This window comes from Pseudomonas syringae, assembly GCF_001698815.1.
GTDB lineage: Bacteria > Pseudomonadota > Gammaproteobacteria > Pseudomonadales > Pseudomonadaceae > Aquipseudomonas > Aquipseudomonas syringae_A.
Map to the genome: position 1 here is coordinate 1 of NZ_LGSI01000061.1, position 56,079 is coordinate 56,079.

The 56,079-nt window shown below is 58.3% G+C and carries 51 protein-coding genes, 1 tRNA gene and 1 pseudogene; 12 read left to right on the plus strand and 41 right to left on the minus strand.

The genetic code is table 11. The features are described from left to right. From AFK24_RS21365 to purL, 3 genes are all read right to left on the minus strand, one after another. Positions 1-300: IS110 family transposase (locus AFK24_RS21365; protein WP_139110555.1), on the minus strand; the 300-nt coding region annotated here is incomplete at its 3' end. A 290-nt stretch (positions 301-590) separates the two neighbouring features. Further along, positions 591-902, minus strand: coding sequence for a YqfO family protein (locus AFK24_RS21370; RefSeq protein ID WP_065835128.1), 312 nt, complete (start codon positions 900-902; stop codon positions 591-593). Positions 903-906: 4 nt separating this feature from the next. Further along, positions 907-4,803: a phosphoribosylformylglycinamidine synthase gene (gene purL / locus AFK24_RS21375; RefSeq protein WP_065835129.1), complete on the minus strand. Its 3,897-nt coding sequence runs from the start codon at positions 4,801-4,803 to the stop codon at positions 907-909. A 200-nt stretch (positions 4,804-5,003) separates the two neighbouring features. On the opposite strand from purL, the gene mltF reads away from it, so the two are divergent. Beyond that, positions 5,004-6,464 carry a membrane-bound lytic murein transglycosylase MltF gene (gene mltF / locus AFK24_RS21380; protein WP_080482236.1) on the plus strand — a complete coding sequence of 487 codons (1,461 nt, stop codon included), beginning with the start codon at positions 5,004-5,006 and terminating at the stop codon, positions 6,462-6,464. Between the two features lie 110 nt (positions 6,465-6,574). Here mltF and tadA read toward each other — a convergent pair whose 3' ends face one another. After that, entirely contained in the window at positions 6,575-7,057 is a 483-nt protein-coding gene (gene tadA, locus AFK24_RS21385) for a tRNA adenosine(34) deaminase TadA (protein WP_065835131.1), read from the minus strand. Then, positions 7,057-8,430 (minus strand): multicopper oxidase family protein, encoded by a 1,374-nt coding sequence (locus AFK24_RS21390; RefSeq protein ID WP_065835132.1) that lies wholly within the window; start codon positions 8,428-8,430, stop codon positions 7,057-7,059. Before AFK24_RS21390 ends, tadA begins: the two co-directional genes overlap by 1 nt. A 180-nt stretch (positions 8,431-8,610) precedes the next feature. Here AFK24_RS21390 and AFK24_RS21395 point away from each other — a divergent pair, with 180 nt between their 5' ends. Beyond that, the gene (locus AFK24_RS21395) at positions 8,611-11,538 is read left to right on the plus strand and encodes a membrane-targeted effector domain-containing toxin (protein WP_065835133.1); all 2,928 of its coding nucleotides are present in this window, start codon (positions 8,611-8,613) and stop codon (positions 11,536-11,538) included. 468 nt (positions 11,539-12,006) lie between these two features. Here the strand turns inward: AFK24_RS21395 and AFK24_RS21400 are convergent, their stop codons facing one another. From AFK24_RS21400 to AFK24_RS21425, 6 genes and pseudogenes are all read right to left on the minus strand, one after another. Then, entirely contained in the window at positions 12,007-12,405 is a 399-nt protein-coding gene (locus AFK24_RS21400; RefSeq protein WP_065835134.1) for a DUF6632 domain-containing protein, read from the minus strand. Between the two features lie 158 nt (positions 12,406-12,563). Next, positions 12,564-13,121, minus strand: coding sequence for a hypothetical protein (locus AFK24_RS21405; protein WP_065835135.1), 558 nt, complete (start codon positions 13,119-13,121; stop codon positions 12,564-12,566). Positions 13,122-13,411: 290 nt separating this feature from the next. Then, positions 13,412-14,989: a glutamine-hydrolyzing GMP synthase gene (gene guaA / locus AFK24_RS21410; RefSeq protein WP_065835136.1), complete on the minus strand. Its 1,578-nt coding sequence runs from the start codon at positions 14,987-14,989 to the stop codon at positions 13,412-13,414. Positions 14,990-15,091: 102 nt separating this feature from the next. Further along, complete coding sequence (gene guaB, locus AFK24_RS21415; RefSeq protein WP_020292215.1) at positions 15,092-16,561, minus strand: IMP dehydrogenase; 1,470 nt, start codon at positions 16,559-16,561, stop codon at positions 15,092-15,094. A gap of 94 nt (positions 16,562-16,655) precedes the next feature. After that, the gene (locus tag AFK24_RS21420) at positions 16,656-17,204 is read right to left on the minus strand and encodes a sugar ABC transporter ATPase (protein ID WP_065835137.1); all 549 of its coding nucleotides are present in this window, start codon (positions 17,202-17,204) and stop codon (positions 16,656-16,658) included. Positions 17,205-17,275: 71 nt separating this feature from the next. Continuing rightward, positions 17,276-18,055, minus strand: a pseudogene (locus AFK24_RS21425) (sulfite exporter TauE/SafE family protein). A gap of 214 nt (positions 18,056-18,269) precedes the next feature. On the opposite strand from AFK24_RS21425, the gene xseA reads away from it, so the two are divergent. The 3 genes from xseA to leuA all read left to right on the plus strand — a co-directional run bounded on the left by xseA (position 18,270) and on the right by leuA (position 22,563). Continuing rightward, on the plus strand, positions 18,270-19,649 hold the full coding sequence (gene xseA, locus AFK24_RS21430; protein WP_065835166.1) for an exodeoxyribonuclease VII large subunit: 1,380 nt from the start codon (positions 18,270-18,272) through the stop codon (positions 19,647-19,649). Positions 19,650-19,654: 5 nt separating this feature from the next. Next, positions 19,655-20,491, plus strand: coding sequence for a peptidoglycan DD-metalloendopeptidase family protein (locus AFK24_RS21435; RefSeq protein WP_065835138.1), 837 nt, complete (start codon positions 19,655-19,657; stop codon positions 20,489-20,491). A gap of 401 nt (positions 20,492-20,892) precedes the next feature. Then, positions 20,893-22,563, plus strand: coding sequence for a 2-isopropylmalate synthase (gene leuA / locus AFK24_RS21440; RefSeq protein ID WP_065835139.1), 1,671 nt, complete (start codon positions 20,893-20,895; stop codon positions 22,561-22,563). A 156-nt stretch (positions 22,564-22,719) separates the two neighbouring features. Here the strand turns inward: leuA and AFK24_RS21445 are convergent, their stop codons facing one another. The 22 genes from AFK24_RS21445 to trmJ all read right to left on the minus strand — a co-directional run bounded on the left by AFK24_RS21445 (position 22,720) and on the right by trmJ (position 41,905). Then, the gene (locus tag AFK24_RS21445) at positions 22,720-23,145 is read right to left on the minus strand and encodes a hypothetical protein (protein WP_065835140.1); all 426 of its coding nucleotides are present in this window, start codon (positions 23,143-23,145) and stop codon (positions 22,720-22,722) included. Between the two features lie 72 nt (positions 23,146-23,217). After that, positions 23,218-24,009 carry an amidohydrolase gene (locus AFK24_RS21450; protein ID WP_065835141.1) on the minus strand — a complete coding sequence of 264 codons (792 nt, stop codon included), beginning with the start codon at positions 24,007-24,009 and terminating at the stop codon, positions 23,218-23,220. Next, positions 23,997-25,145 (minus strand): pyridoxal phosphate-dependent aminotransferase, encoded by a 1,149-nt coding sequence (locus AFK24_RS21455; protein ID WP_065835142.1) that lies wholly within the window; start codon positions 25,143-25,145, stop codon positions 23,997-23,999. The genes AFK24_RS21450 and AFK24_RS21455 overlap by 13 nt, the downstream gene beginning before the upstream one ends. A 118-nt stretch (positions 25,146-25,263) precedes the next feature. Continuing rightward, positions 25,264-26,736, minus strand: coding sequence for a ribosome biogenesis GTPase Der (gene der, locus AFK24_RS21460; protein ID WP_065835143.1), 1,473 nt, complete (start codon positions 26,734-26,736; stop codon positions 25,264-25,266). Between the two features lie 141 nt (positions 26,737-26,877). Continuing rightward, a complete protein-coding gene (gene bamB / locus AFK24_RS21465) occupies positions 26,878-28,029 on the minus strand; it encodes an outer membrane protein assembly factor BamB (protein WP_044901470.1) in 1,152 nt (383 codons plus the stop codon). Continuing rightward, positions 28,022-28,663: a tetratricopeptide repeat protein gene (locus tag AFK24_RS21470; RefSeq protein ID WP_065835144.1), complete on the minus strand. Its 642-nt coding sequence runs from the start codon at positions 28,661-28,663 to the stop codon at positions 28,022-28,024. The genes bamB and AFK24_RS21470 overlap by 8 nt, the downstream gene beginning before the upstream one ends. A 39-nt stretch (positions 28,664-28,702) precedes the next feature. Beyond that, positions 28,703-29,992 carry a histidine--tRNA ligase gene (hisS, locus tag AFK24_RS21475; protein WP_065835145.1) on the minus strand — a complete coding sequence of 430 codons (1,290 nt, stop codon included), beginning with the start codon at positions 29,990-29,992 and terminating at the stop codon, positions 28,703-28,705. 24 nt (positions 29,993-30,016) lie between these two features. Then, positions 30,017-31,126 (minus strand): flavodoxin-dependent (E)-4-hydroxy-3-methylbut-2-enyl-diphosphate synthase, encoded by a 1,110-nt coding sequence (ispG, locus tag AFK24_RS21480; RefSeq protein ID WP_020292202.1) that lies wholly within the window; start codon positions 31,124-31,126, stop codon positions 30,017-30,019. A gap of 3 nt (positions 31,127-31,129) precedes the next feature. Further along, on the minus strand, positions 31,130-32,119 hold the full coding sequence (locus AFK24_RS21485; RefSeq protein ID WP_065835146.1) for a RodZ domain-containing protein: 990 nt from the start codon (positions 32,117-32,119) through the stop codon (positions 31,130-31,132). After that, a complete protein-coding gene (pilW, locus tag AFK24_RS21490; RefSeq protein ID WP_065835147.1) occupies positions 32,119-32,877 on the minus strand; it encodes a type IV pilus biogenesis/stability protein PilW in 759 nt (252 codons plus the stop codon). Before pilW ends, AFK24_RS21485 begins: the two co-directional genes overlap by 1 nt. A 26-nt stretch (positions 32,878-32,903) precedes the next feature. Beyond that, positions 32,904-34,052 (minus strand): 23S rRNA (adenine(2503)-C(2))-methyltransferase RlmN, encoded by a 1,149-nt coding sequence (gene rlmN, locus AFK24_RS21495; protein WP_065835148.1) that lies wholly within the window; start codon positions 34,050-34,052, stop codon positions 32,904-32,906. A gap of 32 nt (positions 34,053-34,084) precedes the next feature. Then, positions 34,085-34,510, minus strand: coding sequence for a nucleoside-diphosphate kinase (gene ndk, locus AFK24_RS21500; RefSeq protein ID WP_065835149.1), 426 nt, complete (start codon positions 34,508-34,510; stop codon positions 34,085-34,087). Between the two features lie 95 nt (positions 34,511-34,605). After that, on the minus strand, positions 34,606-34,806 hold the full coding sequence (gene iscX, locus AFK24_RS21505) for a Fe-S cluster assembly protein IscX (protein ID WP_065835150.1): 201 nt from the start codon (positions 34,804-34,806) through the stop codon (positions 34,606-34,608). A 12-nt stretch (positions 34,807-34,818) separates the two neighbouring features. After that, positions 34,819-35,160 (minus strand): ISC system 2Fe-2S type ferredoxin, encoded by a 342-nt coding sequence (fdx, locus tag AFK24_RS21510; protein ID WP_065835151.1) that lies wholly within the window; start codon positions 35,158-35,160, stop codon positions 34,819-34,821. A 3-nt stretch (positions 35,161-35,163) separates the two neighbouring features. Beyond that, entirely contained in the window at positions 35,164-37,026 is a 1,863-nt protein-coding gene (gene hscA / locus AFK24_RS21515; RefSeq protein WP_065835152.1) for a Fe-S protein assembly chaperone HscA, read from the minus strand. Positions 37,027-37,072: 46 nt separating this feature from the next. Beyond that, positions 37,073-37,594, minus strand: coding sequence for a co-chaperone HscB (gene hscB / locus AFK24_RS21520; protein WP_020292194.1), 522 nt, complete (start codon positions 37,592-37,594; stop codon positions 37,073-37,075). An 8-nt stretch (positions 37,595-37,602) separates the two neighbouring features. Beyond that, entirely contained in the window at positions 37,603-37,926 is a 324-nt protein-coding gene (iscA, locus tag AFK24_RS21525; RefSeq protein ID WP_020292193.1) for an iron-sulfur cluster assembly protein IscA, read from the minus strand. A gap of 60 nt (positions 37,927-37,986) precedes the next feature. Continuing rightward, positions 37,987-38,373, minus strand: a complete 387-nt coding sequence (iscU, locus tag AFK24_RS21530; RefSeq protein WP_020292192.1) for a Fe-S cluster assembly scaffold IscU — start codon at positions 38,371-38,373, stop codon at positions 37,987-37,989. Between the two features lie 84 nt (positions 38,374-38,457). Beyond that, positions 38,458-39,672: an IscS subfamily cysteine desulfurase gene (locus tag AFK24_RS21535; protein WP_065835153.1), complete on the minus strand. Its 1,215-nt coding sequence runs from the start codon at positions 39,670-39,672 to the stop codon at positions 38,458-38,460. Between the two features lie 44 nt (positions 39,673-39,716). Next, positions 39,717-40,208 carry a Fe-S cluster assembly transcriptional regulator IscR gene (iscR, locus tag AFK24_RS21540; RefSeq protein WP_065835154.1) on the minus strand — a complete coding sequence of 164 codons (492 nt, stop codon included), beginning with the start codon at positions 40,206-40,208 and terminating at the stop codon, positions 39,717-39,719. 147 nt (positions 40,209-40,355) lie between these two features. Continuing rightward, positions 40,356-41,132: a serine O-acetyltransferase gene (gene cysE / locus AFK24_RS21545; protein ID WP_065835155.1), complete on the minus strand. Its 777-nt coding sequence runs from the start codon at positions 41,130-41,132 to the stop codon at positions 40,356-40,358. After that, a complete protein-coding gene (trmJ, locus tag AFK24_RS21550) occupies positions 41,132-41,905 on the minus strand; it encodes a tRNA (cytosine(32)/uridine(32)-2'-O)-methyltransferase TrmJ (RefSeq protein WP_065835156.1) in 774 nt (257 codons plus the stop codon). The genes cysE and trmJ overlap by 1 nt, the downstream gene beginning before the upstream one ends. 279 nt (positions 41,906-42,184) lie before the next feature. On the opposite strand from trmJ, the gene suhB reads away from it, so the two are divergent. Then, on the plus strand, positions 42,185-43,000 hold the full coding sequence (suhB, locus tag AFK24_RS21555; RefSeq protein WP_020292187.1) for a type III secretion system regulator SuhB: 816 nt from the start codon (positions 42,185-42,187) through the stop codon (positions 42,998-43,000). A 58-nt stretch (positions 43,001-43,058) separates the two neighbouring features. On the opposite strand, the gene AFK24_RS21560 is transcribed toward suhB, so the two are convergent. The 6 genes from AFK24_RS21560 to queA all read right to left on the minus strand — a co-directional run bounded on the left by AFK24_RS21560 (position 43,059) and on the right by queA (position 49,193). Then, a complete protein-coding gene (locus AFK24_RS21560) occupies positions 43,059-43,595 on the minus strand; it encodes a glycine zipper 2TM domain-containing protein (RefSeq protein ID WP_065835157.1) in 537 nt (178 codons plus the stop codon). Positions 43,596-43,758: 163 nt separating this feature from the next. Next, a complete protein-coding gene (gene secF / locus AFK24_RS21565; RefSeq protein ID WP_020292185.1) occupies positions 43,759-44,670 on the minus strand; it encodes a protein translocase subunit SecF in 912 nt (303 codons plus the stop codon). A 9-nt stretch (positions 44,671-44,679) separates the two neighbouring features. Further along, a complete protein-coding gene (gene secD / locus AFK24_RS21570; RefSeq protein ID WP_065835158.1) occupies positions 44,680-46,548 on the minus strand; it encodes a protein translocase subunit SecD in 1,869 nt (622 codons plus the stop codon). 62 nt (positions 46,549-46,610) lie between these two features. Further along, positions 46,611-46,946, minus strand: coding sequence for a preprotein translocase subunit YajC (gene yajC / locus AFK24_RS21575; protein ID WP_020292183.1), 336 nt, complete (start codon positions 46,944-46,946; stop codon positions 46,611-46,613). A gap of 52 nt (positions 46,947-46,998) precedes the next feature. Further along, complete coding sequence (tgt, locus tag AFK24_RS21580; protein WP_139110557.1) at positions 46,999-48,114, minus strand: tRNA guanosine(34) transglycosylase Tgt; 1,116 nt, start codon at positions 48,112-48,114, stop codon at positions 46,999-47,001. Positions 48,115-48,128: 14 nt separating this feature from the next. Beyond that, entirely contained in the window at positions 48,129-49,193 is a 1,065-nt protein-coding gene (gene queA, locus AFK24_RS21585) for a tRNA preQ1(34) S-adenosylmethionine ribosyltransferase-isomerase QueA (protein WP_065835160.1), read from the minus strand. Between the two features lie 108 nt (positions 49,194-49,301). On the opposite strand from queA, the gene AFK24_RS21590 reads away from it, so the two are divergent. The 5 genes from AFK24_RS21590 to AFK24_RS21605 all read left to right on the plus strand — a co-directional run bounded on the left by AFK24_RS21590 (position 49,302) and on the right by AFK24_RS21605 (position 53,119). Further along, positions 49,302-49,386: transfer RNA gene (locus tag AFK24_RS21590), tRNA-Leu, on the plus strand. A 163-nt stretch (positions 49,387-49,549) separates the two neighbouring features. Continuing rightward, complete coding sequence (locus AFK24_RS31635; protein WP_240500423.1) at positions 49,550-49,996, plus strand: tyrosine-type recombinase/integrase; 447 nt, start codon at positions 49,550-49,552, stop codon at positions 49,994-49,996. A gap of 18 nt (positions 49,997-50,014) precedes the next feature. Then, positions 50,015-50,878 (plus strand): tyrosine-type recombinase/integrase, encoded by an 864-nt coding sequence (locus AFK24_RS31640; RefSeq protein WP_430962172.1) that lies wholly within the window; start codon positions 50,015-50,017, stop codon positions 50,876-50,878. Between the two features lie 988 nt (positions 50,879-51,866). After that, on the plus strand, positions 51,867-52,847 hold the full coding sequence (locus AFK24_RS21600) for an integrase domain-containing protein (protein ID WP_065835161.1): 981 nt from the start codon (positions 51,867-51,869) through the stop codon (positions 52,845-52,847). Further along, complete coding sequence (locus AFK24_RS21605; protein ID WP_065835162.1) at positions 52,844-53,119, plus strand: hypothetical protein; 276 nt, start codon at positions 52,844-52,846, stop codon at positions 53,117-53,119. Before AFK24_RS21600 ends, AFK24_RS21605 begins: the two co-directional genes overlap by 4 nt. An 85-nt stretch (positions 53,120-53,204) precedes the next feature. Here AFK24_RS21605 and AFK24_RS21610 read toward each other — a convergent pair whose 3' ends face one another. After that, positions 53,205-53,747: a 3-demethoxyubiquinol 3-hydroxylase gene (locus tag AFK24_RS21610; RefSeq protein WP_240500424.1), complete on the minus strand. Its 543-nt coding sequence runs from the start codon at positions 53,745-53,747 to the stop codon at positions 53,205-53,207. Positions 53,748-54,614: 867 nt separating this feature from the next. Here AFK24_RS21610 and AFK24_RS21620 point away from each other — a divergent pair. Then, positions 54,615-55,097, plus strand: coding sequence for a GNAT family N-acetyltransferase (locus AFK24_RS21620; RefSeq protein WP_065835164.1), 483 nt, complete (start codon positions 54,615-54,617; stop codon positions 55,095-55,097). A 63-nt stretch (positions 55,098-55,160) separates the two neighbouring features. Here the strand turns inward: AFK24_RS21620 and AFK24_RS21625 are convergent, their stop codons facing one another. Next, positions 55,161-55,553: a hypothetical protein gene (locus AFK24_RS21625; RefSeq protein WP_139110556.1), complete on the minus strand. Its 393-nt coding sequence runs from the start codon at positions 55,551-55,553 to the stop codon at positions 55,161-55,163. Between the last annotated feature and the right edge of the window lie 526 nt (positions 55,554-56,079).

Below are 56,079 nucleotides of genomic sequence, written 5' to 3' on the forward strand. Positions count from 1 at the left end.
ATCACAGGGATCGGTCTTCGCCCGCTGGCCAACACTTTCGCGGTAATGACTCACCCGATAAGCATCCACAACATAAACCCGATGGCCCATTTCGTGGGCCAGTTCAACGGTGTCCAAGTGGTAGATACTGGTCGCCTCCAGGGCAATCGAGCTTTGCGCTGGCAGCGTTTTGAGCCAGCGGCCTACAGCCAAGCGGTTGTTGTCGATGGCTTGAGTGGTTTTCAGGTCTTCGCGGTAAACGACTATTTCGGCTTTGGCAACGTCAATGCCAATCACCGTTGGCGAGGTAAGGATTGCCATGACGAATCCTCCGAGCTAGGGTTTAGGTACTTGTCGGGGTTCTACCGCTGCGCTGGCTTGCCTCTATCGTCGGTTTTACCGATGAATTCCTTATCGGCGCTTTGGGTAGAAAGGGCGGGACGAGAAGTCTCCCACGGTCCGTACTGGCTAGAGTCGGAATCAAGCTTTTAGTCCCGCCCACCCCTTCAAGTCTAAACATACAAGCAAGCTTGCTTGCGAAGGCGCTACCTCTGACCTGTAGATGTGTCGGATGTACCTGCCTCTTCGCGAGCAAGCTCGCTCCCATAGGTTTAGAAATCTTCCAGCCGCCAAACCTCATAGGCCGGCGTTTCGTAGGGATGGCTCTGCTTGAGAGCCACCACCACCTGCTGAATCAGCTCGTCAGCCACGACCAGCTCGACCTTCCATTCCTCCACGCTTTCGACCACGCCGCTCTGCCCGATAAATGGCTTGCTGCCATCCAACGGGCGGAACTGACCTTGGCCCAGCGCTTGCCATGCGCAGCTGTCGTACGCCCCGATTCGCCCTCCTCCAGCGGCGAATACGGCTTGTTTGACAGCCTCTACATGGCTCGGCGGAACAAAAAAGGCAAGTTTGAACACAGCCTCAGTTCACCCAGACCCGCGCGTTGCGGAACATGCGCATCCACGCACCGTCTTCGTTCCAGTCTTCCGGACGCCACGAGTTCTGTGCGGCACGGAATACCCGCTCAGGGTGCGGCATCATGATGGTGACGCGACCGTCGCGGCTGGTGAGACCACCGATCCCGCGCGGCGAGCCGTTCGGGTTGGCCGGGTAGGCTTCGGTGACCTTGCCGTGGTTGTCGACGAAACGCAGCGCGACAGTGCCTGAAACATCGGCGGCGATCAGTGCTTCGTCGTTGGCGAACTCAGCGTGACCTTCACCGTGGGCGATGGCGATTGGCATGCGCGAACCGGCCATGCCTTGCAGGAAGATCGACGCCGACTCCTGAATCTGCACCATTGCCACTCGCGCTTCGAACTGCTCGGAGCGGTTGCGCACGAAATGCGGCCAGAACTCGGTGCCCGGAATCAGTTCGTGAAGGTTCGACAACATCTGGCAACCGTTACACACGCCCAGAGTGAAGCTGTCCTGGCGTTCGAAGAAGCCCTGGAAAGCATCACGGGCACGGGCGTTGAACAGCGCCGACTTGGCCCAGCCTTCACCGGCGCCCAGCACGTCACCGTACGAGAAGCCGCCGCAGGCAACCATGCCCTTGAAGTCATTGAGATCAACGCGACCGGCGAGAATATCGCTCATGTGCACGTCAATGGCGTTGAAACCGGCGCGGTCGAACGCTGCCGCCATTTCCACCTGACCGTTGACGCCCTGCTCACGCAGCACCGCCACTTGCGGGCGAACGCCCGTCTTGATGTACGGCGCGGCTATGTCATCGTTGACGTCGAAGCCCAGCTTGACGCTCAGGCCCGGATTATCTTCTTCCAGCAGCGCGTCGAACTCTTGATCGGCGCACTCGGCGTTGTCACGCAGACGCTGGATCTGGTAACTGGTTTCAGCCCATTGACGTTGCAGCAAGCGACGCTGGCCGCCGAACACCGGCTCGCCATTGAAGCTGATTGCCACTTCGTCGTTGTTGACCGGCTGACCGATCACCGCTACGCAGTCTTCAAGACCTGCTGCGCTGAACTGGGCAAGCACGTCCGGCGTGGCGTCCTGACGAACCTGGATGACCGCACCCAGCTCTTCGTTGAACAGAATCGCTGCCAGCTCGCTGGCGGATTCAGCCAGGCCGTCCAGATACAGGTTCAAGCCGCAATGGCCAGCGAAGGCCATTTCCAGAGCGGTAACCAGCAGGCCGCCATCGGAACGGTCGTGGTAGGCCAGCAAGTGACCGTCGGCATTCAGACCTTGAATGACCGCGAAGAACGCCTTGAGGTCTTCGGAGTCGTCCACGTCCGGCGCGATACGGCCGAGCTTGCCGTGAGTCTGAGCCAGGATCGAAGCGCCCATGCGGTTCTGGCCACGGCCCAGGTCGATCAGAATCAGGTCAGTGATGCCCTTGTCCATGCGCAGTTCTGGCGTCAGGGTCTGGCGGATATCCAGCACCGGCGCGAAACCGGTAACGATCAACGACATTGGCGAAGTAACGGTCTTCTCGGCGCCTTCATCGCTCCAGCGGGTTTTCATGGACATCGAGTCCTTGCCCACTGGAATGGTGATGCCCAGCGCTGGACACAACTCCATGCCGACAGCCTTGACGGTGTCGTACAAACGCGCGTCTTCACCTGGGTGACCGGCAGCGGACATCCAGTTGGCGGACAGTTTGATGTCGGAGATTTTGCCGATGCGCGAGGCCGCGATGTTGGTCAGCGTCTCGCCGATGGCCATACGACCGGACGCCGGGGCGTCGAGCAGGGCCAGCGGTGTACGCTCGCCCATGGCCATGGCTTCGCCGGTATTGACGTCGAAGCTGGTGGCGGTCACGGCGCAGTCGGCGACCGGAACCTGCCACGGACCGACCATTTGATCGCGAGCGACCAGACCGGTGATGCTGCGGTCACCAATGGTGATCAGGAAGCTTTTGCTGGCCACGGCCGGGTGATGCAGAACGCGCTGCACGCTCTCTTCGATATCGAGAGTGCTCGGATCGAAGTCGTCGCCCAGCTCCGCTTCGCGATCAGCCGAACGGTGCATGCGTGGCGCCTTGCCCAGCAACACTTCCAGTGGCATGTCCACCGGACTGTTGCCGAAATGGCTGTCGGTCACGGTCAGTTGCGGCTCTTCAGTGGCTTCACCGACGACTGCGAACGGGCAGCGCTCACGCTCGCAAATGGCCTTGAAGCGCTCGAAGTCTTCCGCGCCCACCGCCATCACGTAACGTTCCTGGGATTCGTTGCTCCAGATTTCCAGCGGGGCCATGCCCGGCTCGTCGTTAGGCACGTTGCGCAGTTCGAAGCGACCGCCACGACCGCCATCGTTCACCAGCTCAGGGAAGGCGTTGGACAAACCACCGGCACCGACGTCGTGAATGAAGCTGATCGGGTTCTTGTCGCCCAGCTGCCAGCAACGGTCGATGACTTCCTGACAACGACGCTCCATCTCAGGGTTTTCACGCTGCACCGAAGCGAAATCCAGATCCGCAGAGCTGGTGCCGGTGGCCATCGATGATGCCGCACCGCCGCCCAGGCCGATCAACATCGCCGGGCCGCCCAACACGATCAGCTTGGAGCCGACGGTGATTTCGGCTTTCTGTACGTGTTCGGCACGGATGTTACCCATGCCGCCAGCCAACATGATCGGCTTGTGGTAACCGCGAACTTCATCGCCGTGTGGCGTGGTGATGGATTGTTCGAAGGTACGAAAGTAACCAGTCAGCGCCGGACGACCGAATTCATTGTTGAACGCCGCGCCACCCAGCGGGCCTTCGAGCATGATGTCCAGCGCGGTTACGATGCGCTCAGGCTTGCCGTACGGCACTTCCCAAGGTTGTTCGAAACCAGGGATCTGCAGGTTGGAAACGGTGAAACCGGTCAGGCCAGCCTTGGGCTTGGCACCGCGCCCGGTTGCGCCTTCGTCGCGAATCTCGCCGCCGGAACCGGTGGATGCGCCAGGAAACGGGGCAATCGCCGTCGGGTGGTTGTGGGTCTCGACCTTCATCAGAATGTGCACCGGCTCCTGCACCGCGCCGTACTGGCGGGTTTCTGGATCCGGGAAGAAACGGCCGGCAACGCTGCCGACGATGACCGAAGCGTTGTCTTTATAAGCCGAAAGCACGCCTTCGCTGTGCATGACGTAGGTGTTCTTGATCATGCCGAACAGGCTTTTTTCCTGACTTTCGCCGTCAATGTCCCAGCTGGCATTGAAGATCTTGTGGCGGCAGTGCTCGGAGTTCGCCTGGGCGAACATCATCAGCTCGATGTCGTGAGGGTTGCGCCCCAGACCGGCGAAGCTGGTGACCAGATAATCGATTTCGTCTTCCGCCAGCGCCAGGCCCAACTCGACGTTGGCTTTCTCCAGCGCGGCGCGACCACCACCGAGTACATCAATGGCAATCAGCGGCTTGGGTTGGGCATGAGTGAACAGCCCTTCGGCTTCCTGCACCGAGCCCAGCACCATTTGCGTCATGCGATCGTGCAGACAGCCGGCGATGACTTGCGCCTCGGCTTCACTGAACTGGCCTTCTACATAGAAGGTGATGCCGCGTTCCAGGCGCTGGATTTTCGCCAGGCCGCAGTTGCGGGCAATATCGCTGGCCTTGCTCGACCACGGCGAGATAGTGCCGAAACGAGGCAATACCAGGAACAACCGGCCGCTTGGCTCTTGAACCGGCACGCTTGGGCCGTATTTCAAGATGCGAACGAGAACTTCCTGTTCCTCGCCAGTCAGATCGCCAGCAATCTCAGCGAAGTGGGCAAATTCAGCATACAAGCCACTGACAGCGGAAACTTTTTGTTTCAGCTGCTCAAGTAATTTGCTGTGGCGAAAGGCAGAAAGGGCAGGAGCACCGCGCAGGGTCAACATCTTCGGGACAGCCTCGGGAAGGGGTGTGCTTTGAGGCCGTGCATTCTAGCCTAAACCGGCCCTTTCGGCACCCGAAACGGCCAACTTGCAGCTGCCCGAACGTCGGCACGCCTGCCGAGTGCAAGAAAACGCGGGCTCTATCAGACGCCGCCTTCGCTGTCGAGATATGGCGACAGGTGTCCTTTGCGTATACTGCACCGATGTTTCCCCAATCAGATTTCCGCCCTCGTTGTGCCAAATGGCTCATCGCAACCGGACTCTTCCTGATGCTCAGCGCCTGTGTGGATAAACCCACCACATTGGAGCGAGTAAAGGAGGATGGCGTTCTGCGCGTTATCACCCGCAACAGCCCTGCGACCTATTTTCAGGATCGCAACGGTGAAACCGGTTTCGAGTACGAATTAGTCAAGCGTTTCGCCGAAGATCTGGGGGTCGAGCTCAAAATCGAAACCTCTGACAACCTCGACGAATTGTTTGACCAGATGCAGAAACCGGGCGGTCCGGTGCTCGCGGCAGCCGGTTTGATCGACACCGAACAGCGTAAAAAGCAGGTGCGTTTTTCCCATCCGTACCTGGATGTCACCCCACAAGTCATCTACCGCAATGGCCAGTCGCGCCCGACTGATGCTGGCGATCTGGTGGGAAAACGCATCACAGTGCTCAAAGGCAGCAGCCACGCCGAGCAACTTGCTGCGCTGAAACTGAAAAATCCTGCCATCGAATACGAAGAATCCGACGCCGTTGAAGTGGTGGACCTGCTGCGCATGGTCGATGAAGGTCAGATCGACCTGACCCTGGTGGATTCCAACGAACTGGCGATGAATCAGGTGTATTTCCCCAATGTGCGGGTCGCGTTCGATCTGGGTGAGGGTCGGCAACAACGCTGGGCCGTGGCGCTCGGCGAAGACAATAGCCTGATCAACGAGATCAATTCATTCCTCGATAAAGTGCAGAAGAACGGCATGCTGCAACGCCTCAAGGACCGCTATTACGGTCATGTGGACGTTCTCGGCTACGTCGGCGCCTATACATTCGCCCAGCATTTGCAGGAACGGCTGCCCAAGTACGAGAAGCATTTCCAGGCCTTTGCCAAGAAAGAGCAGGTGGACTGGCGGTTGCTGGCTGCGATTGGCTATCAGGAATCCATGTGGCAACCCAGCGTCACCTCCAAGACCGGCGTGCGCGGGCTGATGATGCTGACGCAAAGCACCGCTCAAGCCATGGGCGTGGCTAACCGGCTGGACGCTAAACAGAGTATTCAAGGCGGGGCGAAGTACTTTGCCTACGTGAAGGATCAGCTGGATGACAAGATAAAAGAGCCGGATCGCACATGGTTTGCTCTCGCTTCCTACAACGTAGGTAGCGGTCACCTGGACGATGCGCGCAAATTGGCAGAAAACGAGGGGCTGAATCCAAATAAATGGCTCGACGTTAAAAAAATGTTGCCCCGCCTATCACAAAAAAAGTGGTACAGCAAAACCCGCTATGGATATGCCCGAGGCGGCGAACCGGTCAGCTTTGTCGCCAACATCCGCCGCTATTACGACATCCTGACCTGGGTGACCCAACCGCAACTGGAGGGTAGCCAGGTCGCGGAGAGCAATCTGCATGTGCCGGGCGTGAACAAGGTCAAACCGCCGGAAGACAACCCGCCGCTTTGAGCGCATATCTCGTTGGAGCGAGGCTTGCCCGCGAATCAGGCACCTCGGTTTGCCAGAATCACCGCGTTATCGTTCTTCGCGGGCAAGCCTCGCTCCAACAGAATCAGTAATCAGCCCTTCGCCCGCCGCATCCTGAAAAACTCGCTCAGCATCGTCCCGCACTCCTCGCCCAACACGCCGCCTTCGAACAGCACGCGATGGTTGAGAAAGCCCTGACTGAAAAACTGCCCCTGGCTTTGCACGATACCGGCCTTGGGTTCGAGCGCCCCGTACACCACCCGAGCGACACGCGAATGGACGATGAGCCCAGCGCACATGCTGCACGGTTCAAGGGTTACGTACAGCGTGCTGCCGGGTAAACGGTAATTGCTCACCGCTTGCGCGGCGGCGCGGATTGCGACCATCTCTGCATGGGCACTGGGATCGCTGCCGCTGATCGGGCAGTTGAAGCCACGGCCGATGATCACGCCATCCTGAACCAGCACCGCGCCGACCGGCACCTCGCCGAGCAATGCGCCTTCGGCTGCCAATGCCAGCGCTTCGCGCATGAAGTCCTGATCGCGGCTGCGATCAATGATTTGCGGTTGCCGCATTACGAAACCTCGATTGCTGCCATCAGCCCGGTTTCCATGTGATCGATCACATGGCAGTGGAACATCCACACCCCAGGATTATCCGCCACCAGCGCAACTCGCGCGCGCTCGTTCCTGCCCAGCAAAAACGTGTCGGTGAAATACGGGATGATTTCTCGGCGATTGGAGCCGATCACCTTGAAGCTCATGCCATGCAAATGAATGGGATGCTGATACTGGGTCATGTTTTTGAGTTCGAAGATGTAACTCTTGCCCAGCACCAGTTTTGCAATTGGCCGATCGGCACAGGTCTTGTCCGTGATGTCCCAGGCCTGGCCGTTGATTTGCCACAGGCTGGGTGGTTTGCCGTTGTCGACATTGACCGAGACCGAGCCGACCCACTCGAAGTTGAAATTGAGCTTCTCGGCGTTTTCCAGATCCGGCTCGGCGACCGGGTTGGCGGGCAGCGCTGGCGGCCATTGGGTTGGCGCATCGTTATTGGCAACCGAGCGAAATGTCCCCAGCCGCACCGGGCCATTGCGCAGCGAAAGTTCTTCGCCAGCCGGCGGCGCCTTAATGGCCAGGCAAATGCGCATGCCCGGCCCCAACCAGTAATCCTTGCCCAGCGGCCGCGGGGTGATCGGGTTGCCGTCCAGCGCATAGATCTGCGCTTCGACGCCCGGAATATTCAGGCGATAGGTCACGGTGTTGTCGAGATTGAGAAGACGCACGCGGACAATTTGCCCGGCAGGCAGATCGATCACCGCCTGCGGCACGCCGTTGAGCGTCGAGAGCCGACCGGCCGTGCCTTCGCGGGCGGCTTCGCGAGTGACGCTGAATTCGGTGAACGCGCCGACTTCGTCCACATGCCAGCTTTTCAGACTGACCGTGCGCTCGTGCAGGAACCCGGTCGGTTCGCGCTCTTCGATAATCAACGGGCCAACCAACCCGCGCCCCAGCTCTTCACTGCTGCTGACGTGCGGGTGATACCAGTAACTGCCGGCATCGGGCACACGGAATTTGTAGTCGAAATACTCACCCGGCTTCACCGGCAACTGGGAAACGTAGGGGACGCCGTCCATTTCCAGCGGCAGGCGAATGCCGTGCCAGTGAATGGTGGTCTCGACCGGCAACTGATTGATGAAGCGCAAACGCAGCCATTCACCCTGCCGCACCCGCAGTTCGGTACCCGGCGCCGAGCCGCCGAACGCCCACGCGGGGGTCTGATGCCCGGCGACCAGTTCCACGTCCAGCGGTGCGGCAATCAATTCGAAATCATGCCCTTCGCCCGGTCCGCGTCGGCCCAGCCAATACCGCGACGCGCCACCCGCGCCCAAACCGACCACGGCAAGACCGGCCAGACCTCCGAGTATTTGTCGACGGGTGAAGGACATAGACACAGGAACCTCTAGAAAAACACTGGCGAGCGCACCTGAGAGTCGATGCGAAGGGCGAATACGATACACCTGCATTTGGCAAAAAATAAGGGCGCCAATGTCGCAGTAATTATCTAGTGCTCCAGAGACCACGACTCGCGACACGCTTGGAGGATTCCAGTCCACGAGAAACCAACAATGAACACTGCTGACACAAGCCCCATGCCCGCTATCGACCCGCTGAAAACCATGACTCGGTGCCTTGTCGATACCTGCCCGGATGTGCGGGAAATGGCACGCGACTTTGCCAAAACCATCCTGAAAAACCGCGCCGGTACCGATATCGAGCCTGACACCGTCTATTGGCATCGCTTCACCACGGCAATGAGCAGCCCGGTCACGTTCAATGGCTGGCAGCACGTGGGTAAGCCGATTGAATCCATGACCCTGCCCCAATTGGTTCTGCATCGATTCAATGCTCACGACCAGGACAACGCTGACAACCTGCAGGTGATGGGTGGCTTTTATACCGCTGGCGCTCAGGCCGACCATTACAACGCAAGCAATGAAGTCAAAATGCTGCCCGTCGATGTCATGACTGATTTCTGGGACATCGACTTCTGTACCGCGTACCGGACCCGCCTTGCCTCGTTCTGGCAAGAGCGCTCCGATGATTTCAGAACAATGGCCAAAGCCAACTTTCTCGCCAAGGCGCTGGAGGAACGGGAAAGCGAGCACCTGTGCGCCACTGACTTCCAGACCGTCCTCAACGCAGTGGCGTCCAACGTCCACGCGCCCTTCGAACTGTCGATGCTGACCACCCAGGCAACGGTGCCGACAGGGCTGCGCGTCACCCCTTTTGACATCGGTGGGCATCAAGCCAGCGACATCCTGCGCGTGGTGACCTCTACCGGCAGGCAGATCATTTATATCCCCGGAGAAACCTTCGCTTTTCAGGCCTTCGATACGGACGAACACCTTCGGCAATGGCTGGTCGACACCACCACCAAGACCGCCGACAGAGCCCGATTCCTGGCACATTTCCCGCTGGCAATGCGCCACGAGAACGATCCCGACGCGGGCCTCGATCATTTGATGGATCTGCTGCCTTCCCATGCCGACATTTCCGCGGGCGGCCTGCTTAATCAGCTCGATCAAGACCTTGGCATCGATGCATTTACCTGGCTGCGCGATGCCGCGCGTGGTCGCATGAATGCGGATGCGGACTTTTCCCTACGCTCCAATGGCGATCTGCGCGAGCAGATGTGGATTGGTTATCTCAACGCCTTTTCCCACGTAATGGGCCCGCTGGCCGCGCTGGACTGGCCCATTGCCCTTGCAGTCGTCGGCGCCGGATTGGCAGACATGGGCTTGAACATCGATCAGGCGGTCAACGGCCACACCACGGCCGAGCGCAAGGCGGGCGTTATTGGCGCAATCCTCAACGCCGTGGACAGCCTGCTCAATTGCCTGTTTTTGCTGGATGCCGGCATTTCACACATGAATGAAGGGGAAACCGAGTATCTGGCGACCTTCAGCGAAGACAGCGATGCGCAGCAGGCTCCAGACGTTACGGAAAGCTCGGTGGAAGCGCCCACTGACGTCGCCCCAACTGATACAACGGCAGAAAACCAAGACCTGCTTGCCAGATTCAGGACCAATCATCTGCTTGGAGGCTTCACGCCATCGACGCAAGCCGGTCGCATGCAGGGCATTTATCAACTGGCCAACAGCGAGACTTACATCGCAATCGAGCACAGTTTTTATCAGGTGCGCTACGTCAATGAAGTGAATGGCTGGATGATTATCGATCCGCAAAACCCCTTCTCTTTCTATGACAACCTCCCGGTCCGGCTCAACACGAACGGGAACTGGGAAGTGGTCAATCGCAGTGGACTTCGCGGCGGCGGCCCTGCGGCGTCCCGGATACTGCGCACTCCGCGCCCGTCCCCACAGGCCTCGGTGATCAGCACTTACGAGGTTCCAGAGTCGATGAGGGCGGATGTCATCAAAGGCGCCAACGGCAGTGATCGGGCGGTATTGCGCGGCGAAATGATGCCTTTGACCCATAACTGGAGAGATCCCTATGAGCAATTCAGAGCTATCAGGGAACGTTTGCGTACCGACGCCTGCGACTTTTATGAACACCTGGAATTGCCAGGCAGGCCACAAATGCCACAGCTTGAAGCACAGGCGTCCACCAAGTCCGCCCTTGGCAAGTTTTTCAGCAGCAACGACGGCCTGGTCATCGGGGAGAGCCATTCAGGAATCGGCAGCAAGCGCTTCCTGATCGAAAACATGAAGCGGCTGAAAAAACTCAAGGTGCGCACGCTGTATATGGAACATTTGCTCACTGATTTTCATCAGGCCGATCTGGATGAGTTCGCCCGCTCGGGACGCATGAGCACGAAACTGGAGCAGTATTTGCGGAATATGGACCTTGGCCACAACACCGATCCGGCGGGTCAATACACGTTCCTGCAAGTGATCAAAACTGCCAATGAAAACCGGATACGCATCCAGGCCATTGATTGCATGGCCAGTTATCGGCTGGATGGCATGCAGGACCCGACTAACCTGGCGCGACAGAAAATGATGAATTTCATCACCCACTTGATCATTAGAGCTGACGCTGTAAATCGCGGAGCGAACAGCAAGTGGATAGCCATGGTCGGTAACTCCCATGCCAACACTTTCCACGGAATAGGCGGGATCAGCGAACTCGAAGGCGCTATAGGATTGCGGGTCGAGGACGTTGCGCCAGGACAACCGGAGGGCTTTACGATTGACCCGGGACGGACCATGCCCGGCGACATAGGCGAACCTGACAGCTTCGTGAAAAGCGATTTCAGGCTGCAAGTTGTCATTAACAGAACCTTTGGCAGAATGCCGAGCGACCGACTCGTGGTCCAGCCAGGAATGTTCATCATTGATGAAAGCTCGGGTGAGCCGATGCTGGTGCATCGCAGCAAGGACAACTCGGTTGTGCGGACCCGAATCAAAAATCGCTTCGGCAAGGTGTTCATAGATCGCCCACAGTGGCCTGCCATCAGCAGGCGCACCTTCAATACTATCGGTGAGCTGGTGGCTGCGCTTGAGTTGATGGGCATGAAAAACGTCAACTGACCGACGAACTTAGCTGTCTAGTCCTGAAATAGGTTTACACCTATTTACGTGTTGCTTTGGTGGGAAAGGACTGGTCCTCTCTCATCGAACACGCACAACCGTTGAATTGAAATGCTCGTTGGAGCGAGCGGGCGGCGTTCCGACTTGCCCGCGAATCAGACGCCTCGGTGACCCAGCGCTACCGCGTCATCGTTCTTCGCGGGCAAGCCTCGCTCCAACGGGTGCCGGTGTTTGCTGNGGAGCGAGCGGGCGGCGTTCCGACTTGCCCGCGAATCAGACGCCTCGGTGACCCAGCGCTACCGCGTCATCGTTCTTCGCGGGCAAGCCTCGCTCCAACGGGTGCAGGTGTTTGCTGCGCGACAATGCGGCGTCTGGACGGCGGGGGATCTCCCACAAAGGACGGGACAAGCGCATAAAAAAGGCCGGGCAACCTTGATGGTTATCCCGGCCTTTTAGACAGGCCGTCTCTCACCCTACGACCTTGTCGCCGCGCGGCGTGAAGAAAGCCAGCGCCGCCGCGACGATGAACAACGCGGGCACGTCGCCGAATAAATGGCCGAACTGGTGCTCCCCGTCCATTCCGACGCCGAAGGACTGCACGGCCATGATCGCGCCATGTACGACGCTCGACCACACCGTGAACCAGATCAGGCTCAGATGTTTCAGCGGATCGCGGGACGCTATCAGCAGGAACACGCCAAGCGTCGCGTAGATGCCGATGATCATCAGCGGGTAATCGGAATGTCCGCTGTGCCACGTCCAGCCGGACGGCCACAGGATCATCAGCGGCCAGATCGCAAATACGGCGATCAGGCCGACAACGATCAAAACAATGCGCAAGGCGGCAAGTCGTTGGGTGTCGTCCATGGCAGGCTCCTTATCGCGGCGTATATATCGCCGTAACTTGACGCCAATGAGTATAGAACCCTGCGCGAACGTACATCCCGTCAACCCATACCGTCAGTCGTCCTGGCGGTATCGGAAGGCTGGCCGGGGCTGCGGCTACCCATGAACTCCCTGCGCGGTCAGTTTGCGGCGGCATCTTTTTTTCGAACGCCAATGGTTTTGCGTTCACCGGTTGCGGAGACTTCGTACACGCTCATGACCCAAGTGTCGGCGATCACGGTTTCAACCAGGTAATTCTTCTTGGCTTGCGGCGTGAATTGCTGCGCAACAGGCTGCTCCTTGTCGAACGGCGTGGGCATGGGAATACCGTTTAAGGTAAACGGTTTGACCTTGACCACCCCTTCCACGTACACCGTTTTGTCAGCCTCGACCAGCTTACTGATGCTGTCAGTACCACCGGCAATTTTCTTCAGATAAGCCGGTATGCGCTTGAAGTAAGCAGAGTCATAAACCCGATCACCCGCGCTATCAAATCCAGCATTGGCATAGCCGTACGTGTAACTGACAGGATGATCACCCTCGCCGCCTATGGTACGGAAAGTCACGCTGGCTTGATGGTCATTCATGGCCAGTGGAACTACCGGCTCTGAAGTAAGATCACCCGCCTGACGGCTGCTGCAGCCGGTCATGATAAGAGCGAAAGTGATTGCTAATGGAAACGCCAAAGAAGTTTTCATTCGATCCCTGAACAGCCTAAAAGAAGACCTGTATAGAGCCATTTGCAGAGCGAAAGTTCCCTGTACGCTGTCGGTGCTGCCGTGGAATTGACCCGTCTGCGGATGCCACACTGATCCAATAATATTTACTCAAGATCCAATGCCGGCAAAGATTCGCAGACCAGGAGTCACGGTCATGGCGATGCACAAAGCTGCCAGAATTTGCCAGACCCAAAAAGCCGAAAGCCCGCAATTACGCGGGCTCCAGAGCATTTTTTGCTAGATCGTGCCGGACAGTGCCGGACGTCCAATCATTCCCACTCAATGGTCGCTGGCGGCTTGCTCGACACGTCGTAGGTGACGCGGGAGATGCCTTCGATTTCATTGATGATGCGCCCGCTGACGGTTTCCAGCAGTTCGTAAGGCAGGTGCGCCCAACGTGCGGTCATGAAGTCGATGGTTTCCACGGCGCGCAGGGCAACGACCCACGCGTAACGACGGCCGTCGCCGACCACGCCGACGGACTTGACCGGCTGGAACACCACGAACGCCTGGCTGACTTTGTGATACCAGTCGGCCTTGCGCAGCTCTTCGATAAAGATGTGGTCCGCACGACGCAACAGGTCGGCGTACTCCTTCTTCACTTCACCGAGGATACGCACACCCAGGCCAGGGCCCGGGAATGGGTGACGGTAAACCATGTCGTACGGCAGACCCAGTTCCAGACCCAGACGACGCACTTCGTCCTTGAACAGCTCGCGCAGCGGCTCGACCAGCTTGAGGTTCATTTCATCCGGCAAGCCACCCACGTTGTGGTGGGACTTGATCACATGAGCCTTGCCGCTTTTCGCGCCAGCCGACTCGATGACGTCTGGATAAATTGTGCCCTGGGCCAGGAACTTGATGTTGTCCAGCTTGCAGGACTCGGCGTCGAACACGTCGATGAAGGTACGGCCGATGATCTTGCGCTTTTTCTCCGGGTCGCTTTCGCCAGCCAGATTGTTCAGGAACTGATCCTGGGCATTGGCGCGGATCACTTTGACGCCCATGTTCTCAGCGAACATGGCCATCACTTGCTCGCCTTCGTGCAAGCGCAACAGACCGTTGTCGACGAACACGCAGGTCAGCTGATCGCCAATGGCTTTGTGCAGCAGCGCGGCAACTACGGACGAATCGACACCGCCGGACAGACCCAGCAGCACGTTGTCGGTACCGACCTGGGCACGGACTTGCGCAATGGCGTCTTCAGCAATGTGCGACGGCGTCCACAAGGCTTCGCAGCCGCAGATATCGAGGATGAAGCGCGACAGGATGCGACCGCCCTGCTTGGTATGGGTCACTTCCGGGTGGAACTGCACGCCGTAGTAGCCACGCGTATCGTCGGCCATGCCGGCAATCGGGCAGCTCGGGGTACTGGCCAGAATGTGGAAACCTGCCGGAATCTCGGTGACTTTGTCACCGTGGCTCATCCACACGTCCAGACCGAAGACGCCATCGGCATCGACGTGATCTTCAATGCCGTCCAGCACGCGGCTCTTGCCGACGATGTCGACGCGGGCGTAACCGAATTCACGCATGTCCGAACCCTGGACGCGACCGCCCAGTTGTTCGGCCATGGTTTGCATGCCGTAGCAGATACCGAAAACCGGTACGTTCAGGTCGAACACTGCTTGCGGCGCACGGGGGCTGTTGGCTTCGTGTACGGATTCAGGGCCGCCAGCGAGGATGATCCCGCGTGGGTTGAATGCGCGAATCGCTTCGTCGTCCATGTCGAACGGATGCAGTTCGCAATACACGCCGATCTCACGCACGCGGCGGGCGATCAGCTGGGTGTACTGGGAACCGAAGTCGAGGATCAGGATGCGGTGGGCGTGAATGTCGAGGGCCATGACTCATTCTCGTCAAAAAACAGAAACGACACGGGGCTGCGTAACAGCCCCGGCTATAAAACTCGTTGGGTTGCATCGCGGCGAACCACGATGCAATCCGGATCAACCGACGCGATAGTTCGGCGCTTCCTTGGTGATCTGCACGTCATGGACGTGGGATTCAGCCATGCCGGCACCAGTGATGCGCACGAATTCAGGCTTGGTGCGCATCTCTTCGATATCGGCGCTGCCGGTGTAACCCATGGAGGAACGCAGGCCGCCCATCAACTGATGGATGATCGCCGACAGCGAGCCTTTATAGGCGACGCGGCCTTCGATGCCTTCCGGCACCAGCTTCTCGGCGCCTTCCGACGAATCCTGGAAGTAGCGATCCGAAGAGCCTTGGGCCTGGGACATTGCACCCAGCGAACCCATGCCACGATAAGCCTTGTAGGAGCGGCCCTGGAACAGTTCGATTTCGCCTGGCGCTTCTTCGGTACCGGCGAACATCGAGCCCATCATCACGCAGCTTGCGCCGGCAACGATGGCCTTGGACAGGTCACCCGAGAAACGGATGCCGCCGTCGGCGATCAACGGCACGCCGGTGCCTTCAAGGGCAGCGGCAACGTTGGCGATGGCGCTGATTTGCGGAACGCCGACACCAGCGACGATACGCGTGGTGCAGATCGAGCCAGGACCGATACCGACCTTGACCGCATCGGCGCCAGCAGCAACCAGTGCCTTGGCGGCAGCGCCAGTGGCGATGTTGCCGCCGATGACCTGCACGTCAGGGAAGTTTTCTTTAACCCAGCGAACGCGATCGATCACGCCTTTGGAGTGACCGTGGGCAGTGTCGACCACCACCACATCAACCCCGGCAGCGACCAGCGCAGCAACACGCTCGCCAGTGTCTTTGCCGGTGCCGACCGCAGCGCCGACACGCAGACGACCCTGGTCGTCCTTGCTGGCCAACGGATAAGCCTTGGCTTTTTCGATGTCCTTGACGGTCATCATGCCTTTGAGCGCGAACTTGGCGTCGACGATCAGGACTTTTTCCAGACGGTGCTTGTGCAGCAACTCGCGCACTTCGTATTTGTCGGCGCCTTCACGCACGGTGACCAGACGCTCTTTAGGCGTCATCACTTCGCGAACAGGGACATCCAGACGGTTTTCGAAGCGTACGTCGCGAGAAGTCACGATGCCGACCAGGTCGCCATTGTGCAGGACAGGTACACCGGAGATGTTGTGCAGGCGGGTCAATTCGAACAGATCACGAACCGTGGCATCAGCTTCGATGGTGATCGGGTCCTTGACCACGCCAGCTTCGAACTTCTTGACCTTGCGCACTTCGGCAGCTTGCTGCTCGATGGTCATGTTCTTGTGGATCACACCGATACCGCCTTCCTGAGCCATGGCAATTGCCAGACGGGCCTCAGTCACGGTGTCCATTGCAGCGGAAACCAGAGGGATATTCAGTTCGATGCCACGGGTCAAACGGGTTTTCAGACTGACTTCGTTGGGAAGTACCTCGGAATAACCGGGCACAAGGAGGATGTCGTCGAAAGTAAGTGCTTCTTGGCTGATACGCAGCATCGCGGGGGCTCCCGAGCGGGAAATTGGAAGCGCGCCATTATACCCAGACAGCCCCGTCGGCTCAATGTAAACCTCAGGCTATTATCAAGGGCATTTATAGAAGGACTTTGACGAAGGACAGCGGACGATCCAGACGTTCGGCGAAGTCATCCAGAAAGCTCTGCTTGAACGATGCATCCAGCCAGTTGTTGAAGATGAAGCCCAGGTTGGAAAAACCGCAGGCTTGCAGGAACAGAAAGCCATTGATGTCGTCTTCGTGCCCGCATTCCGGACAAATGAAGTTGTCGGTATGGCCGGGCATCCATTCTTCCAGGCTGTCGAACAACGCTTCGCCGATTTCCTTGCGGCACTCCGGGCAACCGGCTTCTTCGGCGAAATCAGTGAGCGGCGTGAAGATGCAGCGTTTGGTGACGAGTTCCAGGCCATTGACGGATTGACCGAACGGCAACGCTTCGGGGTTTACCACCACCGCACGGGCACCGGGCGCAATGGCGTAGGCCATTTTGTTGGAGGTTCGACCGCAGGTGGTCAATTCGGGCTCGATCACATTGAGCTTGACCAGCCAGCGCAGAATCAACCGCGCCCTGGCTTCACGTCCGGGAAAACCGGAGATTTGCGGGACAAGAATGCTTTGGCTGTTCATGGCGACGTTTCACAAGCGGCTTATCGAGTGCGGCAGCTTAATCCCCCGTCGCGTCAGGTCAAGTGTAGCGGTCAGCCGGCCATATACCGCCCGATCAACGCGATGCCGCTGACCAACACCAACCAGGTCACCAGCCGCACGAACGTCTCACGGGACAGTTTCATGGTCAGCGCCCGGCCGATCCACGAACCCACAGCCATCGCGGGTAACAGGCCCACCGCGAGAACCAGCAACGGAATCTACGCGTAGACACCGGCAATCAGGAACAGGCTCAAGCGCACGATGGTGCTGCAGCTGATCAATGCACTTTGCGTGGCCCGCGCCTGCGCCTTGTCGGTCAGCCGACTGTTGAGGTAGATCGCGTAAAGAAAGCCGCCGCTGCCAAACAGGGCACCGAACAACCCACCGACGGTACCCATGGGAATCGCCCAACCCGCCGCCAATTGTGTCGGCCGCACTTTCACCGCCAGGCTATAGACAGCGTAAGCGGTAATAAACAGCCCCATTAACAGCAGCAACACATCGGATTTGAGGTTGAGCAGAAACAGCACGCCCAACGTGCAGCCAACCGCCATGCAAGGCAGCAGACGCAACAATTCGGACTTGACCACCGATTGCCGGGACGGCAGCAAATTGCCGAACGCGGCGATGAAATCCAGCATCACCAGCAGCGGGATGATGCGCGATAACGGCATGAAATTGATCAGAATCGGCCCGGCCACCAGCGCCGTGCCGAAACCGGCGATGCCGAACACTATATAAGCCGCAACCACGCCCAGCTCGATCAGTAGCCAGTCGAGAGGCGTGAAGCCCATTTGCAGGAATGTGGCGATGATGTCGGTATTGCCCATTGCACTCTTCTTCCTTAAAGATCTGCGCGACGCGAACTTTAGCAAACGGCACGAGTTATCGCGGTTTAATTCGTTGGAGCGAGGCTTGCCCGCGAAGGCCGTGTTTCAAATGCGGAAACTGGATGGAAGTGCCGCCCCTTTCGCGGGCAAGCCTCGCTCCAACAAGTCCACGCCAATCGTGCGCTTGACCGGCATTGCCATTATCATGCCCACCATGATCAAAGACCCCTTCGCAAGACTCGGCCTCGACCGGGAAGTCCTTACTGTCAGCCAGCTCAACGGCCGTGCGCGGGTGTTGCTGGAGGATGTGTTCAGTAATATCTGGGTCGAGGGCGAGATCTCCAATCTGTCGCGCCCGGCGTCCGGCCACGTCTATTTCACCCTCAAGGATTCCGGCGCGCAGGTACGTTGTGCGCTGTTCCGGCAGAGTGCGGCGCGGGTTCGCCAGGCGCTCAAGGATGGCTTGCAGGTCAAGGTACGCGGCAAGGTTTCGCTGTTCGAGGGCCGTGGCGACTATCAACTGATCCTCGATACGGTGGAGCCTGCCGGCGACGGCGCGCTGCGCCTGGCTTTCGATGCCCTGAAAGAAAAGCTCAGCGCCGAAGGCCTGTTCAGTGCCGAACGCAAGGTCGCGCTGCCACTGCATCCGCAACGCATCGGCATTATCAGCTCGCCCACCGGCGCGGTGATTCGCGACATCATCAGCGTGTTTCGCCGCCGCGCGCCGCAAGTGCAATTGACCCTGATTCCCACGGCCGTGCAAGGCCGCGACGCCATCGCGCAGATCGTCCGCGCACTGAAGCTGGCCGATGCGCGAGGTTTCGACGCGCTGATCCTGGCCCGTGGCGGCGGTTCACTGGAAGACTTGTGGTGCTTTAACGAAGAAGCGGTGGCTCGCGCCATCGATGCCTGCGTGACGCCGATTGTCAGCGCGGTCGGACACGAAACCGATGTGTCCATCAGCGACTTTGTTGCTGACGTCCGTGCGCCGACCCCATCTGCCGCCGCCGAACTATTGGCCCCGGACTCCAGTGACCTGCATCGTCGCGTGGATAACCTGCATCGCCGCCTGGTCAGTCGCATCCGGGACAAACTCATGCGCGAGCGGCTGCGCCTGGAAGGCATTTCCCGCCGCCTGCGCCATCCCGGCGAACGCCTGCGCCAGCAAGCGCAGCGTCTGGATGATCTGGACATGCGCATGCGCCGCGCTTTCGAGCAGCAGATGCACAAGCGCCAGGTGCGCATCGCCCATCTGGAAAGCCGCCTTGCCGCCCAACATCCGGGACGCGCCCTCGCCTTCTTGCGCCAGCGTCTGGACGGGCTGGCCGCACGCCTGCCCAAAGCTATGCGCGACACGCTGAAGACTCGTCAGCTGCAACTGCAAAGTCAGGTGCAAACCCTGCACGTGGTCAGCCCGCTGGCGACGCTGGGCCGCGGCTACAGCATTCTGCTCGACGAGCGCGGCCATGCGATTCGCAATGCCGCACAGACCCAAACCGGCCAGCGCTTGACGGCACGGCTGGGTGAAGGCGAATTGCAAGTCAGGGTCGAAGACAATCACCTGACGCCCGTCACCCTTTCTCTTCTGGATTGATATTGATGCTGCGATTTTCAGCTCCGCTGCTTGCTGTTTTTCTGTGCCTGCCCGCCCATGCCGACAGCTACATCACACGCTTACTGAACAAGCCGGTTCCCGGCGGCGTTGCGGTGGTCGATCTGGGCACGGGCGCCCAGGCGCCGAAAGCCACTTATCAGGGCAAGCCGGTGCTGGTGGTCCGGGAGCAGGACAGCCGCTGGCTGGCTATTGTCGGCGTGCCATTGACGGTCAAGCCGGGGTCTCAGCAGTTGGCGATCAGAGAGGCCAGCGGCGTCCGCAATCTGGCGTTCAGCGTCGGCAGCAAGAAGTACCCGGAACAGCACATCACGCTGAAGAACAAACGTCAGGTGAATCCCGATCCTGCCGACCTGAAGCGTATCGAAGGCGAATTGGCGGAACAGATCACCGCCTACCGCTCCTTCACCCCCACCATCCCAAGCAATCTGCTGCTGGACAAGCCGGTCAACGGCCCGCTGTCGAGCAAGTTTGGCGTGCGTCGCTTCTTCAACGGCGAAGAACGCAACCCTCACGCGGGCCTGGACTTTGCCGTTCCCGCTGGCACACCGATCAAATCTCCGGCGGCGGGTAAAGTGATTCTGACCGGCAACTACTTCTTCAACGGCAACACCGTGTTCGTTGACCACGGCCAGGGTTTCATTAGCATGTTCTGCCACATGTCGAAGATCGACGTGAAAGTCGGCGATGCGGTAGTACGTGGCGGCGTGGTCGGTAAAGTCGGTGCTACCGGCCGCGCGACGGGGCCGCACATGCACTGGAACGTCAGCCTGAACGATGCGCGGGTTGATCCGGCGATATTTATCGGGGCGTTTCAGCCTTAGGGTTCCGTTGGCGCGACCGGGGTGGCGATCCACCTTGCCCGCGAAAGCGCTTTTTGACGAACGCCATCGCGGGCAAGCCTCGCTCCAACGGAATCGCGCCGGACTTTATGACCCAGCAATAAAAACCTATAAAAAATCAATTCTGCGCTAGCCGAGCATAGACTTTCTGCAAAAACGCGACTTTCTCTCAATTTTCTGCAACTGCTTGCCAACTTTCACCCCAATGGTTACGGTTGACGTCATGAATACCGCCCAAACCCTCATTCTGTTGCGGCAACATTGCTGTCTCAGCCTGGTCAGTGCGCGACTGCCAAGCTAGATCGCGGTGCCTCGCCCCCTGTCTTTTCGAATTATCGGTTGGCCGCCTCTACCCGGCCCCGCAAGAACCCAAGGATTTCCCCATGACCATGCTCAAAGATCCGTCCAAGAAGTACCGCGCGTTCCCGACTATTGATTTGCCGGATCGCACCTGGCCTTCGAAAACCATTACCGAAGTGCCGATCTGGTGCAGCTCCGACCTTCGTGATGGTAATCAGTCGCTGATCGAGCCAATGGACGCGGTCAAGAAGCTGCGATTCTGGAAGACCCTGGTCAGCGTCGGCGTCAAGGAAATCGAAGCTTCGTTCCCAGCCGCTTCGCAGACTGACTTTGACTTCGTTCGTACCCTGATCGAAGACGGCCATATTCCGGACGACACCACGATCCAGGTGTTGACCCAGGGCCGCGAAGACTTGATCGCTCGCACCTTTGAATCCCTGCGCGGCGCGAAGAAAGCTATCGTTCACCTGTACAACGCCACCAGCCCATCCTTCCGCCGCATCGTCTTCAACCAGGACAAGGCTGGCGTCAAAGAGATCGCGGTCAGCGCCGCCAAGCTGTTCGTCAAATACGCTGCCGAACAACCGGACACTCAGTGGACTTTCGAGTATTCGCCAGAGACCTTCAGCGCTACCGAACTGGAGTTCGCCAAGGAAGTCTGCGACGCGGTCATCGAAGTCTGGAACGCGACGCCAGAGAACAAAGTCATCCTCAACCTGCCTGCCACGGTTGAAGTGGCAACGCCGAATATCTATGCCGACCAGATCGAATGGTTCTGCCGCAACATCACTCGCCGTGACAGCGTGATCATCAGCCTGCACACCCACAACGATCGCGGCACTGGCGTCGCAGCTACCGAGCTGGGCCTGATGGCTGGCGCGGATCGTGTTGAAGGCTGCCTGTTCGGTAACGGCGAACGCACCGGCAACGTGGACTTGGTCACCGTGGCGTTGAACATGTACACCCAAGGCCTCAACCCGCAACTGGACTTTTCCGACATCGACGGCGTGCGCAAAGTCGTTGAAGAGTGCAACCAGATTCCGGTTCACCCGCGTCATCCGTATGTGGGCGATCTGGTCCACACCGCGTTCTCCGGCTCGCACCAGGACGCCATTCGCAAAGGTTTCACCCAGCAGAAACCGGACGAATTGTGGGAAGTACCGTACCTGCCAATCGACCCGGCAGATATTGGCCGCAGCTACGAGGCGGTGATTCGCGTCAACAGCCAGTCCGGCAAAGGCGGCATCGCTTACTTGCTGGAGCAGGAATACGGCATCTCGTTGCCGCGCCGCATGCAGATCGAATTCAGCCAGGTCGTGCAGGGTGAAACTGATCGCCTGGGCCTGGAAATGTCGGCGCAGCAGATTTACGCGCTGTTCAAACGCGAATACCTGCAAGCCAACAAGCCTTACGCGCTGATCAGTCATCGTCTGCAGGAAGAGAACAACACCAGCGCCGTGGATGCGGAAGTCAGCGTCAACGACGAAACCCAACGCTGGAAAGGCAAAGGCAACGGCGCGCTGGAAGCGCTGGTTTCAAGCCTGCCGGTGGGCGTGGAAATCATGGACTACAACGAGCACGCCATCGGCGCAGGCACCACGGCCAAGGCCGCTGCCTACATCGAACTGCGTGTGAATGGCGAACGAGCGATCCACGGCGTAGGCATCGATGAAAACATCACCACCGCCAGCTTCCGCGCCCTGTTCAGCGCACTGAACCGTTCCTTGAGCCAGGCGGAAGCCAAGGCTGCCTGAAACGCCTGCCCGCAACGAAAAAGCCCGAAGCATTTGCTTCGGGCTTTTTGTTTAGGCCTGTTCTTGACACTGAAACGCCGTAGGACTGACTTTAGCCGGGAGCACACCCTCCCGGCTAAAGCCGGTCCTACGGTGAAGCCGCGACCAGACTCATTATCACGCGGTGGTATCAACGCCACCGCTAGTCGTCAGTTGCAGCAAAGCGGCCTGTTGCGATTGCAGCAGCGCGGTGGTGCTGGAGATCTGAGTCTGGATCGCCATCACTCGTTGAGCCTTTTCCTCTTCCGAACCGCTGCGGTTCTGTGCAGCGGCCAGTTGCTGTTGCTCTTTCTGCAACTGCTTTTCGGTCTCTTTAATCTGCTCTTTGAGCTTGTCGATGCTTTCCTGCGTGGCACTGGACGTCGAACTGCCCGCCGCACCACCACCGCCCGCTGCACCGACCGCAGTAGTCTTGGATTTGCTGTCGTCGGTCGCCGTGGTCGCGTCGGTCGCCGCAGCGGTAGTCGCGGCGTCGTCCTTCTTGACAGTTACGGAGAAGGCCGTTGAATAGGAACTCAATGATGCGGTGCTGATCGTGGTCATGCCGGACTCCAGAATACACATTCAGTAATGGATAGACGGCGTATCGGCAGATTCAGACACAGCTGAACACAATTATTGTATCTGGAATGTATCGGCATCGAGATCGGCGGGAAATCTGGTGCGATAAGCCGCAAGTTCCGCCGCATTCAATGACACCTCAAACACGCCCTCTGCTTCACCCGCGCTGAACAGGCTTTCACCCTGGAAATCCAGAACCTGACTGTCGCCGGTGTAAGCGAAGCCTTTGCCGTCCGTACCGGTGCGGTTCACCGCAGCGACGTAGCAGAGATTCTCGATGGCCCGCGCGGGCAGCAGACGATTCCAGTGCAGACGCCGCGCGCCGGGCCAATTGGCGGTGTACAGCAGCAGATCGGTGTTCTGCGCATCGCGGCTCCAGACCGGGAATCGCAGGTCGTAGCAAATCAGCGGGCGAATCCGCCAGCCCTTGAGCTCGAACTGCACCTGCTGATTACCCGGACTGTAATGCTGATGCTCGCCGGCCATGCGGAACAGATGGCGTTTGTCGTAATGCAGCAACTCCCCATCCGGGCGCGCCCACAGCAACCTGTTGCGATGGCTGCCGTCAGCCGCCTTGACGATGATGCTGCCGGTGACTACCGCTTGCAGGCGCTTGGCCTGGGCGAGCATCCACTTGGCGGTGGGCCCGAATTCCGGCTCCGCCAGGGTTTCCGACGCCATGGAAAAACCCGTGGTGAACATCTCCGGCAGGATCACCAGATCAGCACCGCTGAGCGGGTCCAGCAGCATGGCGAAATGCTCGTGATTGGCCTGGCGGTCATGCCAGGCCAGAGAGGTCTGGACCAACGCCAGATTCAGATTCGGCAACTGGCTTAGATCGCGCATAACTTCTCCGCTGCCAGACGCAACGTTTCTTCGCGCTTGGCAAAGCACAGGCGAATGATCCGCTGGCCTTCAGGCGGGCTTTGATAGAACACCGAAATCGGGATGCTCGCAACGCCATGCTCGCGGGTCATCCACAGTGACATGTCCACGTCGTTGAGGTCCGGCCGGATCTGCGAATAGTCCACCAGCTGGAAGTAGGTACCGCCGACTGGCGTGAAGCTGAAGCGCGACCTCTTCAGTCGGTCGCAGAAGAAGTCCCGTTTGGCCTGATAGAACGCCGGAAGTTCTTCGACGTGCTCGGGATGCTCAGCCATGAAGTCGGCCAACGCGTATTGCAACGGCGTGACGCCGCAGAAACTCACGTACTGGTGGATCTTGCGCAGCTCGGCGGTCAATGCCGGAGGCGCAACGACATAGCCGGTTTTCCAGCCGGTGACGTGATACGTCTTGCCGAACGAGCTGACCACGAATGCGCGCTGATACAGCTCTTCGTGGGCCAGGACGCTGGCGTGCTGAACACCGTCGAACACCAGATGCTCATAGACCTCGTCGCTGAGCAGATAGATGTCACGATCGGCAATCAGTGCAGCAAGACGATCGAGATCGGCGCGGCTGATCAACGCTCCGCTCGGGTTGTGCGGGCTGTTGATCACGATCATGCGGGTCCGCGGGCTCAGTGCATCGCTGAGCTTTTGCCAGTCAATGGCGAAGTCATCCAGAGCCAGTTGTACATGCACACAACGCCCGCCCGCCAACTCCACAGACGGCTCATAACTGTCGTAGCACGGGTCAAAAATGATGACTTCATCACCGGGCCGCACCACGGTCTGGATCGCGCAGAATATCGCCTGGGTAGCGCCCGGCGTAATAGTGATCTCTGTTTCCGGGTCGACCTGACGGCCGTAGTTGCGCGCAATCTTGGCTGCAACCTGCTGGCGCAGCGCGGGCAAACCGGTCATTGGCGCGTATTGGTTATGACCTTCGGCAACATGACGGCTCAAGGCATCGCGCAGCGCTTGCGGGCCATCGAAATCCGGGAAACCCTGGGAAAGATTGATCGCGCCGGTCTCGGCTGCGAGCTGGGACATGACGGTGAAAATGGTGGTGCCGACGTTGGGCAGCTTGCTCGTAATCATGGGGCCTTCTCAACTGTACGCCCGGCTCCACGGTGGCACGGGTCATCCAGAATAGCCCATAGAGCGCGCATAAAAAAAGGCGCTATTAGCGCCTTTTCGGAGAAAGCCTGTTACAGAATCAACGCTTGTCGCGACGTTTCTTGTCGGCTTTCTTATGGTGCGACATCATTCGACGCTTCTTGTTGACCTGACGGTCAGTCAACGTGTTCTTGTTGCCTTCGTACGGGTTCTCGCCGCCTTTGAACTCGATACGGATCGGCGTACCGACCAGTTTCAGCACGCGACGGTAAGTGTTTTCCAGGTAACGGACGTAAGACTTCGGTACTTTCTCGACCTGGTTCCCGTGGATCACGATCAATGGCGGGTTGGCGCCACCCAAGTGCGCATAACGCAGCTTGATACGACGACTGCCCACCATCGGCGGCGCATGCTCGCTGACCGCATCTTCGAGGATCTGGGTCAGGCGGCTGGTCGGCCAGCGCGTAACGGCGGACTTGAACGAGTTCTGCACTGACTGATACAGGTTACCCACGCCCGTGCCATGCAAGGCCGAGATGAAGTGGATATCGGCGAAGTCGACAAAGAACAACCGCCGTTCAAGCTCGGTCTTCACGAAGTCGCGTTCGCTCGGCACCATGCCATCCCACTTGTTCAGGGCGATGACCAGCGCACGACCGGACTCCAGGGCGAAGCCCAGCAGGTTGAGGTCGTGATCGACCACACCTTCACGGGCATCCATCACGAAGATCACCACGTTGGCGTCTTTGATGGCCTGCAGGGTTTTGACCACCGAGAACTTTTCAACTTCCTCGTGGATCTTGCCGCGCTTGCGCACACCGGCGGTGTCGATCAGCGTGTACTTTTCGTCGTTGCGGGTGAACGGGATGTAGATGCTGTCGCGGGTGGTGCCGGGCTCGTCATAAACGATAACCCGGTCTTCACCGAGCATGCGGTTGACCAGCGTCGACTTGCCGACGTTGGGACGACCGATGATGGCGATCTTGATGCCGTCTTTTTCGCTCGGACCCGGGATGCGCTTGGCTTCCTGACCCTCGGCGACGACTTCAGCTTCACCTTCCTCTTCCTCTTCCCCTTCGTCTTTCGGGAACTGGCTGAGGGCGATTTCCAGCATCTGGCTGATGCCACGACCGTGCGCACCCGCTACAGGAATAGCATCGCCCATGCCCAGGGGGGCAAATTCGGCGCGGGCCATTTCCGGATCGATGTTGTCGACCTTGTTGGCAACCACGTAGGAACGCTTGCCACGCTTGCGCAAGTGCTCGCCGATCATCTGGTCCGCAGCGGTGAAACCGGCACGGGAGTCAACCAGGAACAGTACGACGTCAGCTTCTTCGATGGCCAGCAGCGACTGCTCGGCCATTTTTTCGTCCATGCCATGCTCGTCGCCGGAAATACCGCCGGTGTCGATCAGGATGTAGGAACGCCCTTGCCACTTGGCCTCACCGTATTGGCGATCACGGGTCAGACCGGACAGATCGCCGACGATAGCGTCGCGGGTCCTGGTCAGGCGGTTGAACAAGGTGGACTTGCCGACGTTCGGTCGACCCACCAAGGCGATTACGGGAACCATGCGGCTCTCCACTTCGTTATTTCAGAAAATACAAAAGCCGCTGCAGGGCAGCGGCCGGAGTTCGGAGCAGCGCCTCTCGGCGCTGCAGACCCTGCCGGAGCAGGGTTGCGAGAGGTCCAGGACCTCAAGCATAGACAGTCTTTACTTGATGGTCAGGGCTTCCAGCTTGCCACTGTTGCCAAACACATAAATCATGTCGCCAACGACCAGCGGACGGGCACGCAGGCCGTCGCTGTCAATGCGCTCACGCCCCACGAAACGACCATCGACCTGGCTCAACAGGTGCAGATAGCCTTCCATGTCGCCGACCGCAACGTAGCTGGAATAAACTTCCGGCGCGCCGAGTTGGCGGCGGGCCAGAGCATCGTTGCTCCACAGCGCTGTGGACGAACGCTCATCGATACCTTCGACGGTGCCGTTGGCCAGGCTTACGTAGACGCTGCCAAAACCCTGGGCGACACCGGCGTAGCTGGAAGCATCACGCTGCCAGAGTACACGACCGCTTTCCAGTTCCAGACCGGCAACCCGGCCTTGATAGCTGGCAACGTACAAGGTGCCACCGGAAAGCAGCAGTCCGCCGTCGATATCGACAACGCGTTCCAGCTCCGAGCGACCTTGCGGGATAGCAACGCGCTGTTCCCAGGCCGGCACGCCGCTGGCGGTGTCCAGTGCAACGATTTTACCGGTCGACAGCCCAGCCACCGCGAGGTGGTTGGTCACAATCGGCGCGCCAGTACCGCGCAGGGTCAATACTGCCGGCGTGCTTTCGTAGATCCAGCGCTGAGTACCGGTGGCGGCATCGAAGCCGATCACACGGTCATCCTGAGTCTGGACAACCACCACGTCACCGTTGGTGGCAGGCGGAGCCAGTACTTCACTGGTCACGCGAGCGCGCCATTTTTCTTCGCCGGTGGCTTCGTCAAGGACGACGATCTCGCCCTTGAGCGTACCCACCATCAGCATGCCGTAGCCGACACCGACTGCGCCGGAAACCGGCAGTTCGAGGTCTTTCTTCCAGACCACGTCGCCGTTCAGACGATCCAGCGCCATGATCACGCCGGTCACGTCAGAGGCGAAGATGCGGTCGCCGTCGATCGCCGGAACCAGCATGTTGTAGGTTTCGCCCTGACCGTCACCGATCGAACGGCTCCACTGCTTGTGCAGAACCACTTCTTCTTTGAAGTCAGTCAGCTCGGCCGGTGGCAATTCTTTCTTGCTGTTGCTGCTGCAACCCGCGGCCAAAATGGCCAGAGCCAGCAATGCTGCATGTTTCCAACGCATCACGTCACGCATCCCCTTTGGCCAAGTCGTCGAGCTTCATTTGTAGGCCACCTACGGCTGCTTCTTCAGACAGCGCGGATTTGGCTTTTTGGTAAGCAGCATGCGCAGCGTCAGTGCGACCCAACTGTACCAGCAGGTCACCCTTGAGTTCTTCACGGCTGGCCAGGAACGCCTTGTCGGCATCGCCTTCCAGCAGTTTCAGTGCATCTTCGGTCTTGTTCTGTGCCGCTAACACGCGAGCCAGGCGTTGACGGGCGATTTCGCCCAGCGTGTCGCTGGCCGGCTTGTCGGTGACCAGTTTCAGCTCGGCGACTGCGTCATCCAGCTTGGCATTGTCCACCGCCACCTTGGCGACGAAAAGACTGCCGTACTGTGCGTAAGCCGTACCACCGAACTCACTTTTCAGCTTGTTGGCGATATCGGCGACACGTGCGGTGTCGGCCTGGCCGCTGGGCGTCAGCGCGGTTTCCAGCAATTGCTGGTACAGCGCGGAAGCACCCTGGGACTGATTGCTCTCGTATCTGCTCCACGCCTGCCAGCCAAGGACAATGACCAACGCCAGCAAACCGCCAGTCAACAGGGGTTTGCCGTTACGCTGCCACCAGTCCTTCATTACCGCCAGCTCTTCATCTTCGGTACGCGACACCCCAATACTCCTATTCGCTAAATCGGCTGTTAATCAGCTTCAACCCTGCACAACGCAGGAGGCCAGGTGCTCGGACAGAGCATCCCAGGCAATATTTTGTTGTTCGCCCTGACCACGCAGGGGTTTAACGCCGATCACTTGCTGCGCCAATTCCTCTTCACCGAGGATCAGGGCAAACAGAGCGCCGCTCTTGTCGGCTTTCTTGAACTGGCTTTTGAAGCTACCGGCACCGGCGTTGACCTGCAAACGCAGGGTTGGCAGTTGGTCACGAACCCGTTCGGTCAGGGCCAGCGCAGCCAGTTCGGCCGCTTCGCCGAACGCGCACAGATAAACATCCACCTGACGGGAAATTTCTTCCGGGATCTGCTCCAGGGTTTCCAGCAACAGCACCAGACGCTCGATACCCATGGCGAAACCAACGCCCGGCGTTGGCTTGCCACCCATTTGCTCAACCAGCCCGTCGTACCGACCACCGGCGCAAACCGTGCCCTGGGAACCGAGTTTGTCGGTAACCCACTCGAAAACGGTCTTGCTGTAATAGTCCAGCCCGCGCACCAGCTTCGGGTTGATCACGTAAGGAATACCGACCGCATCCAGACGCGCCTTGAGGCCTTCGAAATGGATCCGCGACTCATCGTCCAGGTAATCCGCCAGTTTCGGCGCATCGACCAGCACAGCCTGGGTCTCCGGATTCTTGGTATCGAGCACACGCAACGGATTGGTTTTCAGGCGACGCTGGCTGTCTTCATCCAGCTCGCTCAGACGCGACGAGAGGAATTCCACCAGTGCATCGCGATAACGCGCACGCGCTTCGCTGGTGCCGAGACTGTTCAGCTCCAGTTTCACCGCGTCGCGAATGCCGAGTTCCTTCCACAGACGCCAGGTCATGACGATCAGCTCAGCGTCGATGTCCGGGCCGTCGAGGTTGAAGACTTCCAGGCCAATCTGGTGAAACTGGCGATAACGGCCTTTCTGCGGGCGTTCGTGGCGGAACATCGGACCGATGTACCAGAGTTTCTGCACCTGGCCACCGCCAGTGATGCCGTGTTCAAGCACCGCACGCACGCACGCGGCGGTACCTTCAGGACGCAAGGTCAGCGAATCGCCATTGCGGTCTTCGAAGGTGTACATCTCCTTTTCAACGATGTCGGTGACTTCGCCGATGGAGCGTTTGAACAGATCAGTGAACTCCACGATGGGCATGCGAATCTGCCGGTAACCGTAGTTATCCAGCAAACGCGAGACGGTACCTTCGAAATGACGCCACAACGGGGTCTGCTCGGGCAGGATATCGTTCATGCCACGAATGGCTTGCAGAGACTTACTCACAAAAAATCCTTAACAATTCTTGGGTTAGCCGCGCGCGATGAGCGCTGCGTCGGCTGCGACCTTTTCGGCCGCTTTCTGGCGAATCAAGCGTTCCAGCTCATCCACCAGATTGTCATTGGTCAGCTTCTGCGCCGGCTTGCCATCGATGTAGATCAGGTTCGGCGTACCGCCAGTCAGGCCGATATGCGCTTCCTTGGCTTCACCCGGACCGTTGACCACACAACCAATAACGGCAACGTCCAGCGGCACCAGCAAATCTTCGAGACGCCCTTCCAGTTCATTCATGGTCTTGACCACATCGAAGTTCTGCCGCGAGCAGCTCGGGCAGGCGATGAAGTTGATGCCACGGGAACGAAGGTGCAACGATTTGAGGATGTCGTAGCCGACTTTCACCTCTTCGACCGGGTCAGCGGCCAGCGAGATGCGGATAGTATCGCCAATCCCGTCGGCCAGCAGCATACCGAGGCCAACGGCGGATTTCACTGTGCCTGAACGCAGGCCACCGGCTTCGGTGATACCCAGGTGCAAAGGCTGGACGATTTCCTTGGCCAGCAGGCGATAGGCTTCGACGGCCATGAACACGTCGGAGGCTTTCACGCTGACCTTGAAGTCCGGGAAATTCAGGCGTTCAAGGTGCTCGACGTGCCGTAAAGCGGACTCCACCAGCGCGGCAGGCGTTGGTTCGCCGTATTTCTTCTGCAGGTCTTTTTCCAGGGAGCCGGCGTTCACGCCGATCCGGATCGGGATGCCGCGATCACGGGCCGCATCCACTACCGCGCGAACCCGGTCTTCACGACCGATGTTGCCCGGATTGATCCGCAGGCAATCGACACCCAGTTCGGCAACGCGCAGGGCGATTCGATAATCGAAGTGGATATCGGCAACCAGCGGCACCTTGACCAGCTGTTTGATACGGCCGAACGCTTCGGCGGCGTCCATATCGGGCACCGAAATGCGCACGATGTCCACGCCCGCAGCTTCAAGACGATTGATTTGCGCGACCGTGGCCGCGACATCATTGGTGTCGCTGTTGGTCATGCTCTGCACGGCAATTGGCGCATCGCCACCGACCGGAACAGAGCCGACCCAGATTTTTCGAGATTCGCGACGCTTGATCGGAGATTCGCCGTGCATGACTTATTGCCCCAGCTTCAGACGTGCGGTTCTGCCGTTGGTGAACGACGACAGATCGACCGGCTGACCATTGTAGTTGACCGTAACACCGGGTGGATTACCCAGAAGCAGACTCAAAGGCGGCTTGCCGTTGACGTTGAGGCTGTCGCCTTTGCGCTTCAGGCCGCTGAAAAGAACCTTGCCGCCCGCTTCGGTGACTTGTGTCCAGCAATCGGCTGCAAATTGAATGGCAACCTGACCGGCACCGGCCGGAACTTCGGGCGCTGCTTCCGTCACGGCTGGCGCAGTTGCCGGCGTGCCTGGAACGGCTGGCGTACCACGCGCCGGAACAGACGGCGTATTCGGTGTATGTGCCGGAACGTTTGCCGAGGTGGAAGGCGCAACAGGAGCGGGTGCCAACGAAGGCGCTTCCGTCGCCGGCGTACCGGTGTTCAACGGCAATGACGACTGATTGCTGCCCAATGATTCGGTCACGGCCTGATCTTCAGGCTCGTCCAGCGGATGAATCTGCGTCGTGCCGTCGGCACTTTCGACTTCAACATGTTCAGGGGTCATGCTGACCGGATCCTTGCCACGCTGGGAAGCCTGATCCTGCCACCAGAGGAAACCACCACCCACCAGCACCACCAGCAACAGCAAGCTGACGATGCGCAAGATATTGTGTGAGAGCCGAACCGGCTCTTCGATGCGACCCAGCGCATGAACAGCCGAGCCCTTGCCGTCGGTGCCGGTGTACTGATCGAACTGGTTGACCAGCGCGGTCTGATCCAGCTCCAGCAGTTTGGCGTAGGCGCGCACATAACCACGGGCAAAGGTGTGCCCGGGCAGCTTGTCGAAGTCGCCAGCCTCAAGGTTGCCGAGAGACGTTACAGTGAGGTTCAACCTCAAGGCGACATCTGGCAGCGACCAGTTCTTATTCTCACGGGCCTGACGCAGTGTTTCACCAGGATTAACGCGAGTGGCTGCTACAACTTCGGGATGCACCGCTTTCATCATTGCTCCGACAGGTATTGCTGATATTCCGGCGTACCGGGATAGAGTCTTTTGAGTTGCAGCCCGAAACTGGCTGCCTTGTTGCGATCGTCATAGACTTTTGCCAATCGCGTACCGAGCAATAGACTACGTGCATTTTGCTCACTCAGTTGGCTAAAACGGTCGTAATAGTCGCGCGAGGGCACATAATGCCTGTCTTCGTAAGACAACTCAGCCATTTCCAGCAATGATCGTGGCAGTTGGCGGTCTAGGCGCAAGGCCTTGGTGAAATAATTCAGCGCCGCTTCACGGTCGCCCAGCTTTACCGCCGTCAGGCCCAGGCTTTCGAATACTCGAGAGCGTTCCGGGTAAAGCGAATCTGCAGCCGCTTCTTCAAAGCGTGCGTAGGCCTCTTTGTAACGGCCCTGCTCATAGAGAAAACTGCCGTAGTTGTTGAGGATCCGGGCATCGCCCTTGCGCGAGGACAAGGCCTTGCGAAAGTGCTGATCCGCCAGTTCCGTTTCCATTTCAACCTGAAAAACCAGGGCCAGCGCGGCATTGGCGTCGGCATCGGAACTGTCCAGGTCCAGCGCTTTCTTCAACGGCACCTTGGCCCGTTCGGTCTGGCCTTGCTGCAAATAACCCAGACCCAGCTGCACATACGCCTGACGAGCCTCATTGCGGCCCTTGCCGGTGCTCATCGGGTCGATATTGCCCGACGAGACGCAGCCCGCCAGCATCGTCACGAAACAGAGCAGCAGCGCGGCACGCACGGACATTGAGGTTCTCTCGGTCAAGATTGCGATCAGGTTCGAGTCGCGGCGCTTTGGGCCAGATCGGCTTCGGCACTCAACTCACGCACAGCGATGTAACGCTCGCTGCGACGAGTCCGATCCATGACCTGCCCGACCAACTGACCACAGGCCGCATCGATATCTTCGCCACGGGTGGTGCGCACAGTGACGTTGTAGCCGGCCTGATGCAACTGATCCTGGAAACGACGGATCGCGTTATTGCTCGGACGCTCGTAACCCGAATGCGGAAACGGGTTGAACGGGATCAAGTTGATCTTGCAAGGCGTGTCCTTGAGCAGCTCGATCATCTCGACCGCATGCTCGACCTTGTCGTTGATGTCCTTGAGCATGGTGTACTCGATGGTCAGCACGCGCTTCTCACCCAGGGTCTTCATGTAGCGCTGGCAGGATTCGAGCAGCATTTTCAGCGGGTATTTCTTGTTGATCGGCACCAACTGGTTGCGCAGCGCGTCATTGGGCGCGTGCAGCGACAAGGCCAGGGAGACGTCGATGTGCTTGGCCAGCTCGTCGATCATCGGTACCACGCCGGAGGTAGACAACGTCACCCGGCGTTTGGAAATGCCATAGCCCAGGTCATCCATCATCAGATGCATGGCAGCAATGACATTATCGAAGTTCAGCAGCGGCTCACCCATGCCCATCATCACCACGTTGGTGATGGCACGGTCGACGGTAGCCGGGACGCTGCCAAAGGATTTGTTGGCAATCCACACCTGACCGATGACTTCGGCGGCGGTGAGGTTGCTGTTGAAGCCTTGTTTGCCGGTAGAGCAGAAACTGCAATCCAGCGCACAACCCGCCTGGGACGAAACACACAAGGTGCCGCGTTTGCCCTGGGGGATGTAGACCGTTTCGACGCAGCTGCCGGACTCGACACGTACCACCCATTTACGGGTGCCATCGGTGGAGATGTCCTCGCTGACGACTTCAGGGCCACGAACTTCGGCACAAGCCTTGAGCTTTTCGCGCAGGGCCTTGCTGACGTTCGTCATGGCGTCGAAATCATCGACGCCAAAGTGGTGAATCCACTTCATGACCTGACCGGCACGGAAGCGCTTCTCCCCGATCGAATCGAAGAATTTTTCCATTTCCAGTTGAGTCAGACCCAACAGGTTTGTTTTGCCAGTCGATGCAATCATGAATTCACCCTTCACTCGTTAGTCAGCAGGACTTAGCGAGTGGTTACTTCGGTAGCTGCGAAGAAGTACGAGATTTCGCGAGCAGCGGCTGCTTCGGAATCGGAACCGTGAACAGCGTTGGCGTCGATGGAATCAGCGAAATCAGCGCGGATAGTACCGGCAGCAGCTTCTTTAGGGTTGGTAGCGCCCATCAGCTCGCGGTTTTTGGCAATGGCGTCTTCGCCTTCCAGAACCTGAACAACAACAGGGCCGGAGATCATGAACGACACCAGGTCGCCGAAGAAACCGCGAGCGCTGTGCTCAGCGTAGAAACCTTCAGCTTCGGCTTTGGACAGTTGCTTCAGTTTCGAAGCAACAACGCGCAGGCCGGCTTTTTCAAAGCGAGTGGTGATTTCGCCGATTACGTTTTTAGCAACGGCGTCAGGCTTGATGATCGAGAAAGTACGTTGAACAGCCATGGTGAAACTCCAGAAACAATGATTAAAGCGAAAAATTAAACCCGCGAATTATACGCGGGTTCCGGGGGATTGCCTAACTGCGTGAGTGACAGAGCTTAGTCAGCTTCTTCGATCCAGGCAGCCTGAATGGCTTCAAGGACCTTCTCGCCGCCACGCGTCGGATCATCGCTGAACTCAGGCAGGGCTATAACCCAGCGCTGCAGCTCAACAAAATTGACATAGCGCGGATCGACATCCGGCTTGCTTTCCGCGAGCTGGATAGCGATTTCCAGCACATCAACCCATTTAAGACTCATGACAGCTCCTTGTCAGTGCGGCGCTTCGGCTGCATGGTTAAGCGAATATTTCGGGATCTCGACCGTCAGGTCTTCAGTGCCGACGATTGCCTGACAGGAAAGACGCGATTGTGGCTCCAGCCCCCAGGCCTTATCGAGCATATCTTCCTCCAGCTCATCAGCCTCTTCCAGCGAGTTGAAACCCTCGCGGATAACGCAGTGACAAGTGGTGCAGGCGCAAACGCCGCCGCAGGCGCTTTCGATCTCGATGTGGTGCTCATGAGCCAGTTCGAGAATGGAGGTGCCGGGTGCCGCCTCAACAACCAGACCTTCCGGGCACAGTACTGCGTGAGGCAGAAAAATGATCTGCGGCATCAGTTATTCCTCGATTTCATTCAGATTGCGCCCCGACAGCGCGGCTTTGACCGTCAAATCCATGCGTCGGGCTGCAAATGCATCAGTCACTTGCGACAGACGCTTGGTCTGCTGCTCGATGGCAGAGCCATCGGTGCCTTGCATCAATTCACGTAATTCCTGCAGTTGCAGGTCGATGACCATGCGTTCTTCAGCGTCCAGCAAGCGTTCGCCATCCACGTCCAGCGCGGCCTCGACGGCCTCGACCAGACGCTGCGCGTCAACCTGCTGTTCGCGCAGCACCCGGGCGACCTTGTCGTCACTGGCGTGTTGGAACGATTCCTTGAGCATCCGGGCAATTTCGCCATCGGTAAGGCCGTAGGAAGGCTTGACCTGGATACTCGACTCGACGCCCGAGCCCAGTTCACGCGCAGCCACGCTGAGCAGACCATCAGCATCGACCTGGAAGGTGACACGGATTTTCGCAGCCCCGGCAACCATCGCCGGAATGCCGCGAAGCTCGAAGCGCGCCAGGGAACGACAGTCGCTGATCAGTTCACGCTCGCCTTGCAGCACGTGAATCATCATCGCCGACTGGCCATCCTTGTAGGTCGTGAAGTCCTGCGCCCGCGCTACCGGAATAGTCGTGTTGCGCGGAATCACTTTTTCCATCAGCCCGCCCATGGTTTCCAGCCCCAATGAGAGCGGAATCACATCGAGCAGCAGCAATTCTTCGCCGTCGCGCTTGTTGCCAGCCAGGGTATCGGCCTGGATCGCCGCGCCAATGGCGACCACTTGATCCGGATCGATTTCGGTCAATGGCTGGCGACCGAACAGTTCGGCCACTGCCTGACGAACACGAGGAACGCGGGTCGAACCGCCAACCATGACCACCGCTTCGACTTCGTCCAGCTCGATATTGGCATCACGCACTGCACGGCGGCAGGCTTTGAGGCTGCGCGCCAGCATCGGCTCGATCAGCGCATCGAAGGCCTCGCGAGTCAGCACGCCGCTCCAGTCGCCGTAGGCAACATCAGCACTGGCGACATCAGTGAGCGCTTCTTTTGCAGCACAGGCCGCTTGCAACAGGCTGCGCTGGGTAGACGGATCGAGATCCGCCGACAAACCGGCTTCAGCGACGATCCAGCTGGCGATTGCGTGATCGAAGTCATCGCCCCCCAGCGCGGTGTCGCCGCCGGTGGCCAGCACTTCGAAGACGCCGCCCGTCAGACGCAGAATCGAAATATCAAAGGTGCCGCCGCCCAGGTCGTAGATGGCAACCACGCCTTCGGCGTTCTGATCCAGACCATAAGCCACGGCTGCGGCGGTTGGCTCGTTGAGCAGGCGCAGCACATTGAGGCCAGCCAGTTTGGCGGCGTCTTTGGTGGCCTGGCGCTGAGCGTCATCGAAATAAGCCGGAACGGTGATCACTGCGCCTACCAGTTCGCCGCCCAAGGCCAGCTCGGCCCGCTCACGCAACACCTTGAGGATGTCAGCAGAGACTTCGACCGGGCTTTTCGGGCCCTGAATGGTTTCGATGAACGGCATGTGCGACTCGCCGCCGACGAAGCGGTAAGGCAATTGCTCGCCCAGCTGCTTGACGTCCGCCAGACCGCGCCCCATCAGGCGCTTGACCGAAAGCACGGTATTGAAAGGGTCGGCAGCAGCGGCGGCTTTGGCAGCCTGACCGACTTCGACGCGGTCGGCGTGATAGCGCACGGCGGACGGCAGAATGACCTGCCCTTGCGCGTCAGCCAGCGGTTCGGAGAGACCGCTGCGCAATGCAGCGACCAGCGAATTGGTGGTGCCCAGGTCGATACCCACAGCCAGACGACGCTGGTGCGGTTGAGGACTTTGGCCGGGTTCGGCGATCTGCAGTAAGGCCATGCTTTATCTGAATAATCACAGGCGTGCGGCCAGGAGCAGCACGGGGTTAATCGTCGAGGCGCTCTTCAAGCTGGCGCACTTCGTAAGAGAGCTTGTCGAGGAACTGCATGCGCCGCATCAGCCGTTCGGCTTCATCGCGTTGCGCAGCGTCGTCCCAACAGGCAGCGAAGCTTTCGTTCAGTTCTTCCTGCGCAACCTTGAGGCGTCGCTTGAAGACGGCAACTCCCGCCAGGTCAGCTTCGTCCTGCAGATCCTCAAGTTCTTCGCGCCATTGCATCTGCTGCAGAAGAAACTCGGGATCGTGCACGGTCACTTCCAGCGGAACCTCATCGCCACGCATCGCCAAGAGATAACGCGCCCGTTTCGGGGCGTTCTTGAGCGTCTGATAGGCTTCGTTGAGGCTGGCGGAATGTTCCAGCGCAAGACGCTGCTCACGCTCGGAAGCGTCAGCAAAGCGGTCTGGATGCACGGCCCTGGCCAGCTCGCGATAACGCGTGGCCAGCTGATCGAGATCCAGGCGAAAGCTCGGCTTGAGCTCGAACAAGGCGTAATGACAAGGAGTACCCACGATAAGCCTCAGATGTTGAAGCTTTCGCCGCAGCCACATTCACCGCGCGAGTTGGGGTTGTTGAACTTGAAGCCTTCGTTCAACCCTTCCTTGACGAAATCGAGCTCGGTGCCATCAAGGTAGACCAGGCTTTTCGGGTCAATAATCACCTTGACGCCGTGCAATTCGTACACGGTATCTTCAGTGTTCGCCTCGTCGACGAACTCGAGCACATAGGCGAGACCGGAACAACCTGTGGTGCGAACACCCAGACGAACGCCATCACCTTTGCCGCGCCCGTCGAGGGAGCGTCGTACGTGTTTAGCGGCGGCTTCTGTCATGCTGATAGTCATCGGGACTCCTTATTGCAACGCAGTTGCTTGTCGCAAGCTTCTTTAGAAAAGGACCGCTGCTTACAGCAGGCCTTTCTTCTGCCGGTAGTCGCGAACGGCGGCCTTGATGGCGTCTTCAGCGAGTACGGAGCAGTGGATTTTCACCGGCGGCAAGGCCAGTTCTTCAGCCAGCTGAGTGTTCTTGATGGTCTCTGCTTCATCCAGAGTCTTGCCTTTCATCCACTCGGTCGCCAGAGAGCTGGAAGCAATCGCCGAACCGCAGCCGTAGGTCTTGAACTTGGCATCTTCAATGATGCCTTGATCGTTGACCTTGATTTGCAGGCGCATTACGTCGCCGCAAGCCGGAGCGCCGACCATGCCGGTGCCAACATCAGGATCTTCCGCGTTCATCTTGCCGACGTTGCGCGGGTTCTCGTAGTGGTCGATGACCTTTTCGCTGTAAGCCATGGTGCTATTCCTCTCATCAGGGAGTCGCTCTGCATGTCATGCGCACGGTTGTTGCGCATGACTCGCTTGGGAGGCGACTTTAAATTAATGCGCCGCCCACTCGATCTTGGAGATGTCGACACCGTCTTTGTACATGTCCCAGAGCGGCGAAAGTGCGCGCAGCTTGGTGACCGCTTCGCAGACCTTCTGCGCCGCATAATCGATTTCTTCTTCGGTAGTGAAGCGACCGAAGGTGAAGCGTATCGAGCTATGGGCCAGCTCGTCATTACGACCAAGGGCGCGCAGCACGTACGACGGCTCAAGCGACGCCGAGGTACAGGCCGAACCGGACGAAACCGCCAGGTCCTTGAGCGCCATGATCAGCGACTCGCCTTCGACATAGTTGAAGCTCAGGTTCAGGTTGTGCGGTACACGGGAGATCATGCTGCCGTTGATGTACAGCTCTTCCAGATTTTCGACCTGCCTGTAGAAACGCTCGCTCAAGGCTTTGACGTGAGCGTATTCGGCAGCCATGTCCTGCTTGGCAACGTGGAACGCTTCACCCATGCCAACGATCTGGTGGGTTGCCAGCGTGCCGGAACGCATGCCGCGCTCGTGACCGCCGCCGTGCATGGCCGCTTCCAGGCGAACGCGCGGTTTGCGGCTCACGTAGAGGGCACCGATGCCTTTGGGGCCGTAAGTCTTGTGCGCCGAAAAGGACATCAGATCAACCTTGAGGTTGGCCAGGTCGATTTCGATTTTGCCGGTGGACTGCGCCGCATCAACGTGGAACAGCACGCCGCGCGAACGGGTCAGTTCGCCGATCGCCGCGATGTCGTTGATGGTGCCGATTTCGTTGTTCACGTGCATGATCGAAACCAGAATGGTGTCGTCGCGCAGAGCCGCTTCAACCATCGCCGGAGTGACCAGACCGTCTTCGCCGGGCTCGATGTAGGTGACTTCAAAACCTTCACGCTCAAGTTGACGCGTCGTATCGAGCACAGCCTTGTGCTCGATCTTGTTGGTGATGATGTGTTTGCCCTTGCTGGCGTAGAAGTGCGCCACGCCCTTGATTGCCAGGTTGTCGGACTCGGTCGCACCGGAGGTCCAGACGATTTCGCGTGGATCGGCGTTAACCAGATCAGCGACCTGACGACGCGCATTCTCCACCGCTTCTTCGGCTTTCCAGCCAAACACGTGGGAACGCGAAGCCGGGTTGCCGAAGTTTCCTTCGACGGTAAGGCATTCGATCATTTTCTGCGCAACTCGCGGATCGACCGGGGTCGTCGCGGAGTAATCAAGGTAAATCGGCAATTTCATTGAAGCTCTCCTATCAGGCAGGCGCACCGCTCATTCATCTGCGTTCATTCGACGGCGGACGTTTCAATCTTATCCAGGTAATGCGTCTTGGTATTGGAACGACGCAGATCCTGGCGCTGGGCGACTTCTTGAACCTCACGGCGAGTAACAAGGTCGGCCAGGCTGATACCGCTTAGAAATTCGTGAATCTGCTGGCTGAGGTCACACCACAGATGGTGGGTCAGACAGGTATCACCGGCATGGCAATCGCCCAGCCCCTGGCAACGTGTTGCATCAACAGACTCGTTGACGGCATCGATCACCTGGGAGACCTGGATGCTTTGCATGCTGCGGGATAGCTGATAACCACCGCCCGGCCCCCGCACGCTCGACACCAGACTGCTACGACGCAGCTTGGCGAAAAGTTGCTCGAGGTAGGACAGGGAAATGCCTTGTCGCTCAGAGATATCGGCCAGTGACACTGGCCCGTGCTGCGCATGTAATGCCAGATCGAGCATGGCAGTTACAGCGTATCGGCCTTTCGTAGTCAGTCGCATGGCGTGTACCGCAGAGGTTCTGGATAAAATCGAGTATGCTATTCCCGACTGTTTAAGTCAACTATAAGACCAAGCAATTTAGTCGGGAATACCTGCAAAACTGCGGCCGCATCATAGCAAACGCTGGGGCGTATGACACGCCCGGCATCAACCGACCTTGCTTTCGCTCTTATCCTTGACGCAGTCGAAGACCTCGTCACGCAGCTCAGGAAGCTCCTTGGCGCAATAATCGCTGCCCAGGCCCTTAAGCGCATCGCACATGCCTTCCAGGCGAACATCCACGGCCTGTAAGTGATCGAGCAACTGGCCAATGGCTCGCGCCACCGGATCGGGCATGTCTTCACTGACGCCATAGGCATCGAAACCCAACTTCTCGGCAATTGCCTTGCGCTTTGCCTGCACGTCATCATCGGACTTGATGATAATGCGCCCCGGAATACCCACCGCCGTCGCGCCAGCTGGCACCGCCTTGGTCACCACCGCATTGGAGCCGATCTTCGCACCCGCCCCGACCGTGAAAGGCCCGAGTACTTTGGCGCCGGCACCGACCACGACCCCGTCTTCGAGGGTTGGATGGCGCTTGCCGGCATTCCAACTGGTGCCGCCGAGCGTCACGCCCTGATACAGCGTGACGTCATTGCCGATCTCGGCGGTCTCGCCAATCACGATACCCATGCCGTGATCGATGAAAAACCGTCGACCGACCTTGGCGCCGGGATGGATTTCGATACCGGTCATCCAGCGACCGAAATTCGACACTACCCGCGCCGGCCACTTCAGGCCCTGCAACCACAGAATATGGGCCAGACGATGCAGCCAGATCGCGTGCATGCCGGGATAGCAGGTCAGCACTTCAAAGGCATTGCGCGCCGCCGGATCCCGATGGAACACACTTTGAATATCTTCTCGCAGACGTTCGAACATCATTGATCCTTCCGCTTATAGGGTTCACCGCGGGCTGACTTCTGGGTCTCCGTGAGGATCCCGCGCAGAATGCTCAGCTCCGAGCGATTCACATCGCTGCGACCGTACAAGCGGCGCAGCCGAGCCATCAAATGCCGTGGCTTTTCCGGATCCAGGAAGCCAATCGCTACCAGCGTGGCTTCGAGGTGCCCGTAAAAACCTTCCATTTCGTCCATGGTCGCCAGATCAGCACTGCGCACCGAGGTCACTTCGACTTTTTCAGTCTTGGTCGGCTGCCCTTGAGCCGCCAGCCAAGACATGCGCACCTCGTAACTCAGCACCTGAACTGCCGCCGCCAGGTTCAGCGAGCTGAATTCTGGGTCGGATGGGATATGCACGTGATAGTGACATCGCTGGAGTTCTTCGTTGGTCAGGCCGGCGTATTCACGACCAAACACCAGCGCCACCTCGGCGCCCTGCCCGGCCTGCTCGGCGGCCATCACGCCAGACTCACGCGGATCGAGCAGCGGCCACGGGATGCGCCGATCGCGGGCGCTGGTGCCCAATACCAGATTGCAGCCCACCAGCGCATCTTCAAGGGTCGCAACCACCTGGGCGTTTTCGAGGATGTCGCTCGCACCGGAAGCCCGGGCGTCGGCCTCGTGATGGGGAAAGACCAGCGGATCCACAAGCACCAGGCGCGAAAGCCCCATGTTTTTCATGGCGCGAGCAGCCCCTCCGATATTGCCGGGATGACTGGTACCGACCAGGACAACACGAATGTTTTGCAGCAAGGCAAGCGCTCACAGACAGAAGAATGGGGAGCAAATCTTACAGAAGCCCCCCGCTTAACGCTATGAAGGCGTGCGGCGTTAAGTCTCGCGGCGTTGGAGCGAGGCTTGCCCGCGAAGAACGATAACGCGGTGGGCCAGATCCTCCGAGGCGCCTGATTCGCGGGCAAGCCTCGCTCCAACGAACCCGGCTTTAGCCTCACGCGACAACACGGCGCTGGAAATATTTCGCCTTACGCCATAGAATGTTCGGCTTTCTTTAACGACCCAGGTGAAACGTCCATGCAGCCCATGCTGAATATCGCGCTGCGCGCCGCCCGCAGCGCCAGCGAATTGATTTTCCGCTCCATCGAGCGCCTGGATACCATCAAGGTCGATGAAAAAGGTGCGAAAGATTACGTCACCGAAATCGATCGTGCTGCCGAGCAACTGATCGTGACCGCCTTGCGCAAGGCTTATCCGACTCACGGCATCCTTGGTGAAGAAAGCGGCCTGCATGAAGGCTCCGGCGAAGGCGCCGACTACCTGTGGATCATCGATCCGCTGGACGGCACCACCAACTTCATTCGCGGCGTACCGCACTTTGCCGTCAGCATCGCCTGCAAACACAAGGGCCGTCTGGCTCACGCAGTGGTTCTCGATCCGGTTCGCCAGGAAGAGTTCACCGCAAGTGCCGGCGGCGGCGCGCAACTCAACGGTCGCCGCATGCGCGTCAGCCCGCGCACCAGCCTTGAAGGCGCCCTGCTCGGCACCGGTTTCCCGTTCCGTGACAACCAGATGGATAACCTGGAAAACTACCTGGGCATGTTCCGCAGCCTGGTAGGCCAGACTGCTGGCATCCGTCGCGCAGGCGCTGCAAGCCTGGACCTGGCCTACGTGGCCGCCGGTCGTTTCGATGCGTTCTGGGAATCGGGCCTGTCCGAATGGGACATGGCTGCAGGCGCCCTGCTGATTCAGGAAGCAGGCGGTTTGGTCAGCGACTTCACAGGCGGTCACGACTTCCTGGAAAAAGGCCACATCGTTGCTGGCAACACCAAATGCTTCAAGGCCGTGCTGACCTCCATCGCACCGCACTTGCCTGCATCGCTGAAGCGCTAAGTCTCGGCGCAATAAAAAAACCGGCCTTGGCCGGTTTTTTTACGCCTGGGATAAAAAACTACTGCTGACCCAGAACCAATTGACCTTCCTTGTTGACTGGAATCTGGTTGCCCGGATCGCGCTCCATACGCACCTGACCAATCTTGTCGTTCAGCTTGTACTTCACGTCATAACCCACAACCTTGTCGCTGATGTCATTGACCGTGTTGCAGCGAGTCTGCGTCGTGGTGTAGGTATCGCGGTTCTGCATGCCTTCCTGAACCTTGTTACCGGCATATCCGCCACCGACCGCGCCAGCGACCGTCGCAAGCTTCTTGCCGTTACCGCCGCCGACCTGATTGCCCAGCAAACCACCGGCAACCGCACCGATAACGCTGCCGACGATCTGGTGCTGGTCCTTGACCGGCGCCTGACGTGTCACGGCTACATCCTTGCACACTTCACGCGGCGTCTTGATTTGCTGTTTGACAGGTTCGACTGCCAAAACTTCAGCATATTCAGGGCCGCTTTTAACGAGGCTGTAGGTGGCAACAGCACCGCCGGCAGTAACTACGGCAGCACCCAGCACAGCACCAACAAGCAACGATTTGTTCACGTGAACCTCCTGACCATCTCAAGCGCAGTGACCTGCGCGACTTGGGTCTACTGCCCGTTCAGCGCGAGCCGCGTGGCGGTTTACAGACCCAAACCTTGGAGCACAAAAAAAGGCGCGAGTTCAAAACTCGCGCCTTTCAGGTCATTGGTGTGAACGCGTCGCGTTATGGACGGTCGTCCACCTTCTCGGCGACCACTGGAGGAATCAGATCCTCCGAGGACAGGTTCAGCCAGATCAGCACCACGTTGGCGATATAGATCGACGAGTAGGTACCCGCCAATACGCCAATGAACAGCGCCACCGAGAAACCGTGCAGGCTGTCGCCACCAAATACCCACAGTGCAACGATCGCCAGCAAGGTCGAAACCGAGGTCGCAATCGTACGCAGCAGGGTTTGCGTAGTAGAGATGTTGATGTTTTCGATCAACGAAGCCTTACGCAACAGACGGAAGTTTTCCCGGACCCGGTCGAAGACGACGATGGTGTCGTTCAGCGAGTAACCTATGATCGCCAGCACCGCCGCCAACACCGTGAGGTCGAAGGTGATCTGGAAGAACGACAGGATACCCATGGTCACGACCACGTCGTGGATCAGCGAGATGATTGCACCTACGGCGAACTTCCACTGGAAGCGAAACGCCAGGTAGATCAATACGCCGCCCAGCGCCATGAGCATGCCGAGACCGCCCTGGTCGCGCAGCTCTTCACCGACCTGCGGGCCGACAAATTCGACACGCTTGACGGTCGCCGGGTTATCGGCGCCCGACTTGCGCAGCGCATCGGCTACCTGAGTACCCAGTTGCGGATCTTCGCCGGGCATACGCACCAGCAGATCGGTGGTCGCGCCAAAACTCTGCACGACCGCGTCGTGATAACCGGCGGTTGCCAGTTCTTCACGTACCTTGCCCAGATCCGCAGGACGCTCGTAGGTCAGCTCGATGAGCGTACCGCCGGTGAAATCCAGACCGTAGTTCAGCCCTTTGGTGGCCCAGCTGAACAACGCCAGGACGGTAAGGAGCATGGTGACGGCGAACGCAATATTGCGCACACCCATGAAGTTAATGGTACGTAACATGTCAGCCCCTTAAATCCACAACTTCTTGAAGTCACGTCCGCCGTAGATCAGGTTGACCATTGCGCGGGTCACCATGATGGCACTGAACATCGAGGTAAAGATGCCGAGCGACATGGTCACAGCAAAACCTTTGACCGGGCCGGTGCCCATCGCAAAGAGAATGCCGCCGACCAGCAGCGTGGTCAGGTTGGCGTCGAGAATCGCGGTATAGGCGCGATCGAAACCTTCGTTGATCGCCCGCTGCACCGTCATGCCGTTGGCAACCTCCTCACGAATACGCGAGAAGATCAGCACGTTGGCGTCCACCGCCATGCCCATGGTCAGCACGATACCGGCGATACCCGGCAGGGTCAGCGTCGCACCCAGCAAGGACATCAAGGCCAGCAGCATGACCATGTTCAGCGCCAGGGCAACCGTGGCGATCAGACCGAAGAAACGGTAGATGGCCATGATGAACAGCGAGACGAACAGCATGCCCCACAGCGAAGCGTCGATGCCCTTGGTGATGTTGTCAGCACCCAGGCTCGGGCCAATGGTGCGCTCTTCTGCGAAGTACATCGGTGCAGCCAGACCACCGGCACGCAACAGCAGCGCCAGCTCAGAAGCTTCACCCTGGCCGTTCAGACCGGTGATCCGGAACGAACTGCCCAGCGGCGACTGAATGGTCGCCAGGCTGATGATCTTCTTCTCTTCCTTGAAGGTCTGAACCGGCACGTCTTTCTCTACGCCGTTGACCGTTTGCTTGGTGTAGGTAGTGGTCGGTTTCTGCTCGATGAAGATCACCGCCATGCTGCGACCCACATTGCTGCGCGTCGAGCGGCTCATCAGATCGCCACCATGGCCATCCAGCGTGATGTTCACTTGCGGACGACCGTGCTCGTCGAAGCCAGCCTTGGCGTCGGTCACCTGGTCACCGGTGATGATCAGGCCACGCTCAACCGGAGCTGCCGGACGACCGCCTTCGCGGAACTCGAACATCTCGGTAGTGGCTTTGGAATCATCAGGACCCGCGCCCAGACGGAACTCAAGGTTGGCGGTCTTGCCCAGAATACGCTTGGCTTCTGCAGTGTCCTGCACGCCCGGCAGCTCAACCACGATGCGGTTGGCGCCCTGACGCTGAACCAAAGGCTCGGCAACACCCAGCTCGTTGACCCGGTTACGCACGGTGGTCAAGTTCTGCTTGATCGAGTATTCGCGAATCTCGGCCACTTTGGCCGGAGTCATCGCCAGACGCAGCACGGGAATCCCGTTCAGATCGGCCGGGACGATATCGAAATCGGTGAAATTCTTGCGAATCAGTGTACGGGCTTCATCGCGAGCGGCTTCATCACTGAAACCCAGCTGAATAGCGCCGTTGAGTTGCGGCAGGCTGCGATAGCGCGATTTTTCCTTGCGCAACAGGCTTTTCACTTCGCCTTCATAAACTTTCATGCGCGCGTCGAGCGCCTTGTCCATGTCGACTTCCAGCAGGAAGTGCACACCACCGGACAAGTCCAGACCCATCTTCATCGGGCTGGCACCCAGATGACGCAGCCATGTCGGCGTGGTTCGGGCCAGGTTCAGTGCGACGACATAGTCATCACCCAAAGCCTTGCGCGCGACGTCCTTGGCCGGCAACTGGTCTTCTTGCTTGCTCAGACGCAACAAACCGCCTTTGCCATTCTCAGCCAGGGAGGAAGCCTTGACCGCGATACCTGCATCGGCAAGCGCCTTGCCTACGCGATCGAGGTCAGCCTGATTGACCTGCAACGCCGTACTCGCGCCGGTGATCTGGATCGCCGCATCATCAGGATAGAGATTGGGTGCGGAATAAATAAAACCGACCACCAGCACCGCCAGGATCAGTACGTATTTCCACAGAGGGTATTTGTTCAGCATCACGCCGCCCGTATAACGCGGGGCGCCTTGCGCGCCCCGTCGATTGGTAAAAGACTGAAACCTTAGATCGCTTTCAGGGTGCCCTTTGGCAGGGTGGCGGCAATAGCGCCCTTCTGAATTTTCAGCTCAACAGTGTCGGACACTTCGATAACTACGAAGTCATCGGTCACTTTGTTGATCTTGCCAGCGATACCGCCGGAGGTGACAACTTCGTCGCCCTTCTGCAAGTTGCCGAGCAGGTTCTTCTGCTCTTTGGCGCGCTTGGCCTGCGGACGCCAGATCATCAGATAGAAGATGACCAGGAAACCGACCAGGAAAATCCATTCAAAGCCACCGCCCATAGGGCCTGCGGCCGGTGCAGCAGCATCCGCGAAAGCGGAAGAGATGAAAAAGCTCATTTAGCACTCCAGTTGCAAAATTAATAAGAAAAGCTGAAAAAACTCAGTTCAATCAATCCAAAGGCGGCACGGGAAGGCCGCGTTTAGCGTAGAAGGCATCGACAAAGGCGGCCAATGTACCCTGTTGAATAGCCTCGCGCAAACCAGCCATAAGCAGCTGGTAATGCCGCAAATTATGGATCGTATTGAGCATGCTCCCCAGCATTTCGCCGCACTTGTCCAGATGATGCAGATAAGCACGGGAGAAGTTCTTGCAGGTGTAGCAATCGCACGTCGGATCCAGCGCCGAATCATCATGACGATGGAACGCGTTACGGATCTTCAGCACACCTGTATCAATGAACAAATGACCGTTGCGGGCATTGCGGGTCGGCATCACGCAATCGAACATGTCGATTCCGCGGCGCACACCCTCCACCAGATCTTCCGGCTTGCCTACACCCATAAGGTAACGAGGTTTGTCAGGCGGCATCTGGCCGGGCAGATAATCCAGCACTTTGATCATCTCGTGCTTGGGTTCGCCCACCGACAGACCGCCAATCGCCAGGCCGTCGAAGCCGATCTGATCCAGCCCTTCGAGGGAGCGCATGCGCAGGTTTTCATGCATGCCGCCCTGCACGATACCGAACAGCGCTGCGGTGCTTTCGCCGTGAGCGATCTTCGAGCGCTTGGCCCAGCGCAGGGACAATTCCATGGACACCCGGGCGACATCTTCATCGGCCGGATAAGGCGTGCATTCGTCAAAGATCATCACGATGTCCGAGCCCAAGTCACGCTGGACCTGCATCGACTCTTCCGGCCCCATGAACACCTTGGCGCCATCGACTGGGGAAGCGAAGGTCACGCCCTCTTCCTTGATCTTGCGCATCGCACCGAGGCTGAACACCTGGAAGCCGCCGGAGTCGGTCAGAATCGGCCCGCTCCACTGCATGAAATCGTGCAGATCACCGTGAGCCTTGATGACTTCGGTGCCCGGACGCAGCCACAAATGGAACGTGTTGCCGAGGATCATCTGCGCGCCGGTGGCTTCGATGTCCCGTGGCAGCATGCCCTTGACCGTACCATAAGTGCCCACCGGCATGAACGCCGGGGTTTCGACCACGCCGCGCGGAAAGGTCAGACGACCACGACGCGCCTTGCCGTCAGTGGCCAACAACTCGAAAGACATACGACTGGTGCGGGTCATGCGTGATCCTCTGGGCCCGATGCCGCAGGAGCGGTCGGCGCGGGATTGCGGGTGATGAACATCGCATCACCGTAACTGAAGAAGCGGTAGCCATGCTCGACCGCTGCCGCATAGGCAGCCATGGTCTCGGGGTAACCGGCGAACGCCGAAACCAGCATCAACAGCGTGGATTCAGGCAGATGAAAGTTGGTCACCAGAGCATCGACCACATGAAACGGACGCCCCGGAAAAATAAAAATATCGGTATCGCCGCTGAACGGCTTCAACACGCCGTCGCGGGCCGCGCTTTCCAGCGAACGCACGCTGGTGGTGCCCACGGCAATCACCCGCCCGCCGCGTTCGCGACAGGCCGCCACCGCATCGACGACTTCCTGGCTGACTTCCAGCCACTCGTTGTGCATGTGGTGATCTTCCAGACGCTCGACGCGCACCGGCTGAAACGTCCCCGCGCCGACGTGCAACGTCACGAACGCCAGCTCGACGCCTTTGGCAACGATGGCATCCAGCAGCGGCTGATCGAAATGCAGGCCCGCCGTCGGCGCAGCCACCGCACCGGCGCGCTCGGCATAGACCGTCTGATAACGCTCGCGGTCGGCGCTGTCGTCAGGGCGGTCTATATAAGGAGGCAGCGGCATATGCCCGACGCGTTCAAGCAACGGCAAGACCGGTTCGGCGAAACGCAGCTCGAACAGCGTGTCATGGCGCACCACCATCTCGGCCTCGCCACCGCCATCGATCACGATCGTCGAGCCCGGCTTGGGCGACTTGCTCGACCGCACGTGGGCCAGCACGCGATACGTGTCCAGAACCCGCTCAACCAGAATCTCCAGCTTGCCGCCGGACGCCTTCTGGCCGAACAGACGGGCCGGAATCACACGGGTATTGTTGAACACCATCAAATCGCCGGGGCGCACATGCTCCAGCAAATCAGAGAAATGACGATGTGCCAGCGCGCCGCTAACCCCGTCCAGGGTCAACAAACGACTGCTGCGGCGCTCGGCCAAAGGATGGCGAGCGATCAGGGAATCAGGGAGTTCGAAGGTAAAGTCAGCAACGCGCATGATGGGGTTCGTCTAGCAGGGCCGTGAAGTTTAGCGGAAGAAGACAAAATTGACCATGAAAGGTGATTGACCAACGGTAATACCGTCTGTAGACTTCGCCGCCATTGAGCCCTGATGGCGGAATCGGTAGACGCGGCGGATTCAAAATCCGTTTTCGAAAGGAGTGGGAGTTCGAGTCTCCCTCGGGGCACCATTTGCAGTACATAGACGACTACCAGCGTCTACAGAACATCCCTAGAGCCCGCTAACTGCGGGCTTTTTGGTCTCTGGGGTGCCACCCCCATCTCTTGCAAGCTAGCCTCTTTTTGGTACATTTTCTGTACATATTCCAGTTCGAGAACCGGAGGTGTACAGCGATGCCATTGACCGCCTTGCAAATCAAAGCGTCCAAGCCTGCCGACAGACCGTTCACCTTGAGTGATAGTTCGGGTCTTGCCCTGCTGGTGAAACCCAACGGCAGCAAGTACTGGCACTTCCGGTACACCTACCAGGGTCGAGCGGCGCGCATGTCACTGGGCGTTTATCCGCATATCTCCTTGCAGGAAGCTCGTGAACGAGCCGTCGAATGTCGCAACCTACTCAAGCAAGGCACCAACCCCGGCACCAAACGCCGCGATGACAAGCTGCGACAGCAGGAGGCCGGGCTCAACACCTTCAGGAGAGCCGCGGAGTACTGGTACCAATTCAAAGCGGACTCCGGCCGCAGCAGCGCGACGCTGAAAAAGATCCGCGACTATCTCGATAAGGATTTACTGCCCGCTCTCGGCGAGAAGCAACTGGAGCTCATTACTCGAAGCGACTGAGCAAAGCTGCAGGCTTGCATCGAAAAACGAGGCGCCTTCAATGTTGCGGACAAGACCCGGACCTGGCTGAAACAGATTTTCAGTCAAGCCATTGCACGCGGCCTGTGCGAACACAATCCAGCCTCCGAACTCCATGCCATTGCGATAGCCCCACCGCCCACTCAACACTACCCACATCTGCACGAACACGAACTACCTGAGTTTCTCCGGGCCTTAAGCAAGACCACCAGCCGGCTACCAGCGAGGATTGCATCATGGATGACAATTCTGACGGCTAGCCGCCCCGGCATGGTTCGCTATGCAAAATGGGAAGAGATCGATTTCGAGGAAGGGATATGGACCATCCCGGCCGCCCGCATGAAGATGCGCAGAGATTACGTCAGCCCTCTACCTCATCAATTGATCGCCATGCTTACCAAACTGAATCAAAGCACTGGACGCAGCCGGTATCTATTCCCTGGCAATGGTGAAAAGCAGCCAGTCATCAGTGAAAACACGATCAACCTGGTGTTCGCCAAGATCGGCTATAAAGGACGACTCGTCAGCCATGGCACTCGTCATACCGCAAGCACGCTGCTGCGCGAACATGGCTGGCTGAAGGATCATGTCGAAAGCCAGCTGGCTCACGTCGAGGGCGGTATCTCTGGTGAGTACAATCAAGCCCTATACCTGCCGCAACGTCGGATCATGATGCAGTGGTATGCAGACTATCTCGATGCCCTCAAAGAAGGCATTACAGCCAACCTTCGCGATCAATTTGATACTCGCGTTAATCAATTCCTAGCACGCCCTTCTGCACCGCCTCTAACAGCATCCCATGCACACAAAGATGATCATCTCCAAAAGTTGCCTATCGAGACAGACTCAACCGCGACTCAGTGATCACGTGACGCCTCACCAATTCGATCCGGTCGACGACAACATCATCGCCTTGCAAAACTACGGTGGCGCATTCCAACACTGGCAAGACGGTGAGATCTTCACAGCCCAGCCTTCCACGCGGGTCCATCCAAGCAGGGCTGCAAAGCCGCCCCGCTTGGATGGACCTCACTTAAAAAATCTAAAGCCCATACAGCTGTCTGTGGAAAACCACTGATTTCCACCGGTGGATAATTTCATCCACAGCCGCAGAACTCCCGATAATTCGAGCCTTGACCCAAATTATCCACAGGCGTAGAAAAGATCGGGCAAAGCGCTGTCGTTGACAGCAACCCAGGTAGCCAGAACCTTTAAGGCTACGCCACACCGTGGTGGTTCTCCCAAAGTGCGATTAGTGTCCGGCGGCTCCCACGCTCACAGCGATGTGATGGATGCCTACTTTTACCAGTGTGCCCACTGCGGCAACTTCCCCCTTTCATAGCTGCCTTGCAGCAACCTATCCGCTTGGCCATTTCCTTGCGCCAACCTGCGCCCGTCTCTTTCTCCCGGAAAGAGACGGGCGCTCCTACCGCTGCTGCAGCCCAACTCGTACAAGGCTTTGCGGCATTCCCCCTCGTGACAATCGGCGTGACAAACACCGAAGTCGCCAGCAACAGCGATGCAGATGATGGTGCCGCAGCCCACGGAATGGACTGCACCTGACTGACAGTCAGGCATGCCCCGGTCATCGCATCACTGCCTTCACCCGGCTCAAGATCTCGCGGCGTTGGTCTCGTCAGCCAATGCAGCCTCCACCCGCCCACTTCCTTGGAAGTGTTCAGGAGGCCAGATCATGAGATGCCCAGGCTCCCGGTCGTAAAGAGCCGCCAGTCCCGCGCTAGTGGACAACCCTCACAGGTCGCAGGGGCCTTGATCCCTGATAACACTCAACATTCTTGGCGGGATGACGTGGGGAAGGTTTTACAAGTGTGGCTTACAGAGGAGTTTGGTCATGGGATTGGTCGGTAGACGGGAGGGGCGTAATTTTGGCTATGGCCGGCAATTGAGCTATGCCGGGCCGCAGGCACTGAAAGACCTGTTTGGCGGTGGGCATTACGGGACGGCCAAAGCACACAGTGATCGTTGGCAGACGTTCGTGCGCTGGTGTCGGTCGGAGGATGGCCCGGGAATTAATGATGCACGGCAGATTGATCGGCAGACCTTGCTGGATTACGCGGAGCATCTGCGTCACCTGGTTGAGCGCAGCGATCTCGCCATCGCCACTGCGCAAAACCGATTGTCCAGCGTCAATCGGACCCTGGCAGCGCTTCGCGGTGATCAGTATGTGAAAGTACCGAGTCCGAGCAAGGCGCTAGGAATGCGGCGCACCAGTGTTCGTCGTTCGGTGCCGCAAGGCCAAGACCGCGAACATGTGAAGAGGGTCGTAGAGGTGCTTTGCGCACACCAGCAGCCGCGTGCCGCGGCCATCGCTCAATTAGCGCGAGCCACCGGCATGCGCTTACGTGAGGCCATTTTGGCCGACCTTCCGCGCTTAAAACGTGAGGCCGAACAATACGGCAAGATCAACATCCAGGATGGCACCAAGGGGGGCCGCTCAGGTGCCTCGGCACCTCGCTGGATCAGGGCGGATGATCATATTCGCGAGGCGCTGAGATTCGCCGAACAGGTCTCACCCGACGGTAGCCGCAACCTACTTGCACCGAACGAAACCTACCTCGATTTCCAACGAGGAATCGTCCGTCCTGCACGGGACATCCTCCATCAGTACAACCTCAAAGGCTTCCACGAATTGCGTGCAGCCTATGCTTGCGAACGCTATGAGCAAATCACCCACCATCCCGCCCCCATCAACGGTGGCCATTGCTATCAACTCGACCGACGTCTCGATCGGGAAGCCCGAGTACAAATCAGCTATGAGCTGGGGCACAACCGTATCGTCGTGGTGGCCGCTTACATTGGTGGTCGCGCATGAGCACGGCATTCGATATGGATCTGTTCCTGGCGGGCGTCCTGACCGGGTCGCATACCACGCGCCAACGCCACTTGCGTCAGGCGAAGGCCATCCAAACAGCGATCGCTGAGCGCTGGCAACGCGACAATCCATGGACTTGGCAGAGAAAACACCTTGCGTGGTTTTTGAATCACCACCTAAACCAGCACACTCAATCGACGCGCTATTACTATTTGCTGACCATGCAATTACTCACTCATCGCTTAGGAAAATCCTGGCAGTTCAACCTCTAAACGAAGGTCAGAAAACGGCCAAAAGCGGTCAGTTGTTTGTCTAAAAAGATTGCGGTAGTGAAACGGGCCAGTTACACCCAGCTTTCTAAGAACGCATACCCATCCAGATTACAGCCTCAGTCCATGCAGTCACCATCGGTGCCAATACCCTGAACCAGGGATCGCGCACATCAATCTGCGCTGCTGAGTGGTCATGGTGGTGCTGCTCCTCCGCCACTATCGAAGTAATGGCCGCTACCGCATGGAGATCGATATTGCCCAGCACATCAAGTTGATGAGCCAGGTGCTTGAGCACCACACTTTCAACCGCGACGGTAGTAGCGACAATGGCTTTGCGGCCACAAATGCCAGTAACTAGACCCAACGCCAGACCGCCGATGCCACACAACCAATAACTACGGCAGCGGGGATAACTGCGGCGTTGCAGTTCCTCCTGAAAAACCGCCCGATGACGGCGCTCGTGGGAGAGGAACTCCTTAAGTTCATTCACCATGCTTGGGATGAAAAGCCGAGCCATAAACAACTGTCCGCTATAGATACAGATCGCACCATGCTCGCCCGCATGGTCAACCTTCATCATGCGGTTGCCGAGGTCTTCGCCCTTAGCCGTGTAATGTGGTGAATTCACTATGAGTTTTCTTGTTCGAGGGGCTCGGTCATCGGGCCTGTCCTTGCTCTTGAACCGGCATCGTGCAGCAACAACAAGCAGAGAAGCAAGTGAGTTCACAGAGCTAATCACCATCAACGATTTGGCAGATACTCAACCAGCTGACAGACCTCTCGGGGAGCGATTTCAGCAGGGCTGCGAACGGCCATAAGCAGTCCGTCCCGAAGGACGGCTTTCGACCCGAAGCAGCCGGTCAGAATCGGCAGAAATCGGCCGTGCGCACAAAAACGTAATCAGGAACATCAACTAACAATGGATAACGCTATGACGGCTCGGTGCCCCAGCTGTGGCCACATCCCCATCAGGGTGCCGCCAACCCATAAGTGCCCCGAATGCGGAGTCTTTTCGCATGAGTGGCTGATTTATGACTGGGAAAGCTTTGCCTCCTCCAGACGTCAGCACCTCAAATGCAATATTTTAATAATCAGCATGGTAGTCATTAACATAGTCGCCCTGGTGACGTTTGCATCCACCAATGTCTATTTCTGGATGCTAAACGTTCTATCTATTCCAGCCACGATCAGTTTGTTTCTATGCCTCAACGATCTTCGAGGGCAAGCGGAGTACGAAGGGCATAACAGTCGCGCTGTTTTACCTTGGTTTGCGGGGTTCACGGGATTCTGACCAGTATCTCTGCTTCTGGCCGATTTCTGCCTTTCCTAAGGGCCGCTTTCGGCCCAGAGTGTGTAAAAACGCACTGATGCACCGTCGGAGCGCAGCGACGACGGTTGTAGCTGAGCAATTGGCGAAACAAGGCCTGCGAATCATCACTGCGGCTTTGGAGCCCTCTATACTGGCCTCCCCAGGATGGTAGTTGGAGCACAAAATATGCCCGTCACACCCAATCAAAATTCCCCAATCATTTTGGTCCTAGCTCAACAAAGCGACTTGGATAATCTTGTAGCCATTCGAATTGAGGCCATGCGCGAAAGTCTGGAGCGTGTTGGGCGATTTGATCCAGTCCGCGCGCGCGAGCGGTTTCTTAGCGGTTTTGAAGCTCGCAACACACGCTACATCGAGGCGTCTGGAGAGAGGGTTGGTTTCGTAGTGGTCAAGCATCACCAAAATGAACTCTTGCTCGACCACTTGTATGTGAGACCGAGCGCGCAAGGATCAGGTGTAGGGGCTGCTGTTCTCACTCAGATTTTCAAAGAGGCGGATGCGGCTGCGCTCCCTATTAAAGTTGGTGCTCTCAAAGAAAGCGCTTCGAATCGCTTTTATACCAGCCATGGCTTCCAATTCATCGAAAGCAGTGAATTCGACAATTATTATGTTCGTCAGAGTGTTCCGGCGATTGGCCCAGATTGCTAGCTGGATATGATGCACCTCGACGTACGTTTTGACACACTCTGGACCCAAAGCGGACGTTGGCACCTAATAGGGATCATCGTGTATGCGCCACGTCTTGCTCTGCGGCAAGTACGTCACAAACGGCGTTTGCTCCGAGTTTTCTGGCGTAATGTGTGCAGAGAGTTCCAGAGCCTCCGCCAAGTTCTCGACAAATGACAGCACTCTCTCATGCTCCGATGGGCCAGTAATTTCCTTGGGCGAGATGTCGAGCTCCAGCTGCTCGGCAATGAAGAAGTGACAGCAAATTTCAACCGGGCCGTCTAATAAAATCGACAAGACGCCAGAACCTTCGCGATTTCCCAGAACGCTGTGTGATCCCGGGAATGGGGCCGCCACTCCGTCAAAAGTGTACGAGTATTTGTAACGGCTTAGCAGTTGATCGAAACGATCCCAGTGCACAGCTTCGGTATTCTGCACATATATATCCCGGAGCGATCCATCGCGTTCCCATAGTCCTGCTACCTCGTGGAAGTTTGGTTTCATGAAAGTAGATGATCAACTAGTGGATTGGGGGTTCACTGTCCGCTTTTGGCCGTCTGCTGCCTGTCGCCACGGCAGCTTTTGGCGGATTCCTACCTATTCTCGACGGAGGGGATGATCAACAACGTTCGAATTCGGGAGGTTTACCATTCCGTATGCGGCTCTGAATTACTTGCAGACCGACAACGTGCTGACATCTAAAAAATCCCGAGTTCGATTCCACCGAACGCCATAACTAGCTGATTTGTTTATAGTTACTAGTTGGGGTACGCCGAATTTTCCAGCGAACTCCAGATGCCCGAAAAACCTACTCTCGCCGAAACATACCGTTCGTCTGGTGCCGCACCACATTAGGCTCCATTGCATTCCACCGAATGCTCTGGAAGCCCCGAAAACCCGCCCTTTGGCGGGTTTTTTCGTTCCAGGACCCTCTGTCGGGATCCAACAAAATCCCCCTTCCCCG

Bases quoted from the DNA above. Each gene is read 5' to 3' on its own strand.
- xseA (WP_065835166.1), top strand. From the start codon at position 18,270: ATGATCAAAGACCCCTTCGCAAGACTCGGCCTCGACCGGGAAGTCCTT.
- yajC (WP_020292183.1), bottom strand. From the start codon at position 46,946: ATGAGCTTTTTCATCTCTTCCGCTTTCGCGGATGCTGCTGCACCGGCC.
- AFK24_RS31635 (WP_240500423.1), top strand. From the start codon at position 49,550: ATGCCATTGACCGCCTTGCAAATCAAAGCGTCCAAGCCTGCCGACAGA.
- cysE (WP_065835155.1), bottom strand. From the start codon at position 41,132: ATGTTCGAACGTCTGCGAGAAGATATTCAAAGTGTGTTCCATCGGGAT.
- AFK24_RS21455 (WP_065835142.1), bottom strand. From the start codon at position 25,145: ATGATTACGAGCAAGCTGCCCAACGTCGGCACCACCATTTTCACCGTC.
- AFK24_RS21390 (WP_065835132.1), bottom strand. From the start codon at position 8,430: ATGTCCTTCACCCGTCGACAAATACTCGGAGGTCTGGCCGGTCTTGCC.
- purL (WP_065835129.1), bottom strand. From the start codon at position 4,803: ATGTTGACCCTGCGCGGTGCTCCTGCCCTTTCTGCCTTTCGCCACAGC.
- AFK24_RS21605 (WP_065835162.1), top strand. From the start codon at position 52,844: ATGAGCACGGCATTCGATATGGATCTGTTCCTGGCGGGCGTCCTGACC.
- ndk (WP_065835149.1), bottom strand. From the start codon at position 34,510: ATGGCTGTTCAACGTACTTTCTCGATCATCAAGCCTGACGCCGTTGCT.
- der (WP_065835143.1), bottom strand. From the start codon at position 26,736: ATGGTTCCCGTAATCGCCTTGGTGGGTCGACCGAACGTCGGCAAGTCC.
- queA (WP_065835160.1), bottom strand. From the start codon at position 49,193: ATGCGCGTTGCTGACTTTACCTTCGAACTCCCTGATTCCCTGATCGCT.
- mltF (WP_080482236.1), top strand. From the start codon at position 5,004: ATGTTTCCCCAATCAGATTTCCGCCCTCGTTGTGCCAAATGGCTCATC.
- AFK24_RS21395 (WP_065835133.1), top strand. From the start codon at position 8,611: ATGAACACTGCTGACACAAGCCCCATGCCCGCTATCGACCCGCTGAAA.
- AFK24_RS21450 (WP_065835141.1), bottom strand. From the start codon at position 24,009: ATGCGCGATCTAAGCCAGTTGCCGAATCTGAATCTGGCGTTGGTCCAG.
- iscU (WP_020292192.1), bottom strand. From the start codon at position 38,373: ATGGCTTACAGCGAAAAGGTCATCGACCACTACGAGAACCCGCGCAAC.
- pilW (WP_065835147.1), bottom strand. From the start codon at position 32,877: ATGTCCGTGCGTGCCGCGCTGCTGCTCTGTTTCGTGACGATGCTGGCG.
- fdx (WP_065835151.1), bottom strand. From the start codon at position 35,160: ATGCCGCAGATCATTTTTCTGCCTCACGCAGTACTGTGCCCGGAAGGT.
- leuA (WP_065835139.1), top strand. From the start codon at position 20,893: ATGACCATGCTCAAAGATCCGTCCAAGAAGTACCGCGCGTTCCCGACT.
- iscR (WP_065835154.1), bottom strand. From the start codon at position 40,208: ATGCGACTGACTACGAAAGGCCGATACGCTGTAACTGCCATGCTCGAT.
- suhB (WP_020292187.1), top strand. From the start codon at position 42,185: ATGCAGCCCATGCTGAATATCGCGCTGCGCGCCGCCCGCAGCGCCAGC.
- guaB (WP_020292215.1), bottom strand. From the start codon at position 16,561: ATGCTGCGTATCAGCCAAGAAGCACTTACTTTCGACGACATCCTCCTT.
- tgt (WP_139110557.1), bottom strand. From the start codon at position 48,114: ATGTCTTTCGAGTTGTTGGCCACTGACGGCAAGGCGCGTCGTGGTCGT.
- AFK24_RS21445 (WP_065835140.1), bottom strand. From the start codon at position 23,145: ATGACCACGATCAGCACCGCATCATTGAGTTCCTATTCAACGGCCTTC.
- secF (WP_020292185.1), bottom strand. From the start codon at position 44,670: ATGTTACGTACCATTAACTTCATGGGTGTGCGCAATATTGCGTTCGCC.
- AFK24_RS21435 (WP_065835138.1), top strand. From the start codon at position 19,655: ATGCTGCGATTTTCAGCTCCGCTGCTTGCTGTTTTTCTGTGCCTGCCC.
- secD (WP_065835158.1), bottom strand. From the start codon at position 46,548: ATGCTGAACAAATACCCTCTGTGGAAATACGTACTGATCCTGGCGGTG.
- guaA (WP_065835136.1), bottom strand. From the start codon at position 14,989: ATGGCCCTCGACATTCACGCCCACCGCATCCTGATCCTCGACTTCGGT.
- iscX (WP_065835150.1), bottom strand. From the start codon at position 34,806: ATGAGTCTTAAATGGGTTGATGTGCTGGAAATCGCTATCCAGCTCGCG.
- AFK24_RS21400 (WP_065835134.1), bottom strand. From the start codon at position 12,405: ATGGACGACACCCAACGACTTGCCGCCTTGCGCATTGTTTTGATCGTT.
- AFK24_RS21600 (WP_065835161.1), top strand. From the start codon at position 51,867: ATGGGATTGGTCGGTAGACGGGAGGGGCGTAATTTTGGCTATGGCCGG.
- iscA (WP_020292193.1), bottom strand. From the start codon at position 37,926: ATGACTATCAGCATGACAGAAGCCGCCGCTAAACACGTACGACGCTCC.
- AFK24_RS21420 (WP_065835137.1), bottom strand. From the start codon at position 17,204: ATGAACAGCCAAAGCATTCTTGTCCCGCAAATCTCCGGTTTTCCCGGA.
- rlmN (WP_065835148.1), bottom strand. From the start codon at position 34,052: ATGATTGCATCGACTGGCAAAACAAACCTGTTGGGTCTGACTCAACTG.
- AFK24_RS21485 (WP_065835146.1), bottom strand. From the start codon at position 32,119: ATGAAAGCGGTGCATCCCGAAGTTGTAGCAGCCACTCGCGTTAATCCT.
- hscA (WP_065835152.1), bottom strand. From the start codon at position 37,026: ATGGCCTTACTGCAGATCGCCGAACCCGGCCAAAGTCCTCAACCGCAC.
- AFK24_RS21535 (WP_065835153.1), bottom strand. From the start codon at position 39,672: ATGAAATTGCCGATTTACCTTGATTACTCCGCGACGACCCCGGTCGAT.
- AFK24_RS21405 (WP_065835135.1), bottom strand. From the start codon at position 13,121: ATGAAAACTTCTTTGGCGTTTCCATTAGCAATCACTTTCGCTCTTATC.
- tadA (WP_065835131.1), bottom strand. From the start codon at position 7,057: ATGCGGCAACCGCAAATCATTGATCGCAGCCGCGATCAGGACTTCATG.
- bamB (WP_044901470.1), bottom strand. From the start codon at position 28,029: ATGCGTGACGTGATGCGTTGGAAACATGCAGCATTGCTGGCTCTGGCC.
- ispG (WP_020292202.1), bottom strand. From the start codon at position 31,126: ATGCACGGCGAATCTCCGATCAAGCGTCGCGAATCTCGAAAAATCTGG.
- AFK24_RS21620 (WP_065835164.1), top strand. From the start codon at position 54,615: ATGCCCGTCACACCCAATCAAAATTCCCCAATCATTTTGGTCCTAGCT.